The following is a 57,671-nucleotide window of genomic DNA, read 5'->3' as shown; positions in this document are numbered from 1 at the left end:
TCGGCCCCGGTATCAACATCAAACGATCCCCCTTGTGCGGGCGGAACTTCGAGTACGTCTCCGAGGATCCCTTCGTATCCGGCCGCGTGGCTGCCGCACTGATCATCGGTATTCAGTCCCGCGGCGTCGGTACGTCGCTCAAGCATTTTGCCGCCAACAACCAAGAACACGACCGCATGCGGGTCAGCGCCGATATCGACGAGCGAACCCTGCGGGAGATCTACCTCGCTGGATTCGAGTACGCGGTCACCACGGCAGCGCCCACCACGGTGATGTGCTCGTACAACAAGATCAACGGCGTCTACGCGAGCCAGAACCATTGGCTGCTCACCGAAGTTCTGCGCGAGCAGTGGGGATTCGACGGCCTTGTCGTTTCCGATTGGGGAGCCGTGAACGACCGGGTTGCGGCGATTGCCGCCGGTCTGGATTTGGAGATGCCTCCCTCGGGCGCCGACGGACAGATCGTCGACGCCGTGCACAACGGCCACCTCGACGAATCCGTCGTGACCACAGCTGCCGAGCGGGTGGCGACGCTGGTCGACCGTACCGCAGGCGCTCGGATCGAGGGCCACACCTACGACGCTGCGAATCACCATGAACTCGCCCGGACCGCTGCCGCCGAATCCGCGGTCCTCCTCGAAAACGACGGTGAGATCCTCCCCCTGACCCCGGGAGGGCAGACCGTCGCGGTCATCGGCGAGTTCGCTTGCAGTCCGCGGTACCAGGGCGCCGGCAGTTCGCAGGTAGTACCGACCACCCTCGACAATGCGCTGGACGCAATCCTGGCCATCGCGGGTTCCGACCGCGTGACCTTCGCTCCGGGATTCACCTTCGACGGCACCCCGGACAGCGACAAAGTCACCGAAGCCGTCGACGCTGCCCGCAGGTCCGACGTGGCCGTCCTCTTCCTCGGCCTCCCGTCAGCCACCGAATCCGAGGGGTTCGACCGCTCGGACATCGACTTGCCCGCCGACCAGATCGCCCTGCTGAAAGCAGTGCACAGCGCCAATCCGAACACCGTCGTGGTCTTGTCCAACGGTGGCGTCGTCTCGATCAACCCGTGGCGCATGTACGCCGCCGCCATCCTCGAAGGATGGCTTCTCGGCCAGGCAGGCGGGTCGGCGATCGCCGACATCCTGTTCGGTCTCGTCAACCCGTCCGGCCACCTCACCGAGACGATTCCCCTTCGGCTGCAAGACAACCCGTCATACCTTCATTTCCCGGGATCTGCGCAACACGTCCGATACGGGGAAGGTTTGTATGTGGGATACCGCTACTACGACTCCGTCGACCACGACGTTGCCTACCCCTTCGGCTTCGGGCGAAGCTACACCACCTTTGCCGTCACCGACACCGCAATCACCACTGGAGAAAATTCTGCCGAGATCACGGTGACCGTGCTCAACACCGGTGATCGAGCCGGCAGCACGGTTGTCCAGGTATACGTCCACGACGCGGACTCTGCCGTCGACCGCCCTACCCAAGAGCTGAAGGGCTTTGCCAAAGTCCACCTCGAAGCCGGGCAATCGACAACCACGACGATCACACTCGACCCGCGCGCATTTTCCTACTGGTCCGCCAAGGACCAGGACTGGGCCGTCGAAGCCGGTGACTACGACGTTCGCGTCGGCTTCTCCTCGCGCGACATTGCAACCACGGACAGGATCACCCTGCCGGGAAACATCGGACCTCGCCCGCTGAACGCCATGTCGACCATCGCCGAGTGGTTCGCACATCCGGTCGGAGGCCCAGTTCTCGGCGCCGCGATGGCCGCTGCCGCCCCCGAAGATTCCCCGCCGATAGCGCCCGAACTGATGGCCATGGCCGGTTCCATGCCGCTCGGCAAACTCGCGGCCTTCGGCCTCGGCATCACGCAGGAGCAGGTAGCCGCACTGGTTGCGGCCACACAGCGGCCTCAGCCATAGCTCTCTGAACTGGGGTTTCGATAACCAACCGAAACGTAGCTAGATTTTTATGAACTATTTGGTTAATAATCTTGTGTAGTCGGTGTGGCGTCAGTTACATTCTGTGTATCGCTCTCCGCACAAACGTTCAAAGTACGAACAAGTACGCCGAACACCACGTCGCGGATGTAGAGCCCTCCACTTTCGCTTCCACCAGGAGATGAGCATGTCAGCTAGCACGGTCACACCGTCGGGACCTGAGGCAGGGCACTTGCCCACAACAGACACCACCAAGGTCAAACGCGCCGCTACGTCGTCGTTCCTCGGCAGCATGCTCGAGTACTACGACTTCTACATCTACGCATCAGCCGCCGCGCTCATCTTCCCGACGGTGTTCTTCCCCGACAGCGGTCACGCGGCACTGCTCTCCCTCGCGACATTCGGAGTTGCCTATATCGCGCGTCCCGTCGGCGCCGTGGTTCTCGGACACTTCGGCGACCGCGTCGGCCGCAAGAAGATCATGCTGCTGACACTCATCATGATGGGCGCAGCCACCTTCTTCATCGGATGCATCCCGAGCGCCGACTCGATCGGAGTGTTCGCGCCGATACTGCTCGTCCTGATGCGCATCGCCCAGGGCATCTCCGCGGCCGGCGAGCAGAGTGGCGCGAGCTCACTCACTCTCGAACACGCACCGGAAGGCCGACGCGCCTTCTTCTGCAGCTGGACACTCAACGGCACTCAAGCCGGATTCATCCTCGCCAGCCTGGTATTCCTCCCCATCGCGGCGCTGCCCGACGACATTCTCTACACCTGGGGTTGGCGAATCCCGTTCTGGGGCAGCCTGATCGTTCTCATTGCCGCCTACATCATGCGACTCAAGCTCGAAGAGCCCGAAGAGTTCATCGAGCAGCAGGAATCCAAGGCCGTTGCGAAGCTCCCCGTCGCCGACCTGCTTCGCACACACAGCGCAAATCTGGTCCGCGTCATCTGCTGCGCCTTCATCGCCGTCGTGTCGACCATCTTCTCCGTGTTCGGTCTTGCCTTCGCTACCACTGAAGAAGTGGGAATCCCCAAGTCCACGATGCTGTGGGTTGCCATTGCCGCAAACGCTGTCGCACTGATCAGCCAGCCTGCCTGGGCGATATTGTCCGACCGAATCGGCCGTCGACCGCTCTTCGTCGGTGGCGCCCTGGGCAGCGCGGTCTTCATCTACGTCTACTTCGGTGCGATCGCCAGTGGAAACGTTCCGCTCATCTTCCTTGCGGCAATCGGCTTGATGTCCGTCTTCTACGCGGCACCCAACGCCATCTGGCCGTCGTTCTACTCCGAGATGTTCAACACCAAGGTCCGCTACTCGGGTATCGCAATCGGAACCCAGGTCGGATTTGCGCTCGCCGGCTTTGCACCCGCCATCGGCAACGCTCTGATGGGCGGCGACAAGACCCATTGGATGCCCGTCGCAATTCTGACCTCGGTCGCCTGCGTCATCTGTGCGATCTCAGCCTTCACCGCCAAGGAAACCTTCCGCACCCCGCTCAAGGAACTCGGCAACCCGATCTAGTCGAACACCCCACAAACAACTGTGGCCCGGCATCTCGCGAGAGATGCCGGGCCACAGTTGTTTTGACGTTAAGCCTGTTTTGACGTTAAGCCGTCTTGTCGCGGCGTTCGCCGCGCTCCGGCTTACGCGGGACGATAGTCGGCAGAACGTTGTCGATGACGGTCTCGGCGGTCACCACAACCTTCTCGACGTCGTCGCGACTGGGGATGTCGTACATCACGGGGAGAAGAACTTCTTCCATGATGGCGCGCAGTCCACGGGCACCGGTGCCACGGAGAATGGCCTGATCGGCAATCGCGTCGAGGGCTTCCTCGGTGAACTCGAGTTCCACGCCGTCCATGTCGAACAGTCGACGGTACTGCTTCACCAGAGCGTTCTTGGGCTCGGACAGAATCTGGACGAGCGATGCCTTGTCGAGATTGGTGACCGACGCGATCATCGGCAAACGGCCGATGAACTCGGGAATCAGACCGAACTTGATCAGATCCTCGGGCATGACCTCGGCAAAACGATCGACTGTGTCGAGTTCTGCCTTGGAGCGCACCTCGGCACCAAAGCCGATACCGCGCTTGCCTACCCGATCGGACACGATGCGTTCGAGGCCGGCAAACGCACCGGCAACGATGAACAGCACATTCGTGGTGTCGATCTGGATGAATTCCTGATGCGGATGCTTGCGCCCACCCTGCGGCGGAACGCTGGCCTGCGTGCCTTCGAGAATTTTGAGCAGAGCCTGCTGAACACCCTCACCGGAGACGTCCCGGGTGATCGACGGGTTCTCGCTCTTGCGAGCGATCTTGTCGACCTCGTCGATGTAGATGATGCCGGTCTCGGCGCGTTTGACGTCGTAATCCGCAGCCTGAATCAGCTTGAGCAGAATGTTCTCGACGTCTTCACCGACGTAACCCGCCTCGGTCAGGGCCGTTGCGTCCGCAATCGCGAACGGAACGTTGAGCATCTTCGCCAAGGTCTGCGCGAGATACGTCTTACCGCAGCCGGTAGGACCGAGCATCAAGATGTTGGATTTTGCGAGTTCGACGGTTTCGCCGCGGGCATCGCGGCCCTTGTCGCCGGCTTGAATACGCTTGTAGTGGTTGTACACAGCCACTGCGAGCGTCCGCTTGGCGGAGTCCTGACCGATGACGTAGTTCTCGAGGAAATCGCGGATCTCCGCGGGCTTCGGCAGCTCGTCGAGTTTGACCTCACTCGACTCGGCCAGTTCTTCCTCGATGATCTCGTTGCAGAGGTCGATGCACTCGTCGCAGATGTACACCCCGGGTCCTGCAATGAGTTTCTTGACCTGCTTCTGGCTCTTACCGCAGAAAGAACACTTGAGCAGATCCCCGCCGTCGCCGATGCGTGCCATCTCGTGAGGTCCCTACTTCCTTCGTGTACGTGCACTCGCCAGAACGCAGATCCAGAACCAGCCCGTGATGTGACGGTACCCGTTGTTCCGAACCACGGTCGACCTGTTGTCGGCGATTCGTCGACGGATTATCAAGAATATTGTCGGGGAAATAGTTCAGGCATGTCTTCCACCTGGCACTTCCCGACCGATCCGCCTCGCGTCGCGCACCGAATTTCGGTGGTCGACACGAGGCGGAAAACGACTACTTCTGTGCGCTGAGCTTCCGGTACGCCAGAACGTCGTCGATGATGCCGTATTCCTTGGCCTGCTCGGCCGTGAGGATCTTGTCACGATCGGTGTCGACGCGGATCGTCTGCGGATCCTTGCCGGTGTGCAGAGCCAACGTGTTCTCCATGAGACGACGCATACGCTCGATCTCGGCTGCCTGGATCTCCAGATCGGAAACCTGGCCCTGGATACCGCCGGTGGCCGGCTGGTGAATCAGGATGCGCGAGTTGGGGAGCGCAAAACGCTTACCCGGCGTACCGCCGGCGAGCAGAACAGCAGCAGCCGACGCGGCCTGGCCGAGGCAGACGGTGGAGATGTCTGCACGCACGTACTGCATCGTGTCGTAGATCGCCATCAGCGCGGTGAACGAACCACCGGGCGAATTGATGTACATCGTGATGTCGCGGTCCGGATCCTGCGATTCCAGAACCAACAGCTGTGCCATGAGGTCGTTCGCGGACACGTCGTCGACCTGCGAGCCGAGGAAGATGATGCGCTCCTCGAAAAGCTTGTTGTACGGGTCGGACGTCTTGACTCCGTAGCTGGTCTGCTCCGTGAACTGGGGCAGGATGTAGCGCGACTGCGGGCCCGACGGCGCCTGGCCGCCCAGCGAGTTAGCTCCGAAAAGGTTTGTCATCAGTTCTCCAAAGTATGAATTGGGCAGCAATAGGACGGATCAACCGACTCAGTTGCCGGTGCCGCCGGCCTGATTCGCACGAGAGACGACATGGTCGACGAAGCCGTACTCGAGGGCTTCCTTCGCCGTGAACCAACGGTCACGGTCCGAGTCAGCGGTGATCTGCTCGACCGTCTGACCGGTGTGCTGAGCGATAAGCTCGGCCATTTCACGCTTGGTGTGCTTGAACTGCTCGGCCATGATGGCGATGTCGCTGGCGCTACCACCGATACCGGCGGACGGCTGGTGCATCATGATGCGGGCGTGCGGCAGGGCGTAACGCTTGCCCTTGGTGCCTGCCGAGAGCAGGAACTGCCCCATCGACGCGGCGAGACCCATGCCGAACGTCGCGATGTCGCACTCCGCGAACTGCATGGTGTCGAAAATCGCCATACCGGCGGTGACGGATCCACCAGGCGAGTTGATGTAGAGCGAGATGTCTCGCGTCGGGTCCTCGGCCGAGAGAAGCAGGATCTGCGCGCACAGCTTGTTTGCGATGTCGTCGTCGACCTGGGTACCGAGGAAAATAATGCGCTCACGGAGCAAGCGCTCGTATACCGAGTCGCTGAGGTTCAACCCAGCGGTGGCTGAAGTCATGGCGGGACTCTGCAAAGTCTCCAGGTGATTGGAAGTCACGGTACCTGCCTTCTATGTGGATCTTCTTTGCCAAATACGAATTGCTGACACAGACACTAACCAAGTAGGGCGGCACCGGAGTCCCGGTGCCGCCCTACTTCGCTCAAAGCGGAAAACTCATTGCAGCCGATCGCGGTGAAAACACCCGATAACCTGCTTTTTTACTTGTCTTCGCTCTCGGCAGAATCAGACGCCTCTGCGTCCTCGTCAGCCTTGCCGTTACCGAAAAGCTCAGCGGTGTCGACAGCAGCGCCGCTGCTGTCGGTGACGCCGGCAGCCTCGACGACGGCTGCGAGAGCCTTGCCGCGACGGACATCGGCGAACATCGCACCAAGCTGGTTGGCCTGCTGGATCTGCTGGATGAACTGCTCAGGAGCCATGCCGTAACGCTGTGCCTGGAACAGGATGCGCTCGGTGAGCTCGTCCTGACCGACGGTGACGTCGTTGGCGTCCGCGATGGAGTCGAGCAGGAGCTGCGTCTTGACGGAGCGCTCAGCGGCCTCCAACGTGTCCTTGTCGAACTCTTCGCGGCTGCTGCCCTGCTCTTCGAGAGCCTTGTTCAGAGCCTCTTCGTCGTGATCGAGACCGTGAACGGCGTCGTGCAGCGCAGCGTCGACCTCAGCCTTGACGATGGCCTCGGGCAACGGAACCTCGACCGTCTCGAGCAGCTGCTCGAGAACCTTGTCGCGGATCTGGCCGGCCTGCTCGACCTTGCGGACGCGTCCGACGCGCTCGCGGAGGTCTGCCTTCAGTTCGTCGAGGGTGTCGAACTCGCTGGCGAGCTGAGCGAACTCGTCGTCCTCGTCCGGAAGCTCGCGCTCCTTGACCGTCTGAACGGTCACGGTGACAACGGCTTCCTTGCCTGCGAATTCACCGGCGACCAGAGTCGACGTGAAGTCCTTGGACTCCCCCGCCTTCAGGCCGATGATGGCTTCGTCGAGGCCCTCGATGAGCTGGCCCGAACCGACCTCGTGCGACAGTCCGCTGGCGGTAGCCTCGGCAACGTTCTCGCCGTCGACGGTGGCCGACAGGTCGATGGAGACGAAGTCGCCGTCCTCGACTGCGCGGTCGACGCCCGTGAGGGTGCCGAAACGCTGACGCAGCGAGAGCAGCTGCTCTTCGATGGCCTCATCGGTGATCTCGATCGGATCGACCGTGACGTTGATGGAGCTGAAATCCGGGAGTTCGATCTCGGGGCGCACGTCGACCTCGGCAGCGAATTCGAGGACGTCGCCGTCTTCGAGCTTCGTGACCTCGATCTCGGGCTGGCCGAGTGCCTTGACGCCGGCGCTGGTGACAGCCTCGGAGTAACGCGACGGCAGAGCGTCGTTGATGACCTGCTCGAGCACAGCGGCGCGACCGACGCGTGCCTCGAGGAGGCGGGCCGGGGCCTTGCCCGGACGGAAGCCTGGGAGACGAATCTGCTGCGCGAGGGCCTTGTAGGCCTTGTCGAAATCAGGCTTGAGTTCCGCGAAGGGCACCTCAACGTTGATACGGACTCGCGTCGGGCTGAGCTGCTCGACGGTGCTCTTCACGAAACTTCGCTCCTTCGTCTGGTCTTGCTCATAACTGGCTTACTGCAGGTTTTCGGTCTTGCTCGTGTGGTCTTGCACGACACTCCACTCCTGCGTGTGCAGTAGTGGAGTCTCGTATACGTACTTGTCGGGATGACAGGATTTGAACCTGCGACCCTCCGCTCCCAAAGCGGATGCGCTACCAAGCTGCGCTACATCCCGTTACTCGCAAACATGCTTCTTACGAACACGCTCGCGAAAACAGCCGCGTACTTGCGACTGCGCCAAACCTTATCGCGCTCACTACTCTCTCACGAACCCGCCCACCATTTGTACACGGATAGCCGTAAGCACGTGCAGCCTGCATCCGGCTCGAAACTCCGGCCGCACCGGCGCGACCGACCCCTCGACTACACCCTCGCCGGAGATTCCCCTGGTGAGAAGGCTTTCGGCCCCCCGATTATGAAATCCGCACCCGCATTGGGTACAGTTTCGAATCGCAGACGACGAACACGGCGATCCCGAGTTCGCGTGTGCACGGGGATGTAGCTCAATGGTAGAGCCTCAGTCTTCCAAACTGATCACGCGGGTTCGATTCCCGTCATCCCCTCCATCGGAGGGAAACTTCCACAAAGATCCGCATCGGCCTCGCCGGTGCGGATTTTTTGTTGCAGCGATCCGTATCCTGGAGTTGTCCGGATCGATACTGCTCGGAGGCCACCCGTGACCACGATTCTTCTCATTCTCGTCGTTCTGGCTGTTGTCGTGTTCCTGGTCATGAAGAGCCAGCAACGCGGTTCCACCCACAGCGCGACACAACTCGACGACGCCAAAGCTGATGCCAGGCAGGCAATCGAGCGTCTCGGCGGTCAGGTGTACAACCTCACCGGCACCGACGAACCGTCACGGCAAGCACTCGCCGACGCAGCCGAGCGCTACACAGCGGCGGGCTCGCAGATCGATCAGGCAGCTACCCCGGTTCAAGCGCGTCTCGCGAAACAGACTGCGCTGGAAGGGCTTTACTACATTCGCGCGGCACGAGTCGCCATGGGAATGGATCCGGGTCCTGACGTTCCCACCATCGACGGCCAGAAAGCCGCCGGCGCGGTGACCGAGTCCCGCGAGGTCGAGTTCGAGGGCCGCAAGGTCGCGGCATCACCTACCCCGTCGTCGCGTACCCCCAACTACTACCCCGGCGGTCGCGTCGCCGGCCGGCCCGTTCCGGCCGGTTGGTACTCCGAGCCGTGGTGGAAGCCCGCCCTCGTCGCAGGCGCCTGGGGCCTGGGTTCGATGATGCTGTTCTCGACCATGTTCTCCGGGATGGCCGGAGTTCCTTACGGCGCAGAGGCTTTCGCAGCGGGCGGCGATACCGACGCAGATCAAGGCGCAGATGCAGGTGATCAAAGCCAAGGCGACGCCGGCGATCAGAGCTACGACCAAGGCGACCAGGGGTACGACTCAGGTGACAGCGGATTCGGCGACAGTGGATTCGGCGACGGAGGCGGGATGGACTTCGGCGGCATGGACTTCTAGAGCGCCGGCTACACAGCCTGACACACCGGGCACCAGAACAGGTTTCGTGCCTTCATGACGGAATGAAGGACCGGTGACCCGCAGACCCGGCAGGGTGATCCCGCGCGCCGGTAGACGTAGGTGCGCGGACGATCCTTGGCGTAGGCCGGATCGCCGTTGTCGTGTTCGGCCCGCACGACGTGCATTTTTCCGCGTCGCACGCCGACCTTCATGAGTTCGACGAGGTCCGCCCACATGGCAGTCCATTCGTCGTAGCTGACGAGGTTGCCGGGGCGTTCGGGGTTGATGCCGTGACGGAACAGCAATTCGGCGCGGTAGACGTTGCCGACCCCGGCCAGCACTGCCTGATCCATGAGCAGTGCGCCGATTGCCGTCTTGGACTTCGAGATTCGCGCCCACGCCTGCTGCGGGTCCGCGTCGCGGCGCAGTGGATCGGGGCCGAGCCTGGCTTCGATAGCGGCTACTTGCGGCGGCAGCAAGACTTCACAGGCGGTGGGACCACGAAGGTCGGTGCCGAAGCCGGCACCGACCATTCGCATCCGGACCTGCCCCACCGGTTCTTCCATCGGGAGGGCGCTGTCGGTGAACTTTCCGTACAAACCGAGGTGTACGTGGACGATCAGACCGTTGTCGTATGTGTGCCACAGGTGTTTGCCCCAGGCATCCGACGACGTGAGTACATGCCCGTCCACCAGAGCCGCGTCCGTGGCAAATCGCCCCTGCGGGCTGAGTACGCGCACTGGTGAACCGACAAACTTCTTTGCATGCAACCGTGCCAGTCGATGCAGGGTATGACCTTCTGGCACGGGACTACTTCTCGATCAGGCCTGCGGCAATGCCGGTGCGACGCCGGTCTTCTCGTACTCCGAGAGGATGTCGATGCGGCGCTGGTGACGCTCTTCGCCTGACCACTCGGTGGCAAGGAAGGCGTCGACGATGGCAAGCGATTCCTCGAGGGAATGCATGCGTCCACCGATGCCGATGAGCTGTGCCTTGTTGTGCTCGCGGGCCAGCTTGGCGGTTTCGACGCTCCACGCCAGAGCGCACCTGGCGCCGGGAACCTTGTTCGCGGCGATCTGCTCGCCGTTGCCGCTTCCGCCGAGGACGATGCCCAGGCTTCCCTCGTCGGCGACTACCCGCTTGGCTGCCTCGATGCAGAATGCCGGGTAGTCGTCCACGGCGTCGTACTCGTGAGCACCACAGTCGATGGCTTCGTGGCCATTGGCTGTGAGATGTTCGATGATCTCGTTCTTACGTTCGAATCCGGCATGGTCGGCACCCAGGTATACGCGCATGGGGACAATTCTCTCAGGCTCATCCCCCGGCGCGCACCCGGCCCTCACACTGCTGGACTCAGTCGAACTGGGGGTCTTCGTTGCGCGTGCGCTTGAGTTCGAAGAAGTGCGGGTAGCTCGCCAGCGCAACTGCGCCGTCCCACACTCGTCCTGCGTCCTCGCCGCGCGGGATGCGCGAGAGAACCGGGCCGAAGAAGGCAACGCCGTTGACGTGGATGGTGGGAGTTCCGACGTCGGGGCCAACCGCGTCCATGCCGTGATGATGGCTCTCACGCAGGGCTTCGTCGTACTCGGTCGACTCGGCTGCGTCGGCAAGTTCAGCCGGGAGGCCGACCTCGTCGAGTGAACGCTTGATGACGTCGGCAAAGTCCTTGTTGCCTTCGTTGTGGATCTTGGTTCCCATGGCCGTGTACAGCGGCAGCAGGATGTCGTCGCCCTTCAGCTTCGCAGCGGCGATTGCGACGCGCACCGGTCCCCATGCCTTGGTCATCATCTCGCGGTACTCCTCGGGCAGGTCACGTCCTTCGTTGAGGACGGCCAGGCTCATGACGTGGAATTTCGCGTCGATGTTGCGCACCTGCTGCGCTTCGAGGATCCACCGCGAGGTGATCCAGCACCACGGGCACAGAGGATCGAACCAGAAATCAGCTCGGTCGGCACTCTTGTTCTCGACTGCACTCACGTAAACAACTCCCTATCGGTCACGGTCCTAGCGGGAACGAAAAATTGCGTACCCCGCCATGGCAACAATCATCCCCCACCAATCCTTCCCACATACTCCCGAACCACCTTCTCTCACCAGTAATGTCGAAAGAACACGAGTGCGAAGGAGTGGTTCAACCATGAGCGCAAATCGGAGATTCGTCATCATCGGCGGCGGCTTGGCCGGAGCAAAAACTGCGGAGGCCCTGCGAGAGCGGGACTTCGACGGAGACATCGTCCTTCTGAGCGAAGAGGACCATCTGCCGTACGAGCGTCCACCGCTGTCCAAGGAGTTCTTTGCGGGCAAGAAGACCCTCCCGGAATTCACGGTCCACGACGGTGAATGGTTCCGCGATCAGCACGTGGACCTGCGGCCCGGAACAACCGCAACCGCTTTCGACCCCGTTGCGCACACCGTGACTCTCCCCGACGGTTCCACGCTCTCGTACGACAAACTGGCGCTCGCCACCGGTTCGCGTTCTCGGCGACTCGACATTCCAGGGGCGGACGCCGACGGCGTGCACTACATCCGCACCGTCGACCAGGCGTCGTCGCTGCTGAAGGCTCTGTCCGCGGACAAGAAACTGGTTGTGGTGGGCGCCGGCTGGATCGGCCTGGAAATCGCCGCGTCCGCGCGCGGATTCGGTGTCGAGGTGACGATCCTCGAGCATGCGAGTCTTCCCCTCGAAGCAACGCTGGGGCCGGAGATGGGCGAAGTGTTTGCGGCACTGCACCGCGCGAACGGCGTTGACCTACGAACGAGCACCGACGTGAAGTCCATCGCGGTGACAGACGGAGTTGCTTCCGGCGTCACCCTGGCCGACGGCAGCGTAGTTCCCGCCGACGCCGTCCTGATCGCTGTGGGCGCTCTCCCCAACACCGAGTTGGCCACGGCCGCCGGTATCGAGGTCGACGGCGGAGTCCTCGTCGACGCGGGTCTGCAGAGCAGCGACCCAGACGTCGTGGCGATCGGCGATATCGCGGCGGCGACGCACCCGATCCTGAACGCGCGAATTCGAGTGGAGCACTGGGCAAATGCTCTCAACCAACCGGCGACAGCCGCGGACACCATGCTCGGCAAACCGGCAGAGTACGTGCGGATGCCGTATTTCTTCACCGACCAGTACGACCTCGGAATGGAGTACGTCGGGCACGCCCCGCATGGCCGCTACGCCTCCGTCGTCACGCGCGGTGACGTCGACAACCGCGAGTTCCTGGCCTTCTGGCTCGACGGCGACAACAAGGTTCTGGCGGGAATGAACGTCAACATCTGGGATGCCGGTGACGCAATCAAGGAGTTGGTGGCGTCGAGTGCACCGGTGGATCCGAAGCGCCTGGCAGATCCCTCGGTTCCATTGACGGAGGCGTCCGCGATCACGAAGTAGTCCGCCGTGATGGGATGGACGCATAAAGATCCACACCATCGACGAGGAGATCTTCGTGGCCGCACCGAACCTGACACGCGAGACGGCAGCCGAACGGTCAGCGCTGCTGACCGTCGACAACTACCTGATCGAACTCGATCTCACCGACGGCAGCGATGCCCCTGGTGAGGAGACGTTCTTCTCCAAGACCACCGTGACCTTCTCGGCCACAGCCGGCTCGAGCAGTTTCATCGACATCATCGCTGCCCGAGTTCATTCCGCAGTGCTCAACGGCACCCCGATCGATATTTCCGACTACGACGAGGCCACCGGAATAGCCTTGACGGACCTCGCCGCGAGCAACGAACTGGTGGTCGAGGCCGACTGTGTGTACTCGCACACCGGAGAAGGTCTGCACCGCTTCGTCGACCCGACGGACAGCGCCGTGTACCTGTACTCGCAGTTCGAGACCGCCGACGCCAAGCGCATGTTCGCGTGTTTCGATCAGCCGGATCTCAAGGCCACGTTCGATGTCCGCGTCACTGCGCCGACCTCGTGGAAGGTCATCTCCAACTCTGCCGTCGTGGAAACCCTTGCCGCCGATCCCGGCAAGCATGTCTTCCGCACAACACCGAAGATGAGCACATACCTCGTTGCGCTCATCGCCGGCCCGTACGCCGTGTGGACCGACAACTACTCCGACGAGCACGGCAACATCCCCCTCGGAATCTTCTGCCGCGCCTCACTTGCCGAGTTCATGGACGAAGAGCGCCTGTTCACCGAAACCAAGCAGGGCTTCGATTTCTACCACCGCAACTTCGGTGTGCCGTATGCCTTCGGGAAGTACGACCAGTTGTTCGTCCCGGAGTTCAACGCAGGCGCGATGGAGAACGCGGGAGCGGTGACGTTCCTGGAGGACTACGTCTTCCGGTCCAAGGTCACTCGCTACTCGTACGAGCGTCGTTCCGAAACCGTGCTTCACGAAATGGCCCACATGTGGTTCGGCGACCTCGTCACCATGACGTGGTGGGACGACCTGTGGCTCAACGAATCCTTTGCGACTTTCGCGTCTGTGCTCTGCCAGACCGAGGCCACCGAGTACAAGAACGCCTGGACAACCTTTGCCAACGTCGAGAAGTCGTGGGCTTACCGTCAGGACCAGTTGCCGTCCACCCACCCCATCGCCGCCGACATCCCGGACCTGGCAGCAGTCGAGGTCAACTTCGACGGAATCACGTATGCCAAGGGCGCCAGCGTTCTCAAGCAATTGGTGGCCTACGTCGGCCTCGATCCCTTCCTCGCGGGACTGCGGGAGTACTTCCGTGAGCACGCATTCGGCAACGCCACCTTCGACGACCTCCTCGGCGCTCTCGAAAAGTCCTCCGGCCGCGACCTTTCCGACTGGGGAACCCAGTGGCTCAAGACCACCGGCCTCAACATCCTTCGCCCCGACTTCGACGTCGACGCAGACGGAAAGTTCACCCGTTTTGCCGTGTTGCAGGACGGCGCAGCTCCCGGTGCCGGTGAGCGACGTGTTCATCGCATCGCGGTCGGCATCTACGACGACGTCGACGGCAAGCTCGTGCGGAGCCGCCGCGTCGAACTCGATCTCGACGCCGCCGAAACCACCGATGTTCCTGAGCTTCTCGGAGTTCATCGCGGTCAATTGATTCTGCTCAACGACGACGACCTGACGTACTGCTCGGTGCGACTCGATCCGCAGTCCCTCTCGACGGCAATCGACCGCGTCGGCGACATCGCCGAATCACTCCCCCGCACTCTGGTCTGGTCCGCAGCGTGGGAGATGACTCGTCAGGCCGAACTCAAGGCCCGCGATTTTGTCGCTCTGGTTCAGCGCGGCATCAGCGCCGAAACCGAGGTCGGTGTGGTTCAACGCCTCCTGCTCCAAGCACAGACCGCCATCGGAAGCTACGCCGATCCGGTCTGGGCCTCGGCCGAAGGCTGGGCGGACTTCGCCAACCGGCTTCTCGAACTTGCCCGCGAAGCCGAGGCCGGTTCCGATCACCAACTCGCATTTGTCAACGCACTCACCGGAGTTGCACTCTCCCCGTGGCACACCGAGGTCCTGAACGAATTGCTCGACGCCGACCCCGCGACCGTCGGCCTCGACGGTCTGGTTGTCGACACCGATCTGCGGTGGCGCATTGTCGGAGCTCTCGCCGCGGCAGGCGAGGTGGATGCCGAGGGGCTGGAGACCCCGTTCATCGACGCCGAGGCCTTGCGCGACCCGACTGCTGCAGGTGCCAGGCAGGCCGCTGCCGCAGCTGCCGGTCGACCGCAAGCTGCGGTGAAGGAGCAGGTGTGGGCAAAGGTGGTCGGCGACGATTCGGTGCCCAACATCACGGCGCGGTCCATCATCGGTGGTTTCGCCCGCGAAGGACAGGACGATCTCCTCGAACCGTTTGTCTCGCGCTATTTCGACGACATCGCCGGCGTGTGGGAACGCCGCTCGAGTGAGGTGGCGCAGACCGTCGTCGTCGGTCTGTACCCGTCGTGGTCGGTCAGTGAAGAGTCCGTCGCAGCGGCTGATCGTTTCCTCGAGGGCGACATTCCTCCCGCGCTGCGTCGCCTTGTCGTAGAGGGCCAGGCCGGTGTAGTTCGATCGCTCACCGCCCGAAAGTTCGACGCCAGCTGATACACAAGGCCGGTGCCCGCCTCGAGGAAATCGAGGCAGGCACCGGCCTTACTGCAAGGACTGCGAACTACGGCGCAGAGATTGCTGCTGCCATGACACGGATTCCGCTGATCAGTCCGTCGATCAGGTTTCCTTCACTGATGGAGCTCACTGCTGCGGTTGCGCCGAGCTGCGCAACGCGGTCGGTGACCCGATCGGCAACGACGCGGCCACTGCGGACCTCGACGACACGCTGGTTGGGCGATACGGCGATGAGAACCGAACGCTCCGCCTCAGGTGTGGTCGGGAACAGTGCGTCGGCACCGGCGGCCGGGTCTGCGCCCAGGTCGCCGACGTACGCATTGAAACGCACCTTGGTGGAACGGGTGGCCTCGGTCAGCGCGACGTCGAGGGCTACCAGGTCCTTGGTCGTGAACGGAAGGTCGTCAACGAACGGCTCTCCCACACGATGCACGCCGGAGATACGGCCACTGGTCGTGATGACGCTGCCAACTGGCAGGTTTTCGGGCGCTACTGCGACCGCTGTCGAATGATCACCACTTGCCACTTGCGGTTCCTCCAATCAGATCAGCCGAGCCGGCTTCGATCGCGTGTGCGCTGCCGTGGTGACCGCCGCGAACGGTCACTTCGTCGACAGCACTCCACAGGATGGGGGCGTGATCCCACGACTCACCCAGATGGAACGCCGGCGGAACCGGACCCGGCGTCTTCTTCCCGAGGAAGGACGCACCCGCGAAGAAGGCGGTGATCAGGGCCGGGATCCCAACGTATATCAGTACTACCTCGAGAATGCTCACACCAGATAACGTAGCCCAGAACGCCAGGAAGGACAGCGTCAGGGCCACAAATTATCGAGCAATTTGTTCCGGGCAGTTCGAGTCAGGCGGCACCGACACCGAGATACGGCACCCACGACGGGTGCAGTTCCTTGGTTGCGGCCAGCAATCGCCAGTGCGGACCGGAGGGCGGAACCAATTCCGCGCGCAGTGTCCACCCCAGTTCGCTGAGCATCTTGTCGGCTTTGCGGTGGTTGCACGGCGCGCAGCACGCTACACAGTTCTCCCATGAATGCCCGCCGCCGCGACTGCGCGGTACCACGTGATCGATGGTCTCGGCCTTTGCGCCGCAGTACGCACATCGGAAATGGTCACGATGCATCAGTGCCGCGCGGGTCATGGGAATACGGGCGCGGTACGGGACGCGCACATAAGTTCGTAGGCGAATGACCGATGGCACCTGCACCGACCAGTCCGCAGAGTGGACTATGGGTCCGAATTCGTCTTCGTGAACCGTGTCGGCTTTACCGCAGGCCATCAAGACCACGGCCCGTCGTGCCGGCAGGGCCGTCAGCGGTTCGTAGGTGACATTGAGTAGTAGCACTCGGCGTTTGATCCACTCGGGGACCACGTGATCCGTGGCGAACTCGGTGGTCTGACCGAATCCGTCAGGAACAACTTCCAGAACAGCCCCTGACGCGTGCTCATGCCGCGCGTCTGCGCGAGCGATGGCACCACGGCCGCCAGCGGGCTGAAGTTGTCGGTGATTTCGTGCAGCGTGTCGGTTCTTCATACGACCTCCGGGAGACTGCCCCCAAGTTGACCACGGATATTCCGGTTACGCACTCCCATTTCGCACAAAATTGCTCGGATTGCCGGTGAATTTCGGGTGAACGGACCTCCGGTCGACCCGGAAACCGACCACGCCCGCCATCAGGCACAATGGAACACGCCATGAATGACGTACAGCAGACCTTCTACGACGCCGTCGGCGGAGCCGAGACGTTTCACAAGCTCACCGCGCGGTTTTACGAAGAAGTCGCGAAGGACGAGGTTGTTCGCCCGCTGTATCCGGAAGAGGATCTCGGTCCAGCCGAGCGCCGCATGCGGATGTTTCTCGAGCAGTACTGGGGCGGCCCGCACACCTACTCCGACGAGCGCGGACACCCTCGCTTGCGGATGCGGCACAATCCGTTCGTGATCGGCCCGATCGAGCGGGACGCGTGGCTACGCTGCATGCACGTTGCGATCGCGTCCATCGACGAGAAGACCTTGGACGCCGCACATCGCCAACAGTTGATCGATTACATGGAGATGGCTGCAGCGTCCATGGTCAATTCCGCCATCTGAACCGCTAGCGTCTGACCATTCGTCCGAGCTTGCGCACAGCCCGAACACCGAACGACACGCTCGGGTGCAGTGGCACGCTCAGAATCGCGTGTTTGCGGACGTAATCCTCGACGTGCCATTCCGACCAACTGCCGGCGCGGAAGAGCGCGGCGTCACCGACAGACAGAGTGCGCTTCTCGACCCCCGCGGACTCGACCGTCACCGATCCTTCGAGGATCTGAACGATCTCGTCGGCGCTGAAGTACCACCGGAACCGCCCTTTGGTGCAGTCCCACACGTGCGTTGTCGTGGTGCCGTCCTTGCTGGCAGACCATTGCGCGGCGCGGGCGACCGGATCCCCGGAAATGATCCAGTCCGCGTTGATCGGATCGTCGTTCAACGGAAGTTGGTTCAGACTCACTGCTTCGATTGCCGACAAACTCATGATTTTCCCCCCTCGAGAAATCGGTAGCGCAAAGATTGCCGACGGCAGAGTCTTCGCTCCTGGAAAGTACACCAAGGTGAGGTAAAGAACCACCAAACAGCCGTGTCCAAGTCGTGCGAGTGCTCGAGGTTTGGCACTATGAGAACTTGTGAGTAGCCCCGCGGATTCGACCGTTACCAACCCGTCCACTCCGCCTTGGTGGAACGAGGCAGTTTTTTACCAGATCTATCCGCGATCTTTTGCCGATTCCAACGGCGACGGCATCGGTGACCTCGGCGGAATCGAGGACAAACTCGGGTACCTGGAACTGCTGGGCGTCGACGCCCTCTGGTTGAGTCCGGTCATGCGCTCGCCGATGGCCGATCACGGGTACGACGTCTCCGACCCGCGTGACATCGATCCCCTGTTCGGCGACATTGCCGCGATGGATTCACTGATCAGCGCCGCACATGAGCGCGATATCAAGATCACGATGGACCTGGTCCCCAACCACACCAGCGACCAGCACGAATGGTTCCAAGCTGCGTTGGACTCCGCACCAGGTTCCCCGGAACGATCCCGCTACATTTTCCGCGACGGCAAGGGCGAGAACGGCACCGAACCACCCAACAACTGGCCAAGCATCTTCGGCGGTCCGGCGTGGACCCGCATCAGCGATGCCGACGGAAAACCGGAGCAGTGGTACCTCCACATCTTCGCGAAAGAACAGCCCGACCTGAACTGGGACAACCCGGAGGTTTTCGAGGATCTGGCCAAGACTCTGCGCTTCTGGCTCAGTCGGGGTATCGACGGATTTCGGATCGATGTCGCCCACGGAATGGCCAAGCCCGAGGGTTTGCCGGACCATGACTGGGACCTCAACGAACTCATGCGCAACGACGACGACGACCCGCGATTCAACAATCCGGAGGTCCACCAGATCCACCGCGGAATCCGCAAGGTCATGAACGAATTCCCCGAGGCGATGACCGTGGGAGAGATCTGGGTTCGCGACAACGAGCGCTTCGGTGAGTACATCCGTCCGGACGAGCTTCACCTCGGATTCAACTTCCGGTTGGCAGAAACCGAGTTCGCGGCGGAATCCGTGCGGGCAGCGGTGGAGAACTCCCTCGCCGCCGTAGCCGAGGTCGGCGGTGTTCCCACGTGGACGCTCTCCAATCACGATGTCGAACGTGAGGTCACCCGCTACGGCGGAGGCCAGATCGGAACTCTGCGCGCACGGGCGATGGCCTTGGTCGAGCTTGCACTGCCCGGTGCCGCCTTCATCTACAACGGCGCCGAACTCGGACTGCCAAACGTCGATCTTCCCGACGACGCCCTGCAGGATCCGGTGTGGGAACGCTCCGGTCACGCCGAGCGTGGTCGCGACGGATGCCGAGTACCGTTGCCGTGGGAAGGAGCCGCTCCGCCCTTCGGATTCACCACAGCCTCGAGCACGTGGTTGCCGATGCCACCCGAGTGGTCGACGCTGACCGTCGAGGCTCAACTCGAGGACGTCGATTCGACGCTCTCGCTGTACCGCAGCGCCCTCGAATTGCGTTCGTCCCGGCCGGAGATCTCGGGTGCCGATATCGACTGGTACGGGAGCCCTCCCGGGTGCCTGGCGTTTCGTCGACGGGGCGGTCTGATCTGTGCCCTCAACACGTCGGATGTGCCTATTTCCCTGCCCGCCGGCGACGTCATCCTCAGCAGCGCTCCCCTGGTCGACGGTCTGTTGCCCGTCAACACCGCTGCGTGGCTGATCTGAGTCGGACCTCAACTCACCGGGGATCGGTCCTGGCGGTTGTTGCCGCGGCCGTGCTGTTCGGAACCACCGGAACCGCACAGGCCTTGGCCTCGGAAAGCCTCGGATACGATCTCGATCCCCTGGCCGTCGGTTCCGCGCGGGTGGTTCTCGCAGGCCTGATCCTCGCAGCGTTTGCGTATGCGCGCGGCGGCCTCGGGTTCGCTCGCTCGACCAGCCGACCCGGCATCCTGGGCGGATTCGGTGTCGCCGCATATCAATTGGGGTTCTTCACCGGAGTGCAGGCGGCGGGAGTTGCGGCAGGCACGATGATCGCACTGGGATCAGGTCCGGCGTTCACCGGCGTACTGCAGTACCTGGTGGCGCGGTGCCGGCACTCATCGCCGGACTGGGCTACGCGATCTACACCGTTGCCGGCGCACACATGATCACGGCGGGAGTGTCCACGCAGGGCGCGATGGGTCAGATGTTCGGCATCGGTGGGATCCTCCTACTGCCGATCCTGATCTGGCAGTGGCCAGGTGGGCTCGATACCGGCGCCGGGGCAACAGCGGTGGTGTACCTCGTTGTGGTTCCGACCGTGCTGGCCTACCTGCTCTTCGCGGCGGCACTGCGACACCTCAACCCGGCAACCGTCGCAACGCTGACGCTGCTCGAGCCGGTAGTCGCAGCTATTCTCGGCGCAGTGGTTCTCGGCGAGACCATCACCACAGTGGCCATGCTCGGCATGGCCACCGTCGTCGCGGCCCTCGGCTTGTTGACGGCAGGGACACTGCGTAACAGCTAGCTAGCGAGCCACCATCAGCGGAATCGACCCGCCGCGGTGGCGATAGATCGAACCGAAGCGCGCGTCGAGACGAATCCACGATCTACTGGCCCGAACCCGCACCAACTCCGTCTCATTGATTCGGTTCACATCGACGAATCCCATTGCGGTCAGCGCAAATATCGCCCGCATCGAGATCCCGGCCGTGATGCTCGGCCCACTGACCTCGAGCACCTCTTGATCGAGCAACGAGACGGGCGGTCCCGAACTGCTGCCGTGCTCCTGCGCCAAAGCATTTCCGCGCTGGGCCAATTCGATCAAGACGTGCGCCGGGACATCGTCGAGGTGCTCGAATCCTTCGGCCGGCGGCAGCGCTCCACGCCACGCCGAGTCCATCGAGAATCCCGGATCGATCAGTTCACCGGACGCGTGGGACAGTGCAGCCAACAAGGTATCCCCGGCCGCCGAGGTGTCGTCGGGATTGACGGTGCCGACGATAGTGCGCGTCGCCAGGGCGTCGAACCCTGTTGCTGCCCACACACTCACGTGATCCGGGCCGCGTCGACGCATCCTGATGACGGCCGATTCGTCCAACCGCAACGCGTGCCCGATGAAGCCGGCCAAGTTCTTGCGCTCGGCTTCATCGGGCACGGTCAGCATTCGCTCATGCACGCTGCCAACGCTCCAGGTACCCACGCTCGGGACCACTGAGCCGCCGCAGTCGTTGCGTATCGATATCGAACGCCGCGATCTGCGTCGACGCGACTATGGACGGCGCGACCGACAGTCCCGCCGACTTGGGGCGCACCTCGTATCCGATCGTAAAGTCCACGGCTCGAATCTTTTCCACCCACATCAACACGTCGAGCGGTGAATCGTCGTGCCGCAGCTGCCCCCGATACCGCACATGCAGATCCGCGACAACCGCACCGTCACGCAATGACACCGTCGGACATCCGTCGTGGAACAGCCACGGAATCCGAGCTTCTTCGAGCAGTGTCACCATGCGCGCATGGTTGACGTGTTGGAAGACGTCCATGTCGGACCATCGAACCGCCACGTCGGCATGAAATCCTTCGCTCAACGCCCTACCTCCGATCGGGTGCCCATGCTGCGCACCATGCTGCGAACCTGCCGCGCCGCTACCGAGAGCGTCGCGAGGTCAAGCGTCCCAGACTCGAAGATCTCACCGAGAGCGGCCCTCGCCCGGCTCAGCCTCGACGCGTTGGTCGCTTCCCATTCGTCGATCTTTTCCTGCGGCGATTCTCCCGGCTCACCGCCGACGAGCACTTCCATCGTGAGCTGCCGCAACGAGCTGTACAGATCGTCACGCAACGCCAGCCGGGCCAGTGAATGCCAGCGATCCCCACGCTCGAGTCCGGACACGGCCGTGAGCAGCCAGTCGATTCCGAGATGCGCGTCAAGCGCGTAGTAGAGCTGCGCGACTTCCGCGATGTCGTGCTCGGCGATGTCGGCGATATCCGCGATGTCGAGGAGGCAGTACACGTCCAGGAGCCGGAAGACTTCGAGCGCCAGAGCTTCGGGGGCCCCACGGTCGATGACTGATTGGGCCCGGGAAAGCAGATCCGTCAATTGATGGCCGGCAAGCAAATCGGGAACAAGGGGCGCCGTCGACCGGTAGGCCGCGGAGTAGCGAGACACTTCTGCCCCCACCGCGATGGGCTGTGGCCGATTGGCGAGAAACCACCGCGAGGCTCGGTCGAGGAGTCTGCACGTTTCCACGATCAGATCGTTCTCGAGATCAGCTGCGAGTCCGGCCGAACGAATCCGCCCCCACACGTCGTCGAGCGCAAACACCTCACGGACGGCTGCGTACGCCCGAATCGAATCCGTACTGCTGGCGCCGGTTTCCTCTGCCAGCCGGTACGCGTAGGTGATTCCGCCGTTGTCGATGACCTCGTTGACCAGCATGGTTGCCACGATCTGTCGGCGCAGTGGGTGGTCCTTGATCTGTGCGGCAAACCGATCGCGCACCGCACTCGGGAAATATCCGGGAATCTGTTGCGCGAAGTACTCGTTGTCCGGCAACTCCGTGGCGAGCAGATCGTCCTTGAGCGCGAGCTTCACATGCGCGGTGAGAGTCGCCAATTCCGGTGACGTCAAACCGGATCCGATAGACAGGCGCCGATCGATTTCCTTGTTGGTCGGTAGTGCCTCCAGTGCGCGATCGAGTCCGCGTGTAGCGCTCAGATCGCTGATCTGCCGCCGGTGGACGGCAAGCATTTGCGGGGCCGTGACCCGCGAAATACCCAGCAGAGCATTCTGGGCGATGTTGTCCGCCAGAACGAGGCGCGCAACATCGTCGGTCATCAAGGCCAACAACGGGTTCCGCTCATCTGCGGGGAGCGCGCCCGAGCGAACCAACGTGTCGAGCAGGATCTTGATATTGACCTCGTGGTCGGAGCAGTCCACCCCCGCCGAGTTGTCGATCGCGTCGGTATTGATGTGTCCACCGTTGGCACTGAACTCGATTCGCCCCAGCGCCGTCACACCGAGATTGCCGCCCTCGCCGACCACCTTGACCCGTAGGTCAGCGCCGTCGACACGGACCGCATCGTTGCTCTTGTCGCCGACCTGCGCGTTGGTTTCGGCCGACGCCTTGATATAGGTACCGATGCCGCCGTTCCACAGCAGATCTACCGGTGCGGACAGGATCGCGCGCATCAATTCGGGCGGCGAGAGTTTGGTGACTCCCTCGTCCAACCCCAGGGCAACGCGCACACTTTCGGCGATGGGGACGGACTTGACGGTACGGTCCCACACACCGCCGCCGTCGCTGATCAGGCTGGCGTCGTAATCCGCCCACGACGATCGCGGAAGTTCGAAGAGTCGGCCACGCTCGACAAATGATCGCGCGGCATCCGGGTTGGGGTCGAGGAAGATGTGCCGGTGATCGAATGCCCCGACCAGTCGGATGTGACGGCTCAGCAACATACCGTTGCCGAATACGTCGCCGCTCATGTCCCCGACTCCGACTACGGTGAAGTCCTCGGACTGCGTGTCGACACCGATTTCCCGGAAGTGCCGCTTGACGCTTTCCCACGCGCCGCGAGCGGTGATCCCCATTCCCTTGTGGTCGTATCCCACCGAACCACCCGAGGCAAATGCGTCGCCGAGCCAGAAGTTGTACTGCGCAGCAACGGAATTCGCCAGGTCCGAGAATGATGCCGTCCCCTTGTCCGCGGCGACGACAAGGTATCGATCCTCGTCGTCGAGTCGCACGACCCGATCCGGCGTCACAACTTCCCCGGTCTGAGGATGAACGTTGTCCGTGATGTCGAGCAGACCCGAGATGAAAGTCCGGTAGCAGGCTTTGCCGGATTCGAGTGTGGCACTGCGATCGGTTGCCGGATCTCCGGTCGGGACCGGCGGGTTCTTCACGACAAATCCGCCCTTGGCACCAACGGGGACGATGACCGCGTTCTTGACCGCCTGTGCCTTCACGAGACCAAGCACTTCGGTCCGGAAATCTTCCCGACGGTCCGACCACCGCAGACCACCACGGGCCACCGCGCCGAACCGCAGGTGCACTCCCTCGACCTCCGGCGAGTACACAAAGATCTCGAAAGCCGGCCTGGGCTTGGGCAATTCACTGATCCGAGAAGGATCAAGCTTGATCGACAGATACCCGCGCGAGCGCCCATCCGTATCCAGGACATAGAAGTTGGTGCGCAGGGTTGCCTTCACCAGCGAGAACATTCCCCGCAGGATGCGGTCGGCATCGAGGCTGAGAACTTCGTCGATCGAGGCTCGCAGTTGCGCCTCCAACTCCTCGATACGCTTCCCACCAGTCAAGTTCGGATCGAACTTCGCTTCGAAAAGTTCCACCAGCGCCGCCGCAGTCTGCGGGTGCGACAGTGCGATCCCCTCGATATGAAACTGACTGTACGGAAAAGTAGCCTGCCGCAAGTATTTTGCGTAAGCCCGCAGGATGACTGCCTGCCGCCACGTCAATCCTGCCCGCAGTACCAGTTCGTTGAACCGGTCAGCCTCGGCGCGCCCGAACCACACGGCACCGAACGCCGCAGTGAACCGCTTCTGCACCTCGGTCAGCGCTACCGTGCTGGTTTCGAGTGGTACTTGGGTGTCGAGGTCCGGCTGCACGGATGCCCGCAATTCCGCCGGTACAGACAACCCGAAATCGTAGATCCAGCACTTCACCCCGTCGAGTCGCTGGACCACGTGTGGCCGTTCGTCGAGCACCTCGACACCGAGCGACTGCAGTACCGGGAGAACCTGGCTCAGCGAAATGGCGTCGCCGCCGACAAACAGCGTGAACCGCCACTGACCTGGTTCGGAATCCTCACCGCGATAGAGCAACACGTCGATCGAACCGGGAGCCAACGCTTCGAGCCGAGAGATATCGGACAACGCGCGAGAGGGCTCGAAGTCCTCCTTGTATCCATCGGGAAGAACCCGGATGTACCGCTGCACCAATTCCAGATCGAGGTCGGAGCGCTCACGGACGAGATCGGTGATGCGGTCGTCCCAACTACGACTGACTTCGGTCAGCAGCGCCTGAACGCGTTCACGGTTTTCTTCGGACACATCGAGTCGAATCGGTGCGCTGCCAGGCTCACGCCGGATCGTCACATGCAGCAAAGCAAGGTCGTTCTCACTCACCCTGGCTGTGTAATCCACTGTGCCTGGACCGAATTCACTCCAGAGCGTGTGCTGCATCGCCAACCGGACACGCGTTGTGTAGCGGTCGCGGGGCAGGTACACCAGGCAGGAGACAAACCGACCGAACGTGTCTTCGCGAACGAACAGCCGCACCTGACGACGCAGGCCGATGCTGTGCACCGCGTGAACAGTCTCGAACAAGGTGTCGGTGTCGCTGGAGAACAACTCCGTGCGGGGGAAGGACTGAATGACCTCGAGCATCGCCTGGCCGGAGTACGAATCGAGGTCGACACCGGCGCGGCTGATCACCTCGCGCACCCGGCGCTCGATCAGCGGAATGGCAAGAACGTTTTCGTGGAGGGCCACCACGGTGAAGACGCCGAGGAACCTGTGCTCCCCCACGATGTTTCCGTCGTCGTCGAGTATCGACACCCCGACGAAGTACGGATACACGGCGCGGTGAACGGTGGCGGGGAACGACCCCTGGGTCAGGACGAGCAGCGGCCGATCCGGGAGATCGGCAACCGGCGGCAGGCTCATCGGACCGTCGGTGACGGCGTCGGATCGGAGCACACCGAGTCCACTGCCGTCCACCGTGCGGGAGCCGTCTGCAGTGCCGACGAACCGTCGATAGCCGAGCACGGCATAGTTGCCGGCAGCCATCCACCGCAGGAGGCCTGCCGTGTCGGAGAATTCTTCCGACGAGACGCGGCCGGTAGCCGAGGCTGCCGACGCCTCGAGTTCGTCGGCGATACTCAATTGCAGGGCAGTCATGGACGGGGTGTCGTCGGCGACGACGCGGACATCGGCCAACACCTTGCCCAGGTGTTCTTCGATGGCGTCGAGTTCGAAATCCTGCGCTGCCGCGTCCAACTGCACGTGCATCCAGGATTCCTGGATACCGGTGTCTCCCAAAGACTTCAAATTGCCCGAATTGTCCCGATCCGCTCGAAGGATCGGATGGGCGTACTGACTGATACCCACACCTAGGCGATTGAGCAGCGCGGTGATGGATTCGACCAACAGCGACATGTCGTCGTTGACGATCTGGATCGCCGCACCCAACTTCGCCGGATCCCAGGGACGATAGACCCGCCACACCGCCGTGCCCGGCACCCGAGTGCGCCCGAGTTCGAGATGCGCTTTCAGTACGCGATTGGATCGGCCGTTGATCACATCGCCGCTGTCACCCTCGTCGATATGTGTGAAAAAAGCCTCGCGAAGGCGCGTGAGTAACGTCGCTTCGTCGAGGCTTTCGGAATTGTGTGGTGCTCGGTCGGTCATTCCTGGCTCACATCCTGTGGGTTCTGATCACCGCGGCCAATCTCATGCTCGAGACTAGCCGCGGTGACCGCTACCTAGGGTGAACTACGCCGGAACAAGCGCTGCTTCCAGCACCAAACGCTCGCTGTCAGCGAGGGGTCTGGACTTTTCGGACACAGTGTCGAATCCGACCATCAATGCGTCACCGGATGCGCACTCCGCACCGGTGTTGTCGCGGACGACGTGCCGGACCGTGAACGAGGAAGTCCCGACATGAGTCGTGAAGATCTCGACATTCAAAGGACCCGAACGATCCGTCACCGGCTTGAGGAACTCGATGGACATCTTCCGGACAACGACGTATCCCGGACGGCCACCATGGGCGGCAAGCTTCGACGTCAGGAACTGAATGCGAGCTTCCTGCATGTACTCGGCATACCTGGTGTTGTTGACGTGACCCAACCGGTCGGAATCACCCCACCGAACCTGAACCTCACACGTGAATACGTCCGACACCGATCAGTCCCTCGTGAGCTTGCGGTGCGTGACGCGGTGCGGACGCGCGGCGTCGGGGCCGAGACGCTCGACCTTGTTCGCCTCGTAGCCTTCGAAGTTGCCTTCGTACCAGTACCACGCAGCTTCGTTGTCGCCGAAGCCGCCTTCCCACGCGAGGATGTGAGTACACGTGCGGTCCAGGAACCAGCGATCGTGCGAGATCACGACGGCGCAGCCGGGGAACTCTTCGAGAGCGTTCTCCAGCGAACCGAGGGTTTCGACGTCGAGGTCGTTGGTGGGCTCATCGAGCAGGATCAGGTTTCCGCCCTGCTTGAGCGTCATCGCCAGGTTGAGGCGGTTGCGCTCACCACCGGAGAGAACTCCGGCCGGCTTCTGCTGATCGTGGCCCTTGAATCCGAACGAGCTGATGTACGCACGCGACGGGAATTCGGTCTGACCGACAACGATGAAATCGAGCCCGTCGGACACGGTCTCCCAGACCGTCTTCTTCGGGTCGATGCCGGATCGGTTCTGGTCGACGTAGCTCAGCTTGACCGTCTGACCGATCTTGACCTCACCGGCGTCTGGCTCTTCGAGGCCGACGATGGTCTTGAACAGCGTCGTCTTACCGACACCGTTGGGGCCGATGACGCCGACGATGCCGTTGCGCGGCAGGGTGAACGAAAGGTCCTTGATCAGGACACGGCCGTCGAAGCCCTTGTCGAGGTTCTTGACCTCGACGACGACGTCACCGAGACGCGGCGGTGCCGGGATCTGGATCTCGTCGAAGTCGAGCTTGCGGGTCTTCTCGGCCTCGTTCGCCATTTCCTCGTAGCGATCGAGACGAGCCTTGTTCTTGGCCTGACGAGCCTTGGCACCGGAACGAACCCACGCGAGTTCGTCCTTGAGGCGCTTCTGCAGCTTTTGGTCCTTCTTGCCGGCAACCTCGAGGCGTGCGGCCTTCTGCTCCAGGTAGGTGGAGTAGTTGCCCTCGTACGGGTAGAGGCGACCGCGGTCGACCTCACAGATCCACTGCGCCACGTGATCGAGGAAGTAGCGATCGTGGGTGACGGCGAGGATAGCGCCGGGGTATGCAGCGAGGTGCTGCTCCAACCACAGAACCGACTCGGCGTCGAGGTGGTTGGTGGGCTCATCGAGGAGCAGGAGGTCGGGCTTGCTCAGCAACAGCTTGCACAGCGCGACGCGACGCTTCTCACCACCGGAGAGGTGGGTGACCATATCTTCCGGCGGCGGGCAACGAAGCGCGTCCATGGCCTGCTCGAGCTGGGAGTCGATCTCCCAGGCGTCAGCATGGTCGAGCTTCTCCTGAAGCTCACCCATCTCTTCCATGAGCTCGTCGGAGTAGTCCGTAGCCATGAGCTCGGCGATCTCGTTGTATCGCTTGAGCTGAACCATGGTCTCTCCGAGGCCTTCTTCGACGTTCTCGCGAACGGTCTTGGTCTCGTCGAGCTGCGGCTCCTGCATGAGGATGCCGACGGATGCGCCGGGGGCAAGGAAGGCCTCGCCGTTGCCCGGCTGATCCAGCCCGGCCATGATCTTGAGGATGCTGGACTTACCAGCGCCATTGGGTCCGACGACACCGATCTTCGCGCCGGGGTAAAAGCTCATCGTGACGTCATCGAGGATGACCTTGTCACCGTGCGCCTTGCGCACCTTCTTCATCGTGTAAATGAACTCAGCCATGACCGCCAGCCTATCGGTGTTTGTCGCATTACCCACATTGCGTCGACGGGTTCACACGCTCTGCAGTTCGGTCGGCAGTTCCAAGGCTTCGCTGGAAGAAGCTGCGAGAAGCTGCGCGTACCGTCCGCCTTGTTGCACCAGTTGGTCGTGTGTGCCCTTCTCGACGACAACACCCTGATCCAGAACAGCGATCAGATCCGCGTCACGGACCGTGGAAAGCCTGTGCGCCACAACCAAAGTGGTGCGTCCGACCATCAGTTCGTCGAGTGCGTCCTGCAGCGCGCGCTCGGTGCGGTTGTCCAACGCACTCGTCGCTTCGTCGAGAACGAGAATCGGCGGATTCCGCAGGACTGTCCGTGCGATGGCGATGCGTTGCTTCTCACCTCCGGAGAAGCGGTAACCGCGCTCACCCACCATGGTGTCGTAACCGTCATCCAGGCCGGAGATGAACTCGTGAATCTGGGCGATCCGCGCAGCTTGCTCGATCTCCTCATCGGTTGCATCCGGTTTTGCGAACCGCAGATTCTCGCGAATCGTCGTGTGGAACAGATATGTCTCCTGCGATACGACGCCGACCAGATCCGAGACCGTCGCCAGATCGAGGTCCCGCAGATCGACGTCGTCGATCCTGACCGATCCCGCCGTCGGGTCGTACAGCCGCGCGGCCAGGTAACCAAGGGTGGTCTTGCCAGAACCGGTGGAGCCGACAAGCGCCAGTGTTCCGCCGGCCGGGACTGTGAGGTCGATGTTGTCGAGAGTCTTGCGCTCTGTTCCCGGATATGAGAAGTCGACATGATCGAATCGCAGTTCGCCCGACAGTGCCGATACGTCGAACTCCTTCGACTTTTCCGGATCAGCGATGTCGATCGGCAGGTCCAGGTACTCGAACACGCGACTGAACAATGCCATGGAACTCTGCACCTCGACGCCCGTGTTGAGGAGCATCATGGTGGGCCGGAACAACTGAGTCTGCAAGGTCGTGAACGCGACCAGCGTGCCGACGGTGATGGTGTTGCCGTGGTCGAGCGTGAATCCCGCAAACCAGTAGACCAGTGCCGGCATGGCCGCAAACGTGATCGACATCGACGCCATGCGCCACTTACCGGCCATCATCGCTCGGAGTTCGACGTCGGCGACCTCGGCCGAGCGTTCGGCGAAGCGGTCGGTCAACGCGGACTTCGCACCGGTTGTCTTTCCCAGCAGAATGCCGCTGACCGAGAGCGATTCCTCAACTTGAACGGACAGATCGCTGAGCAACTTCTGCCGCTTGCCTGAGATCTTGCGGCGCTCGTTACCGATCTTGCGGGAGATCCGGATGAACACCGGCAGGATCGCCAGCGAGAAGATCGCCAGTCGCCAGTCGAGCAGGAAGAGCGCAATTATCGTCGCTGCAACGGTGGTCGCGTTCTGCGCAATCGACGTGGCTGTGTTGGTGACAACCGATTGCATTCCGCCGATATCGTTGGCGATACGTGACTGCACCTCACCGGTCCTGGTTCTCGCGAAGAACCCCAGCGACTGATTCTGCAGGTGCGTGTACACCCGGACACGCAGTTGGTGCATCAGTTTCTGGCCGATGCTGTTGGACATCCACGTCTGCACAACACCGAGGCAACTGGTGATCACGGCAATCGCGATCATGCCGATTGCCAGGATGCTGACCAGTCCGAGGTCCTTGTCCGGGATTGCCTTGTCGAGCATTTCGCGCAGGAGCAGTGGGCTACCCAAGGCCACAATGGCGCTGAGCGTGATGACCGCCGTGACGATGGCGATCTGTGTCCGATACGGCGTGAACAGCTCGAGGACACGTCGTGGTGATACGGGGTCCGCCGGAGTGGTCTCGACAGCGGAATTTTCCAAATCTCTGATGTGATCTGGTTTCACGTTTACCTCCTGGAGGCTTTCTCACCTTAATTTCATATTGATGAGGTTACCTCACTATGAGGCTGACACCAACAACGCTAGACTGACGCCATGCATTCCCGAGAGCGCGAACTCACCGATGTCGTGTTGTCCGTGGCGCGAACCATTCGACGACGCCAGGTCGCGGCCCTCGAGCCATTTGGCCTCTCCCCGTCACAGAGTCGTGCTCTGAGAGTGCTCACCCGAGTAGGCGAACCGGTCCGATTGGGCTTTCTCGCGGAAAAGCTGCGCATCGTTCCCCGCTCCGCCACGGATGTCGTGGATTCCCTCGAAGCGGCGGGATGGGTCAAGCGCACTCCCGACCCCCATGACCGACGAGCAGTGCTCCTCGAGCTCACCGATGCCGGTGCCGCCCTCGCGGCCGAGGTCGCACAGGCTCAACGCCGAGAATCCGCAGATATCTTCGACGACCTCGACAAATCCGAACGAGCTGTTCTCACCGAATTGCTCGAGCGAGTAGACGCGGGGCACGACCACGGCCGCCCCCGCGACTGCCCGAAAACTCGCGCCTAAACCTAAGCCGCCGCAGTCTCTGTCTCTGTCGGTTCGTCCCCTGACACAGGTTTGCTGTGCCGTTCGATCTTTGCGATACACCGGGCAAGGTCGGGCCCCACCGCAGTTGCTCTCATCTCCAGATCGGAACGAGCAATCCCCTCCTTCGTGGTGTATTCGTTGGTGCGCAACTCCCCCGTCGCCATCACCGGATCACCCTTCATGATGGATGCTCCGACGCCGGTGACCAGCCGTCGCCAACACGTGACCGTGAGGTAGAGCGTCGCGCCGTCGGTCCATTCCCCGGTCACCGCATCCTTACGTCGTGCGTTGCTGGCCATCCGAAAGCTCAGCACCTCTTCACCATTGGTGGTTTGCCGCTTCACCGGATTGGTGATGACGGTGCCGACAACCGTTGCAGATGTCTCGTACATGTTCCATCCCCCTTGAATCTCTTTGCCCACTGAATCCCACCTGAAAGATTCTGAATCGAAAACAGAATTGCCGTCACAATCAAAATGAACCTGGGGATGAACACAGTGCCTGTGGAAAAACAGCACTGCCCGGACCAGTTGGTCCGGGCAGCGTCGGTGTGTGGTGCTAGGTGTTACGGCCGCCATTGACCCCGAGGATCTGCCCGGTGATGTAGCTGGCGTCGTCCGAGATCAGGAAGGCACAGGCCGCCGCGATGTCTTCGGGCTTGCCGACCCGACGGACCGGCGTCGTCAAGATATGGTCATCGACGCTTCCACCGAGCCGATTGAGTTCCTCGTCGCGTCGCAGCAACGGAGTGTCGACGAATCCGGGTGGCACTGCGTTCACCGTGATACCCAATGGACCGAATTCGAGGGCCAAAGATTTTGTCAGCCCGTTGACCGCGGACTTCGCCGCAACGTAGTGCGCCATGTATGGCTGACCCGAATGTGCACTGGAAGAAGAGATATTGACGATCCGGCCCCACTTTCCCGCGATCATGTCGGGCAGCGCCGCCTGGGTGCAGTGATAGGTCCCGTTCAAGCTGACTCCGATGACCTTCTGCCATTCGTCGAAGTCAATGTCGACAAAGCGGCCGTTTCCGACGATGCCTGCCGCATTGACGAGAACAGTGATCGGACCGAGCCGTTCGCGAATCGCGGCCATTGCCGCATCGACCTGCTCGCGACTGGTGACGTCTGCGGTGTGGGCATTCTCGGAGTCGCTTGGCGTCCAATCGATGGTGGCAACCTGATAGCCGTCGGAGTCCAGACGCCGAGCGATGGCCTGACCTATTCCCGAAGCCCCTCCGGTAATGACAGCAGTCTTTGTCATCAGGGCACCGGCTCGAAGATCGCATCCATGGTTGATGCGCCGGTATCCGGCACCCTCGGTTGCGACCAGGCCTCGATGGGAAACGACACGTTGATCAGCGAATAACACAGTTGCAGTAGCCGATAGGCGTCGTCAGGCAAAGCATCGAGCGGGAACTCGTCGAGATAACTCCCCGCGTCCAACAATCGAGGCAAGGCTGCGTCGTAGAACTTCTGCAGTTCGGTCATGTTGCTGGACAAGCGCTTTGCATAACGCTCAGCTTCGGTGGGCAGTGCCCACTCCGCGAAGGGTTCGAGATCCGCGAAGGCAACGGGCAAAGTGTTGGGCATCTGTTTTTCTCCTGATTCCTTTTACTCCGTGGCGAGTTACGTGCGTAGCAAAATCTCGTCGACAAACCGCTGCGAGGCGGTGTGCAGGTGACGGACCAGCACTTCCTGATCGCACAGTAGAAAATGCGATACAGCTCTCGACTCGAGCATTGTCTGCGTAGCTTCGAGCGTGTTGCAGTCCTGGAGACCGAACTCCTTGAAGGTGACCGCAGCCATTTCCTGCCGCATACGCTCGGTGGCGTTCTTCGGTGGCGGCATGTACAGCGTGCCTTCAAAGGTGTGCTCGTTGTAGGCGGTTGGCCAGTAGTGGTAGGTGAGGTACCACCCGGGTTCCCACACCACGATCATGAAATTCGGGAACAGGACGTAGGAGTCGAGACCCCAGGATTTATGCTTCGTCGGATTGAGTCCGGTTGGCAGCGTGGCAAGTTCGGGGAAATCGGGTTTGTCCCATGGACCGAAGTTGCCACTACGCAACAGTCGCTCCGTCGGTTTCACCATCATCGGATCCTTCGGCGGAGCCATGCCTCCCCACGACGACACCATTCCGTGTGGTCCGTCGATGTCGTACGCGAGCGCCTCGAAGCCGTAGCTCTTGAGCTTGTTCGACTCGTCGGACACGTACTGCTTCGAATGAAGGATCGGCGCGTGATAGAACTCGGCGAATGCGTCGATATAGAGCTTCCAGTTGCTGCGCACGTGCGCCTGATACTTGTAGACCTGAGTCATCCGGCCGAACGGATAGCCCGTCATGCCGGCAGCGAACTTTCCGAGGTAGTCATCCAGCGAAATCGTGTTTGTATCATCGAAATTGACGAATACGAACCCTTCCCACACATCGACCTGCAGCGGAACCAAGCCGTTCCCGGCACTCGACCAGGCAGTCACGGACTCGTCGGCGCCGCGAGTAACGACTACTGACGCGCGGACTGCGTCGATCACCCGGATGAAGTAACTTCCGGGAACAGGCACCTGCTCGACTCGACCTACGTTGAGCCAGGTGTGGCCGAAGACGGCTTCGCGCTCGACTTCGAAATACTCGGGGCTGATCGAATCCTCGAACGTAATCGGCCCGGTATCCAAGCCGAAATGCTCAGTCCAACTTCCCTCGGGCGGCTTCGGAAAATGCGGCATCTGTGCGTTCCTTTCCAATCCCAACAACATGACCGACGGTCAACTTACGGGTTCCTGTAACATATGGACCGCCGGTCAACTTGTCAATCAAAGGCGTGCTCATGGGTCAGGAATTGAAACGGGAGCGCAGCGATGCAGCTCGAAATCGTCGAGCGATTCTCGACGTGACAGAGTCACTACTCGCGCAGTTCGGGGCCGAACACGTCTCCATCGACCAGATAGCCACAGCGGCAGGGGTCGGCAAGGGCACGATCTTCCATCGATTCGGAAGTCGTGCGGGATTGATGCGAGCGCTGGTTCTCGAGCGCGCTCAGACTCTGCGCGACGCGGTCAACGAAGGCGACCCGCCACTGGGACCAGGCGCACCCGCGTCCGACAGATTGCTTGCTTTTTTCGACGCGATGTTCCGGCTGATCGTCGACAACGTCGAACTGATGATTGCGTACGACAACGCCACCACCGATTCACAAGCCGAAGAAATCAATGCCTTCTGGCATCGTCACATCACCGAGTTGCTCAAAGTGGCCACACCTGATGTCGACGCCGTGGTGATGTCCAGAGTGCTACTGAGCGTTCTCAACCCCGACGTCGTCCTTCACCACATCCGAACGCGACAAACCGAGCGCCTCGCCGCTTCGGTTCACGGCCTCGTCGCAGCCGTGGTCGCGCAATCCTGAGGGATCAGCGCGGGTCCCAGCCCTCACGGTCGCGCCTGGCAAGTTCGGCAAACATCGCATTGTGCGCGGCCAGGTCTGCGTCGTGATCGCGTTCGGCTGCGCGGTCCGTTCGCACGGCCGTTTTCCGGTCGGAGCGTGACCACTGCACCAGCAGGGCGAGCATGACCACCATCAGCGGGATCTCACCCGTAGCCCAGGCGATACTGCCGCCCAATTTCTGATCGCCGAGAAGATCGTCGTTCCAGCCCAAGCCAAGTGAACGGAAGAACTCGCCGCCCATGATCGTGGTGGTACTCATCAAGGCGATACCGAAGAACGCATGGAACGGGAGCGAGCCGAAGACCATGGCCAGTTTGGTCACGGGTTGGAGTTGGCGCGGCGACGGGTCGACACCGATCGCCACCCAGTAGAAGAGATAGCCGCTGAGAATGAAGTGCAGGTTCATCAGCAGGTGCGCGCTGTGGGAATCGACCGTGGCTCCGTAGATACCGCCGAGGTAGAGCACGTAGAAGCCGCCGACAAAGAGAACCGCAGCAACAATCGGGTGAGTGATGAATCGCGAGAACGGACTGTGCAGGGCAACGAGAATCCACTCACGAATGCCGGGTACACCGTCCTTGCCCGCGGGTTCGAGAGCGCGCAACGCCAACGTGATGGGCGCGCCCAAAACCAGCAGAACGGGCGCCAGCATCGACAGCGCCATGTGTCCGGCCATGTGAACGCTGAACACCGCGGTCGCGTATTTGCCCACGCCCGACGAGGTCGCGATCAGCAGTACCGCGCATCCGATCATCCAGGAGATGGTTCGGCCGACGGGCCAGGAATCGCCACGCTTCGACAGCTTGCGCAGGCCGAGGAAATACAGAACCGCAGCGACGATCGCGGCTGTGCCGAACATCAAATCGAAACGCCACTCGGTCACGAATGCCATGAACGACGGCGGGTCCGGCAGGTTGTAGCCGAGTTCGACCTCGGGAATGGTCGGGATGCTCGTCGGCGGAGGCGGCGGTGTGCGGCCGAGGCCGATTGCCAGCCCGATGGTGGCAGCAAAGATGATGCCTTCGCCGCCGGCAAAACGGATCAGCGCCGAGCGGGAGTTCGGGTTCTCGGCGAGCGCAGGCAACGCGCGACTGCGCTGCAACCACCCGAAGAATCCGAGGACGATCAGCGCAACGATCTTCGCGACGATCAGGCGACCGTACGTCGTCGTGAACAGGTCGTCGAGTGGGAGACGCACAATCGCGTTGATGACACCACTGAAACCCATGACGACAAAACAAATGGTGGCGACCGTCGAAAAGCGCTGAGCAGCGACGTCCGTGTGGTCACCGCCACGGCGAGCGTGAGCCAGGAGCGCAAACAATCCACCAGCCCACAGCGACGCCGCAACGAGGTGCAAGATCAGGCTGTTGGTAGCAATGTCGTGCGAGCCCCCCGACGACGAGTGGCCGGTGAGAGCGAGGGGCATAAGGCCGAGCAGGCCGACCACCAGCAGCAACGGCGTCCACCACCAGCGCAGTGTCAGCCGAGCCAGAATTGCCAGGACCACAGCTATGACGGCCGTCCAGCGCCAGGCACCGGCGATTTCCACCTGATCGAGCCCGGACCACAGATTTGCCGGTTTGATCGCTTCGGAGAACGGCTGACCCGACGTATCGGAGAGCGTCAGCGGAATCAGCACCAGCGAACATGCCGCCCACACGATCGCGGCGTGCGATGCCGTCCGGACCGCACGATAGCCGTCGACGTCGAGCACACCGGACTTTTGTGGTGGCACGAAAAACGCCGCTAACAGAAGGGAGCCGATCGCGATGACAGCGGCAACCTCGGCAACAGCGCGAACTGCGGGCAGCCCATATGTCGTGATCGCGCCGGGGTCGGGAATGCCGAGCAGGGTCAACGCCTGAGATGCGGAAAACCCGACGACGAGAGCTGCGACCATCCCGGCAATCAGTCCACAGACCACAAAGATTGCGGTCGAAGAAGCGCGGACGCTCGTTTGTGGAGGGGACTGCGTCTGCGCAAGGTCGGGTGTAGCCATAGCTACCAGGGTAGGACCTATGGGATCGTCGACGACAATCCACCTACTACTGTGCGTCGGAGATGGTCGTGAACAAGGCCCGCAGAGCGGTCAATCGATCAGCCGGGAGCACGGTGTCGCAGTAGGGCAAGGCCGCTGCCATGGAACCGGTCAGGGGTTCGAACCCGGTCGCACCTGCACGCGGATTGAGCCACACGACCCGGTGGGCGCGGCGCCGGACTCGGGCCAGAGCGCGCACAAGAATGTCGGGATCGTCACTATCCCAACCGTCGGAGGCGATGACGACTACGGCCCCTCTCAAGGTGTGTCCGTGATGTGAGGCGAGCAGTGACGCAACAGATGTTCCGATGTGGGTGCCGCCGTACCGATCGACAACTCGATTATTGGCTTCGGCGATGGCCGCGTCGGCGCTGCGATGCGCCAGGATCGGAGTGAGCCGGGTCAACGTGGTCGAGAATGCAAAAACTTCGGCGTCGCCGCGCCGGGCGGCGACTCGCATCAAATGCAAGTACATGTCCGCGTATCCGTGCATCGAGCGACTGACGTCGCACAGCACCACAATCGTGCGGGGCCGCTGCTGTGGGCGGGCACGGGCGAGGCGAACAAATTCGAATCCGGTGCGCCTCGCGATACTCATACTTGCGCGCAGGTCGACGGTTCCGCGCCGGCCGAGTCTGCGTCTTCTCCGGCGGCGCCGTGGCCAGTCCGACTCCGCTTGTTCGATCCACTGCCCGAGGAGTGCAAGATCGCTCGGGCTCAACTGAGCAAAAGGCTCCTCGGATTTCCCGGCAAGGGCGCTCGGGAGTAGTAGACCCGGCCGAACCTGGTCCGGCACGGCTTCTCGCCCACTCGACGTCGCACGCCCGATCCACGGCACGTCGATGATGTCCGCGCCCCCACTAGAAACACCAGCAACAGGAAGAGTCGCGTCGCCGACCGTGCGGTCACTGCCTACCCGCCGCGCAATCGGGTCCAGGCCCAGAGTCGCACCGACAAAAACTCGCTCGAACTGCGCGTCGAAAATCTCGAGATCTTCCTGACGGTTGATCAGAGTTATCCGCGCGGTCCAGTACAACTGTGTCCGGGTGCGTGGCGAGTGGACATGCACGGCTTCACTGAAGTTCGCGGCCCCGACGGCCGACACTCCAACTCCGTGCCGACGCAACAGGTCGACCAAGGCGGTCGCGAAGGCAGCAACATCCACACCGCGCAATAAAGTCGCGCCCGCGTCAGGAATCATCTGCTTCGGCGACGCAGCAGCACAAACACGACGATCGCCGCGGCCACCGCAACAAGAAGTGGCAGAGCACGTTTCGCGACGGACCCGCCGGCAAGTTCGACTAAGTCGAGAGGTTCGGCATTCGGTGTTTCCACAGCTTGTGCCGGTCCGGCTAGTTTCTCTTCCAACGATTCCGCGAACTCCCCCATCAACTTCTCCGATACCTGCGTGATCATGGAACTGCCGAACTGCGCCAGTTTTCCGACGATCTTCACATCGGTGTCCACACTCACTCGTGTCTGCGCTCCTTCGGGATGTAGCTGCGCGGTGATGGTGGCGCTCGCATTTCCGGATCCGCGCTTGTCACGGCCGCGGGCATTGATCACAGCCTTGTGTGTTTCTTCGTCCCTCTCCACGAATGTTGCGCGGCCGGCAAATTCGCTGAGCACCGGACCCACTTTGACTGTCACGGTGCCCAGGAAATCGTCTCCCTCGCGTCCGGTCATCTGAGCGCCTGGCAGGAGCGGCGCGATTCCTTCGAGGTCGGTGAGGGTTGTCCACGCCTCCTCGACGGGTGCGGTGACGGTGAATTCGTGTGCGATCTTCATGGTGGCCCTTTCATCAACTCGCCGCGCAGTACCGCGCGATCGTCCGGAGTTTTTGCCAATGCACCCAAGCTGACAACGACGTCATCCCGAACCAGATCAGCCACCCCCAAAGTCACAAGAGCCGATACCCAGTCGATGGTTTCGGCGACGCCCGGCGCCTTGTCGAGATCGGCACCTCGAATCTGTCCGACAAACGCGGTGGCATGCTCGATCAATGCCAGATTCGCCGACGGCACCATGCGTCGTACGATCGCAACCGCACGCTCCGGTTCGGGATAGTCGATCCAGTGGTAGAGGCAACGCCGCCGGAGCGCGTCATGGAGATCGCGGCTGCGGTTCGACGTCAAGACCACTACCGGAGGGCGCATGGCTGTGAACGTGCCCAGTTCGGGAACCGTGACGGCCGATTCACCCAGAAACTCGAGGAGCAACGCCTCGAATTCGTCGTCCGCACGGTCGATTTCGTCGACGAGCAGCACAGGAGCTGCCGGCCCGCGGTGCCGCACACATCGCAGAATCGGGCGTTCCTGCAGGAACTCCTCGGTAAACAGATCGGCTTCGTCGAGCGCATCCCCACGCGCTTCGGACAGTTTGATCGCCAGTAGCTGACGTTGGTAGTTCCAGTCGTAGAGAGCTTCGTTGGCGCTGAGCCCTTCGTAGCACTGCAACCTGATCAGCGGCGCATCGAGCGAGAGCGCCAAAGCCTTTGCCGCAGTGGTCTTCCCCACACCCGGCTCACCTTCCAGCAGCAGTGGCCGACCCAGTTCCAGAGCAAGATACAACGCCGTTGCCGTGCCCACATCCAAGAGATAGTCATATGCGTCGAAGCGGCGGATCAACTCCGCGACATCGGTGAACTCGCCGGTCATGTCTTCTCGTACTTATGCCGACAAACCGGTGAACAGAACCACACGTCGACGCCGTCATCCTCGAGATGTGGTGTGTCAGCAGTGATGGTGACAGTCATTCCACAGATCGGATCGAGGGCCGTCTTCGCCACCGGGTCATTCCGCGCAACACTCACACCATCGAGACGGATAGCGCGGACCACGTCGACAACGATGGAAAGTGCGATCTCTGCTGGCGTTTTGGCGCCGATGTACATCCCGACCGGGGTGTGAACTCGCGCTCGCTCCGAATCCGTCAACTCCAGTTGTTCGAGCACCGCGGCGCCCCGCACTCGGCTTGCGACCAGGCCGATGTACTGCACTCCGGCATCGAGCGCAGCGCGGATCGTCAGTGCCTCTTCGCCGCCGAGGCTTGCGATAATCACGGCTGTTGCATCGTCAGTCACGGCTTCCGCCGCAGAACTCCGCACAACGTCGAGGTCAAGCACACGGGCAAACTCGACCACCGCATCCGCGATCGGGGTATCGCCGTACAGAGACAGCACATGTGCCGGCAGCGTGGGTTCCAAGAATATTTCCATCGCGCCACCGGACAGACACGGGTTGACCACCACGTCGGCACCGCTGGTTTTCGGAAATGGCGACGCTCCGTCGGGAAGTACTCGCAGCAGCACACTTTCACCGCTGTCCAAAGCACCTCTGGCTGCTTCGCGTACCGAATTCTGAGCACATTGCCCGCCGACAAATCCTTCGATTGTTCCGTCCGAGAACACTATTGCCGTATCTCCGGGATGCGCCGACGTGGGTTGCTGGGCCCGGACGACGGTTGCGGTCACAAAGGGGCGCCGCTCACCGATCAATTGCTCGGCGCGCAATCGCACGTCGTGAGTGGTGCCGTTCATTGCCCAACCCTTTCTCAGATCCAGCCTTTCTCAGATAGGTGGCCTACCTCGACCATTCATCGCTTCCCACACCCGCGACGGTGTCAACGGCATGTCCGCGTGCCGAATCCCGAAGGGCTTCAACGCGTCGACCACCGCATTCACGATGGCCGGCGGCGAGCCGACGGTTGCGCTTTCCCCAATTCCCTTGGCACCGATGGGATGGTGGGGCGACGGGGTCACGGTGAACCCGGTTTCGAGGTTGGGTACTTCCATCGCTGTCGGGATGAGGTAGTCCATGAGGGAGCCGCCGAGGCAGTTGCCGTCCTCGTCGAAGCTGATGATCTCCATCAACGCCATGCCGATACCGTCGACGATACCGCCGTGCACCTGGCCCTCGATGATCATCGGATTGATCCGGGTTCCGCAGTCGTCCACCGCGAGGAATCTGCGAACAGTCACCTGCGCGGTACCCGGGTCGATGTCGACCACACAGAAGTAGGCACCATAGGGATAGGTGAGATTCTCCGGGTTGTAACAGATTTGAGCTTCGAGACCGCCTTCGATCCCCTCGGGCAGATCGGCGGCACCGTGTGCCCGCATCGCAATGTCCGCGATGGTGACCGCTGCCGACGGATCGCCTTTCACATGAAAGGACCCCTTCTCCCATTCGAGGTCCGCGACGGACACCTCGAGCATCCCCGACGCGATGATCTTGGCTTTGTCGCGCACTTTGCGTGCAACCAGCGCAGCGGCGGCACCGGAAACCGGCGTTGATCGACTGCCGTAGGTGCCGAGCCCGAATGGAGTGTTGTCGGTATCGCCGTGCACGACGTCGATATCGTCCGGCGGAATCCCAAGCTCTTCAGCCACGATCTGAGCAAACGTCGTTTCGTGCCCTTGCCCTTGTGTCTGAACCGAAATCCTCACTACCGCTTTACCGGTGGGGTGTATTCGCAATTCGCAACCGTCGGCCATTCCCAGCCCGAGGATGTCCATGTTCTTGCGTGGACCCGCGCCGACAGCCTCGGTGAAGAAGGACATGCCGATGCCCATCAATTCGCCGCGCGAGTGCTTCTCGGCTTGCTCACGTCGTAATGCGTCGTAGCCGATCATGTCCATCGCTTTGCGCATGGTTGTCGCATAGTCGCCCGAATCATATTTCCAGCCGGTCTTACTCGTGTACGGAAACTGGTCTGGCGTCAACAGGTTCTTCAATCGCAGTTCCGCGGGGTCCATGTCCAGGTCGAACGCCAGGCAGTCGACCAACCGTTCCACCAAGTAGACCGCCTCGGTGATCCGGAAGGAGCACGCGTAGGCAACTCCGCCCGGAGCCTTGTTCGTGTACACCGCCGTCATTGCGCAGTATGCAGCCTCGAGGTCGTAGCTGCCGGTGAAGACGCCGAAGAAACCGGCCGGGTATTTGGTGGGCGCCGCCGTTCCGTTGAATGCCCCGTGGTCGGCCAGCACATGAGTACGGATGGCCTGGATCTTGCCTTCCTTGGTTGCCGCGATCTCCCCGAGCATGATGTAGTCGCGGGCAAATCCTGTGCTGGTGAGGTTTTCGCTGCGATCTTCCATCCACTTGACTGGTTTCCCGGTCACGAGTGAAGCGACTATCGCGCACACATACCCCGGATAGATCGGCACCTTGTTTCCGAACCCGCCCCCGATATCCGGGGAAATCACCCGGATCTTGTGCTCGGGTAAACCTGCCACCAGAGCGTAGAGAGTGCGATGCGCGTGCGGCGCCTGACTGGTGGACCACAGGGTCAGCTTCCCGGAGACACGATCGTAATCGGCAACTGCCCCACAGGTTTCCATCGGAGCCGGGTGTACACGCGGGTAGACGATTTCCTGTTTTGTCACAACGTCGGCTGCAGCGAACACCGCGTCGGTGGCAGCTTTGTCACCGGTCTCCCAGTCGAAGCAGTGATTGTCCGTCTTGCCGTCGAGATCGGTGCGGATCACCGGTGCGTCCGGCGACAATGCAGTACGCGCGTCGATCACCGGATCGAGGATGTCGTATTCGACTTCGATCAGCTCCAAGGCGTCCCGCGCCGAGTACCGATCCTCGGCCACCACAAATGCGACCTCCTGCCCTTGAAAGCGTACTTTGTCGGTAACCAGTACCGCCTGCACGTCGCTGGACAGCGTCGGCATCCATGCAAGACCTTGCGCGGCCAGATCCGCTCCTGTCACCACCGCTTTCACCTTCGGATGTTCCTGCGCCGCAGTGGTATCGATGCTCACCAGCCGAGCATGTGCCACCGGCGCACGCAGAATTGCGAGATGCAGCATGCCAGGCAGTTGCACGTCGTCGACGTAGTGACCCTGACCTCGAATGAAGCGGGGATCTTCCTTGCGGAGCATTCGCCCATGCCCGCACGGCTTTCCGTCGTTGACCTCCAACTCAGGCGCCGAGTCCACGCTGGTCATGACGCACCTCCTACCGGATGCGCCGCTGCCCATTGCACCGAGCGCACGATCGTCGTGTATCCCGTGCAGCGGCAGATCTGACCGGAAATCGCTTCCCTGATTGTTAGTTCGTCAGGGTCAGGATCGCGATCAAGGAGCGCTCGCGCGGTGATCATCATCCCGGGAGTGCAAAAACCGCACTGCAATCCGTGGCAGTGCATGAATCCCGCTTGAATGGGGTCGAGCACACCATCTCGTTCAAGACCTTCGACGGTTCCGATCTCGTGACCGTCGGCCATAACCGCGAGCATGGTGCACGACTTCACCGGTTCCCCGTCCACCGTCACCACGCAGGTCCCACAATTGCTGGTGTCACATCCCCAGTGAGTTCCTGTGAGCTGCAGTTGGTCTCGCAGGAAATGCACCAACAACATGCGCGGTTCCACGTCTTCCGACACCGGCTCACCGTTGACCGTCATCGATACCCGCATATCAGTCTTCCCCAATCCTGGTCACAGCGCTTCGCAGAGTGCGGACGGTCAGTACGCCTGCGAGGTGGCGTTTGTAGTCGGCACTTCCGCGCTGATCGGTGACGGGCTCGCAGGCCTGCTCGGCCATCTCCCCGGCGCGCCGGTAGACCTCCTCGGACGGCGCCTTGCCCTCCAGATATCCGGAAATCGCGGCCAGCGCCTGCGGATCGGAATTGACCGCGGTAAGGCCGAGCTGTCCTCTCCTAATCGCGCCGCCTTCCATCCACACCGATGCACCCGCAGCAGTGATCGCCCAATCCCCCACGCGCCGTTCCACCTTTGCGTACGCGCTCGAACTGTCGGCCCTGCTCGCAATCCGAACCTCGACCAGAATCTCGTTTGTGCTGAGGGCCGTCTCATAGGGGCCGACATGAAATTCCGCCATCGGAATGTCGCGGGTTCCCGAAGGACCACGTACGACGCACGTCGCCTCCAACACCGAGCACACGGTGCTGAGGTCTTCCGCGGGGTCGGCCTGACACAACGAACCGCCGATGGTTCCGCGGTTTCGCACCACCGGATCGGCGATCACTTTTTCCGCGTCCCGAAAGATCGGGAAGGCGCTGGCAAGGTCGTCGGATTCGAGTAACTGACGATGACGCGCCATCGCGCCGATCCGAACGTGTCCGTCCCCGAACGTGATGTAGCCAAGTTCCTCGGCCAAGTCGTTGATGTCGATCAGATACTCGGGGTTTGCCAGTCGCAGCTTCATCATCGGAAGCAGGCTGTGTCCGCCCGCAACAACGCGCGCCTGATCGCCCAGTCGCTCCAGCAATCCGATGGCGTGGTCGATACCGGTTGCCCGCTCGTACTCGAACGGCCCAGGAACCTGCATGTGATGCACCCCACATTCGACTGTCATCTCAGCTTCTGCCGAGCGTCACAGCGAGTCAAGGGTGCCACAAGCGGTAGTGCATTTCCCCAGGTCAGCGACTCTCGGATTCCCCTGAACTGCGGTGAATGGGGCCCGCCAACCCGCTCAGCGGCTTGCCCTCACCGCCCCACCGAAGCGCGATGATCTCCGCCGCGATCGACACTGCGGTTTCCTCCGGCGTTCGCGCGCCGAGGTCCAGACCGATCGGACTCGCCAGCCTCGCCAACTCGAGGTCGGTGACACCTGCCGAGCGCAATCGTTCGAGCCTGTCTTGATGTGTGCGACGCGAACCCATCGCGCCGACAAACCCGACTTCCGGTAGCCGGAGCGCAACCTCGAGCAGGGGCACGTCGAATTTCGGATCGTGAGTCAACACGCAGATGACTGTGCGTGAGTCGATTGCGCCGGCCTCCGCCTGTGCTGCCAGGTATCGATGTGGCCAGTCGATCACCACTTCGTCGGCTGTCGGAAACCGCGACGGAGTCGCAAAAACCTCGCGGGCGTCGCACACCGTCACCCGGTACCCGAGAAATGAACCTTGCTTGGCAACCGCGGCCGCAAAATCGATGGCCCCGAATACCAGCATCCGGGCGCGGGGAGCGTAGCTCGCGACAAAAACCCGCATCCCCTCACCTCGACGCTCACCGTCCGGTCCGTACGTCAGCACTTCCGTACGTCCTGCCGCCAACAGGCCACGAGCGTCGTCGGTCACCGCGGAATCCGCGCGCGCCGATCCGATCGAACCGTCCGTGGTGTCCGGTCGTATCACCATGCGTCGGCCCACCCACGACGGATCCGAGTGAGTTATGACGGTTGCCACCGCTACCGGGCGATGCTCCTCGACATCGGTGGCCACACTCTCGAGGCTGTCGAACGTCTGCCTCGACACAGCTTCGACAAAGACCTCGATCGTGCCGCCGCATGTCAGCCCCACTGCAAAGGCGTCGTCGTCGGCAACGCCGTACCTTTCGAGGGTCGGTACACCGGATTCGATTACCTCCGTGGCTGTTTCATACACGGCACCTTCGACGCACCCACCCGACACCGAGCCGGTAACCGAACCGTCCGGGGCCACCAGCATCGACGCGCCCGGCATCCGGGGAGCTGACCGGAACGTCCGCACCACTGTTCCGACACCTGCCGTACCGTCGGCTCGCCACACCTTCATCAGTTCGGACAGAACATCCCGCATCTGCAGCTCCCATTCGGCGTCTTCTCCTATCGAGCGTATTCCAGACGGGGGTGATCGAGCGCCGTCACGGGGGAAGGTAATATCGTCTCCGCGCCTCCGTAGCTCAGGGGATAGAGCAAGAGCCTTCTAATCTCTTGGTCGCAGGTTCGAATCCTGCCGGGGGCACCATACTTTCTGGTCAGAACGGTGGTGGCTCGTTCACCACGTGGGATGGAATCGCAGCGCGAGGCTCCACACCCACTCGAGCCGGCCGCCGTCGCCGCCATCCCGCCACCGTGGAATCGAGCATGAACTCGAGATCTGCCTCGACACCCCGGCCATGGCATCGGAACAATCGCTCAACCACATGACTTTCCGTAAGCCGGAACCGCTCGACTTCATCGGGCTGCACATCGGGATCACAAAACGCACCCCGCGGCTTCGTCACGACAAGAGAACCAGTCGGTGCGACCCATTCGAGTTGGCCACCTCCGATCTGCCGCACGGTCCAGTACCCCCAGGTCTTGAGCCGATGATGCTTGCGGCACACGGACGCCAGGTTCTGCTCGGTGGTGAGCCCACCGCGGTCAGGATTCTCGTGATTGAACGGCACCGTATGATCGAGATCGCAATTCTCGGCCCGCACACCACAATTCGGGAACCGGCACGTACCGTCGCGGGTCCGGACCGTCCGCGCAAGCGCAGCCGAAGGTCGATACGTCCGCTCCTCCCGGTACCGCTTCCGCGCTGCAACGGCGGCAGGTGACACCAATGGTGCGCTCGACCGCCTACCCACTCCGAGTACAGGTCCGCCAGTCTTGAAACCATGTGTTCCCGTGAGGTTTTGGCAGAGAATATGACGATCCTTCTCCGAGAGCGTCAGCACTTGCCGCCACACAGCATCGGCCGCAATTTCCCGCGCCAACTCCGCATCGATAGCACCGTACCCATGCAGAAAAGCCGGTAGATCATCAAAACCGAGCAACGTGGAAACATTGACGCCCACCAGAATTGTCGCTTGCGACGGGGCTGATACCGGCTCCACATCCCGCCCACAATCAGTGCCACATGCACAGGCGAGAACCGCCCGCCCCTCCGACAGCGCTACCAAGGCGTCGGCGCGACGTTGCGCCAAGGTTCGAGGATCGCGCGCACATACCTGCCGCGACATCGTCTGCAGCTTTGCCGCCACAATCTGGGCACCAACCGCCGGCAGCACACCGTCGAGCGTCGACATACCGTCAACACCTGCACTGATCCGCACATCGCGGTCTTCCTGCGCGCGCCGCCGGCGAGCACGGGCACCTTCCGGATCATGGCGTGCGATCAGGCTGCGCGCTCGGGCCTTGAGCCTACTGCTGCTGCATTTGTCGGCGCCGTCCAGAAGTAACTGTTCAATGAGATCAAGTGCATCATCGGACACATTGGCCAGCGCATCCGAAAGCGCTGTCGCCTTACCGAGATCAATCTCTCCCGACGCAAATGCCGCAGACACCCGATGCAACCGCAAGCGCAGATCGCACCCCAACGAGATCATCCGCGTCGCCGCATATTCGGTGATACTCAGAACGAACGCAACTTCGACATGTACGAATTCACCCTGAACCGCGGCATTGCGACCGGCATTCTCATCCTCGGAGCACCGCTCGAAATACAGCGACGTGACGGCATCAACCTCGAGGAACTGGGCGCGCGCAATGGAAGCATGTCCTTCGACCAATGCATCCACAATGCCGCTCATCAACACCCCCCAGTTCGAACGTACATTCGATTCTAACAGCAATCAATACCTATGGGAATATCTGCGTCACAACACTTTTGAATAAACCCGCGCCGGCGCAGCCTTCTCCAACCTGTCCAGGGCCGCAACCAACCGCACAAAATGATCGGTGTGCGTGTGAGCGTCCAGGTGGGCCTGGGATTCCCATTCCTCCACCAACATCAGCTCGCCGGGATTGTCGCTTTGCTGCAGCAATTCGTAGCTGATGCAGCCGCTCTCCTTGCGGGTCTCGCGAACAAGTTCGCGGTAGATATCTATGACCTGCGCGAGATTTTCCGGTTCGACCGCACTGCCCACCAACACCCTGATCGCTGACATTCGGCAATCCTGCCCGAACCCACCGACAAGTCGAGAGCAGGCGCAATGTCTGTGAAACATTCCCGATACAGAAGGTTCGTAAAGTGATCGGCAATCGGGTCGCAACAAGCTGCCCTGGGCCGCGCGAGGGGTACGTAGATGAGTGGAAATGCAGTTCGTCTGCAAGCGATCAAGGACGTCGAGGCCTACACACCTCCCGTCGTGAGTTTCTCAGGCGACGAAGCTCCCGGCGAGGTGTTCGGCGCCAACGTGTTCAACAAAGTGGTGATGCAGAAGCGCCTGCCCAAGCAGATCTACAAGTCCGTGATCGCCACGATCGAACAGGGCAAGCCCCTCGACCCGGCGGTTGCAGACGCCGTTGCATCGGCCATGAAGGACTGGGCACTCGAGAAGGGCGCCACCCACTACGCGCATGTCTTCTACCCACTGACCGGACTGACGGCCGAGAAGCACGACAGCTTCTTCGAGCCGGTCGGCGACGGGTCTGCGCTCGCCGAATTTGCGGGCAAGACACTCATCCAGGGTGAGCCGGATGCGTCGAGCTTCCCCAACGGCGGCCTGCGCAACACGTTCGAGGCTCGCGGATACACCGGCTGGGACGTCACCAGCCCGGCATACGTTCTCGAGAACCCCAACGGCAATACCCTCTGCATCCCTACGGTTTTCGTATCGATGACCGGCGAAGCGCTCGACCACAAGACTCCGCTGCTCCGCTCGCAGCAGGTGATGGGCGTGCACGCCGAACGCATCCTGAAGCTGTTCGGCCACACCGAACCCGAGCAGATTGTGTCCTTCTGCGGTCCCGAGCAGGAGTACTTCCTGATCGATCGGCACTTCTTCCTCGCCCGCCCCGACCTGCTCAATGCCGGCCGCACGCTCTTCGGCACCAAGCCACCCAAGGGCCAGGAGTTCGACGACCACTACTTCGGCGCCATCCCCGAGCGAGTCCTCGGCTTCATGATGGATACCGAACGCGAACTGTTCAAACTCGGCATTCCCGCGAAGACCCGTCACAACGAGGTTGCTCCCGGCCAGTTCGAGATCGCGCCGATGTTCGAGCGCGGCAACATCGCCGCCGACCATCAGCAGCTGTTGATGACCACGTTCAAGACCGTCGCCAAGAAGCACGGCATGGAGTGCCTATTCCACGAGAAGCCGTTCGACGGTGTCAACGGCTCGGGCAAGCACGTCAACTTCTCGTTGGGTAACTCGGAACTCGGCAGTTTGCTTGTCCCAGGCGATAATCCGCACGACAATGCTCAGTTCCTGGTGTTCTGTGCAGCTGTGATCCGCGCCGTCCACAAGTACGCGGGACTCCTGCGCGCCTCCGTGGCGTCGGCTACCAACGATCACCGCCTCGGCGCCAACGAGGCTCCGCCCGCGATCATCTCGATCTTCCTCGGCGACCAACTGGCCGACGTGTTCGAGCAGATCGCCAAGGGTGCTGCGACGTCGTCGAAGGACAAGGGCACCATGATGATCGGTGCCGACACGCTCCCCGTTCTCCCTACTGATCCCGGCGACCGCAACCGGACCAGCCCATTTGCCTTCACCGGCAACAGGTTCGAGTTCCGCGCTCCGGGTTCCATGCAGACCGTCAACGGTCCGATGGTGACCATCAACACGATCATGGCCGAAGCTCTCGACTACATGGCAACCGAACTCGAAACGGCAGTTGCCGACGGTGCCGATTTCGACACCGCGGTTCAGAACCTGCTGACCGACATCATCACCAACCACGGTGCCGTCGTCTTCAACGGTGACGGCTACTCGGAAAACTGGCAGATCGAAGCGGAGGCACGCGGCCTGCCCAACCTACGGACCACGTTGGACGCTTTGCCCGAACTCATCTCCGAATCCGCTTTGGAGCTCTTCGACAAGTACAACGTCTTCAACCATCGAGAGATGCACAGCCGCTACGAGGTCGGCCTCGAGCAGTACGCGCTGAGTATCGGCGTCGAGGCACGCCTTGCGGTTGAAATCGGCACGACGCTGATCCTGCCCGCCGCAGTCCGCCATCAGACCGAGATCGCGCAGAACTTCGTTGCATTGAAGGCTGCCGGCCTCGAACCGGATTCAGCGCCGCTGACCGAGGTTTCCGAACCGGTGACCGCTCTTCGGGCAGCACTTGCCGCTTTGCGCGCGGCGATCAAGGAAATTCCCCACGACTCGCCGCTCGAGGCAGCCACGCATGCGCAGGAGGCTTTGATGCCGGCCATGGCGGATGTTCGCACCGCTGCGGATCTCCTGGAAACCATGGTTGCGGACGACCACTGGCCACTTCCCACCTATCAGGAAATGCTCTACATCCTCTGACGACAAAGAATATGGCCTGCAACCGAATTCCGGTTGCAGGCCATATTGTTATGCCATATTTTTATTCTCCGGGCATTCTCATCTCCAGGAGCTGAGCCTCACCGGTTGTCGCGGGGTCCGGCCGGTCGCGCGAATCCGACGACGACATCTTCATGCCCGTCAGGTCGGTCTGCATATAGATCACGTTGTAGCGATCCCACGTTGTAGCGACAAACTCGAGCGTGTTGCCGGTTCGAGAGGTCCACGGGTGCATGAACCCGCCGTACAGACTCGGCAGGGTATATCCGCTCAGAAGGGTCTGCGTGCCACTCCACGGCCCCTCGGGATGATCGGCCTGCCGAATCACCAGACTGCCGTCCGCGCTGGTGTACATCGCGACGTACTTGTCGAGATAGTCGTTCCACTGCACCGCGAGTTCACTGACCGGGGCCTTGATGACCTGCACCGCGTCGTCGGAGTTCGCACTCCAACCCGAACCGTCCCAATACGTGTAGGCAAGGGGGTTTCGCAGTTCTGCACCGAGGACACGCGCCAAAACTGCCTTACCGAAGCGTCCCGACGGGGTGCCGTACTCGTAGATATAGCCGTCGCCACCGTCGACGAACGCGCTCTGCTGAAAGTTCTCGTTGATCGAGGACACTGCCGGAATTCCCGGGATGTCGAGGCCAGGAGTGTTGGCGCGTACCGTCGCGGGCTCGATGTCCCAGTTCTCGCCGTTATCCGTCGAGTAGGCCAGCGCCGAGTAGTTGGTTGTCCAGGCGCCCGGCTCGTCCCACGTACGAACCGACATGAACCGGATGTATTGCACACCGCCGTAGGAGATGCCGGCCGTCGGGATCGTGGTGAACTCGAACGGGATGCCGAATCCCGGGATGATCTCCTTGGAGTGATTCGGAAGGTCCTTGGGTGAACTGTCGATCCGAAGCCGGTCCTGGAAATCGGTGTTACTACTGCGGAAGAGCACATTGCTGCGCCAGTCGTCGCCGTCGACCTCGCAGTCGCCGACAGTGTCACCGAATGCCATCAACACGTTGTGGTCAGCTCCGGAAAGCCCGTTGTCCCACATGATTCCGAGGTCTGTACCCGAGACGTTGAACCGGTTGATCGTGTCGTTCGGGCTGCCAGGGCCGGTCACCATTTCGATTGCCTTGGTCCGGCCGGTCAATACGGGCAATGCGCCGTTCGGTGCGCCCGTGATCCAGGGCAAAGAATTGACCAGCGATCCCGTGCCGGCAGAGCCCGAGAGGGAACCCGTCATCGAACCCGTCAGCGAGCCAAGCGAACCGGTACCGCCTGCCCCACACGGTCCACCTATCGCCGATGCCGCTGGGGCTGACGCGATGGTTGCCGCAATCGTGACTACACCTATGGACAACAACGCTGACACAGACCGTTTCGAGCGCACACGCATCCCCTCTGTCTATTTGTTCGCTCCGCCAGCAAACCACCAGCGCAGTGTTAACAGAGTGAAAGAAGAGCAAATCGTTATAAAACGGTCACTTGATTTCCCGGAAAAACCCGGTGTGGCGGATTTCACCTTCGCCCAACGGATGCCGGATTGGGCAACAAAGGCGCCTACTATGTAACGGAAATGTAAAAAAGTACTCACAATGTCAGGTAGGTGAGCGGTGTCCGTACGTGACCGCGTAGCGCAGATTTATGATCAGGTGTTGGTTCGCAATGCAGGTGAGCCGGAGTTCCACCAGGCTGCAGCCGAAGTTTTCGAATCTCTCCACGTCGTACTCGAGCGCCACCCGCGCTACGCCGACGCCGGGCTGATCGAGCGCCTGTGCGAGCCGGAACGCCAGATCATCTTCCGCGTGCCGTGGACCGACGACAACGGCAATGTTCACGTCAACCGTGGCTTCCGCGTCCAGTACAACAGCGCACTCGGCCCGTACAAGGGCGGCCTGCGGTTCCACCCCAGTGTCAACCTGGGCATCGTGAAGTTCCTCGGCTTCGAGCAGATCTTCAAGAACTCCCTCACCGGCCTGCCCATCGGCGGCGGCAAGGGTGGATCGGACTTCGATCCCAAGGGCCGCACCGACGCAGAGGTCATGCGTTTCTGTCAGTCCTTCATGACGGAACTGCAGCGCCACATCGGTGAATACACCGACGTTCCGGCCGGCGACATCGGCGTCGGTGGCCGCGAGATCGGTTACCTGTTCGGCCAGTACAAGCGACTGACCAACACCTACGAGTCCGGCGTTCTCACCGGCAAGGGCATCACCTGGGGCGGGTCTCAGGTCCGCACCGAGGCCACCGGCTACGGCGTTGCGTACTTCGTCGCCGAAATGCTCAAGGCCAAGGGCGAAGACCTCGAGGGCAAGAACGTCGTGATCTCCGGATCCGGCAACGTCGCCATCTACGCGATCCAGAAGATCCACAAGCTCGGCGGCGTCGCGATCGCCTGCTCCGACTCCTCGGGGTACATCGTGGACAAGAAGGGCATCGACCTCGACCTCCTCAAGGAGATCAAGGAAGTTCGCCGCGGCCGCATCAGCGAGTACGCCGACGCCGTTCCGCACGCACAGTTCATCGCCGGCGGTTCCATCTGGGACGTGCCGTGCGACGTTGCACTCCCCTGCGCAACCCAGAACGAGCTCGATGAAGACGCCGCAAAGACCTTGATCGCCAACGGCGTTCAGGCTGTTGCCGAAGGCGCGAACATGCCCACCACCCCCGGTGGCATCGCACTCTTCCGCGACTCCAACGTCGCGTTTGCTCCAGGTAAGGCAGCAAACGCCGGTGGCGTCGCCACCTCGGCTCTCGAAATGCAGCAGAACGCGTCACGCGATTCCTGGAGCTTCGAGTACACCGACGAGCGTCTCGCCCGCATCATGCGTGGCATCCACAGCCGCACCATCAACACGGCTGCCGAGTACGGCAAGCCTGGCGACTACGTGCACGGCGCGAACATCGCCGGCTTCGTCAAGGTCGCCGACGCCATGATCTCGCTGGGCGTTATCTAAGAAGTACCGTCCAACCGGCAAAGGACGCCTCCACTGTGTGGGGGCGTCCTTTGCGTTGATGAAACAGTGTTGCTGGATCAGCGTTGACGAATCAGCGTTGCCGGCTCAGTTAAGTCGGTGGTTCGGTTGTGTCGTCGGCGGCGGCTTTCTTTGCCGCCTCACGCATTTCGATACCGTCGGATACCCAGTCCCCGATTTCCCGGGTCACGTCGCGGACTGCACCGGCGATGATCATCGCGATGGATCCGACGTGCGTAGCCGCCGATTCCGTCAATTCCTGGACGGTGTCTTTGCGACGTTCAAATTTCCCGACCATCACGTGTGCGCCTCTCAGGCTACGGTTCTCTGGCGTTCGACAATAACACCGGTAAGACTCTGTGACTTGATCATTCCAGGCGGCAAGGCAAACTTGAAGATCTTGCCCCATACCGATCCGATCTGCTTCCAGAAGCCACCCGTGTTGTACGGCAAACCGTACTGCGCGCACAGTGCCTCGACCTCAGGCGCAATCTGCGGGTACCGATGTGCCGGCAGGTCCGGGAACAGATGATGTTCGATCTGGTGGGACAAGTTGCCGGACATGATGTGGAACAACGGACTGCCTTGGATGTTGGCACTGCCGAGCATCTGACGGACATACCACTGCCCCCGAGTCTCCTCGGCCGTCTCGTCCTCTGTGAAACTCTGTACGCCGGTGGGGAAATGGCCGCAGAAGATGATCGAGTAGGTCCATACGTTCCGGACCAGATTTGCGGTGACATTTCCTGCCAGAGTGGTGGCGAACAGCGGTCCGGTAAGAGCCGGGAAGATAACGTAGTCCTTGAGGACCTGCTTGCCTGCCTTCTTCCACCAACCCTTGATCAGCGGTTTGACGTCGTACCATTTCCGCTTGCCGGCGAGGACATTCTCGATCTCCAGATCATGCATCATGACGCCCCACTCGAAGAGCATCATCAGGGCAAACGCCCATACCGGATTACCGAGGTAATAGGGGTTCCATTTTTGGGCTGGGTCGATACGCAGAATGCCGTATCCGATATCCCGGTCTTTGCCCAGAATATTTGTGTAGGTGTGATGCATGTAGTTGTGCGAGTGACGCCACTGGTCCGACGGACACACCGTATCCCATTCGAACACTTCGGAATTGAGGCCTGGTTCACGCATCCAGTCGTACTGACCGTGCATGACGTTGTGCCCGATCTCCATGTTGTCCAGGATCTTCGAGATACTCAGCGCGCCCACCGCTGCGAGCCACACCGGCGGCAGGAAGCCAAGGTACATCAGACCTCGGCCGGCAACCTCGAAACCACGCTGCGCCTTGATGATCCGATAAATGTATTCGCGGTCCTCGGCGCCGAGCGATGCGACCGTGCGATCCCGGATCGCATCCAACTCACGGCCGATTTCCTCGACCTGGTCGTAGGTGAGTACTACCGGAGCGTCGGGGTTCTTATCAGGTCCGTTGCCCAGGAAAGGGAGTGTAGAAAGGGAAAGTCCAAACATGACAGTCTCCAAAAAGTGTTGGTGTCTTCGCTCAGATATCCACGGCGACGTCGCCGACGGGTGCGCTGACACAGAGTTGGATCTTCTTGTCGGGTTCGTCGTCGGTCTCACCGGTGCGAATGTTGCGTGTTCGGCCGAGCTTCTTGACGGAGGTACACGAGAAGCAGATGCCCATCCGGCAGCCGTATTCCGGACTCAGCCCCGCGGCTTCCGCCTGTTCGAGGAGGGTTTTGCCTGAGTTTTCGGCCGCCACTCCACTTTTCGTGAACGACACTTCGCCGCCTGCGTCGCCGGGTTCAGCTGCGGCGGGTGCAAACTCCTCGGTATGGAGCAGGTGCTCGATGTCGAGTTCACGAAAGACCTCGCGCACACCGTGCATCAGCCCGGGTGGCCCGCAGAGGTACGCCTGCGCATCGGCCGTTTCCGGATCGGCAATCCAGGGCGCGACCGCGCTCAGGTGCGTGTTGTCGAAGAAACCGTCCAGGTCTCCCCCACCGGATTCGGTGTACACGAGTACCAGTTTCACATTCCGATGCTGCTCAGCGATGCCCTTCAACGCGTGGAGATACGACACATCCTTCTTGGTGTTCACGTAATGCAGGAACACGATCTCGCCGCGATGTTCTGCGTCGACGAGGGTGCGCAGCATCGACATCACCGGGGTGATTCCACTGCCACCGCTGATCAGGAGTATGTGGGAGGGCCGTTCGATGGGGAGCGTAAAAACACCGTCGGCCTGCGACAAGCTGACTACAAGTCCCGGTTCGGCATGCGCGTTCAAATACTGCGACACCAGCCCACCGGGATGAGCTTTCACGGTGAGTTCGATAAGGCCATCACGGCTGGACGCAGAACCAGCCGGTGAGTAGCAGCGGGTATGACGCACCCCGTCGATCACGACGCCTACCTGGACGAACTGTCCGGCAGAGAATCCGCGCCACTGGCGCGTCGGACGCAGGGTCAATGTCACTGAATCAGCGGTCGGATGGTCGACCGCTACGACCTGCGCGCGAATGTCGCGCACCGTCGCCATGGGATTGACGAGTTCGAGGTACCGATCGATCTGATGCGGAGCAGCCATGGCTTCGATCAGGGCCAGCCCGCGTCTGGCCAGAGTCTTGGAGGTTGATGCCATTGTCAGCCACTCCTTCCAGGTTGCATAATTTCAGTGTACAAATGTTCACTGATAATAGTGTGACAGGTGCACACAGGTATATGTCAAGATGAATGTGACGTGAGTTACGCGATCCACAGAAAGAGTCCACCGTGCCGATATCTACACTCGTACATCGTGACCAAGGCTGAGCCGGAAAATCGCGCAGCCAAGAAGGAGCGCACACGCCAAGCGCTGCTCGATACCGCGATGGATCTCCTCGCCGACCGGAGTTTTGCCGGCATCAGCCTCCGCGAAGTGGCCCGCGAGGCGGGCATCGTCCCCACGGCCTTCTATCGGCACTTCGCCTCGATGGAAGACCTCGGAGTCGTCCTGGTCGAGGAGAGCATGCGCATGCTTCGGCAAATGTTGCGCGACGCCAGGCGCGACCCCAGCCCCAAGAACGCCGGAACCTCACTCGATATCCTTGTCCGCCAGGTTCATTCACACGAGCGCGAGTTTCGCTTCCTCTGCCGCGAACGCTACGGCGGCATCAGCGAGATACGACGCGCCATCAACACCGAGATGCGATTGTTCGTCAGCGAACTCACCGTCGACCTCTCCCGAATGGCTGGGCTGGAAAACTGGCGACACGACGATCTTGAAATTGCGGCCGACCTGATCGTCGGCGTGATGTTCACCGCCGTCGTGGCACTGCTCGACGCAGGCTCGCCGGGATATCCCAGCGAAGATGCTGTAATCGCGCGGGCCGAAAAGCAGTTGCGGCTGATCATTCTGGGTATGGCTACCTGGGATCCCTCTCGAACCTAGAAACAGAGTCGAACACTACGAACTCGTACACGAGGCGTAGTTCCGGTCAGTAGTGGATCCGGAACCCGCCGATGAATGTCAGGGTGTTGCCGTCAGGATCGCTGATGCTCGACAACTGCACACCTTTGTTTGCATCCACCACCGCATCCAGCGTCAGTCCTCGCGCACCGATCGCCTCACGGTGCGTCGTGAGGTCGTCCACGGCAAAATTGAGCAGCGCCAGACCCGCACGGCGAGTGTCCACCGTGACCTGTACCCATCCGGTGTCAGTCACACGCCATTCTGCCAAGTTCACCATCGGGCGATTGTCAGGCCCGCGTCCGAACAGACTCGAGTACCACTGCACTGCCTCTGTCAGATCTCGAACGGGGACAACAGCGAGAACATGATCGATCGACATAAGTTTGTACCTCTCGACGTAAAAAATGGCGCTCGTACTCAGATACTGACCTGACAGACCGGGCTAAGTCATCGGCGAATTGTTTCTCTTATCGCAGCGTTCTCGACATTCCAACGCAGCACACACCTGTTCTGCCGCGATCCGTGAGACCCTCGACGCATGAGCGATGTCATCATCATCGGTTCCGGATTCGCCGGATTATGGGCCGCGCTCGGCGCTGCTCGGCGGCTCGACGAACTCGGGATACCGGCCGGGCAGGTGTCGATCACGGTGCTCAGTGCCCAGCCCTTCCACGACATCCGGGTGCGCAACTACGAGGCCGATCTCAGCGCCTGCCGCATCCCGCTGGCCGATGTCCTCAACCCGGCCGGGATCGCCTATGTCACCGCGGAGGTGACCGCAATCGACACCGGTGCGCGGACCGTCTCCGCAAACGTCGGTGGTCAGTCGCAGACGTACGGCTACGACCGCCTCGTTCTGGCGGCAGGTAGCCGTGTAGCCCGACCCGATATCCCGGGTCTGACGGAGTTCGGGTTCGACGTCGATACCTACGACGGCGCAATGAAACTCGACGCTCATTTGACCCTGCTGGCCGAAGGACCCGTCACACCCGCCGCGGCGACCGTGGTGGTGGTCGGGGCCGGCCTGACGGGCATCGAAACCGCCTGCGAGTTGCCAGGCCGGCTCACTGCCCTGTTCGGCGCCGACGTGACCTCGCGCGTGGTGCTGGTGGACCACAACCCCAACGTCGGATCGGATATGGGTGCGTCGGCGAGGCCGGTCATCGAAGCGGCATTGTCCAACACCGGAGTCGAGACACTGACCGGGATGAGTGTGACCACGGTGGACCAGGGCGGGGTCACGCTGTCTTCGGATGAGATGGTGCCCGCCGCGACGGTCATCTGGTGCGCCGGCATGAAGGCAAACCCGTTGACCGCGCAATTCCCGGTCGAACGTGATCGGCTCGGACGGCTCCCGGTCGACGACTATCTCCAGGTGATCGGCGTACCAGGCGTATTCGCTGCCGGCGACGTCGCCACCGCGAAGATGGATAATCAGCATCAGTCGGTGATGTCCTGCCAGCACAGCCGGCCGATGGGCCGCTACGCCGGGTACAACGTGATCGGTGATCTGCTCGGCAATCCGATGCTGGCCCTCCGCATCCCGTGGTATGTCACGGTTTTGGACCTAGGCCCGGCAGGTGCGGTCTACACCGAAGGCTGGGATCGGCAAGTTGTGGCGACCGGCGCACAGGCCAAAGCCACCAAGAACACCATCAACACCCAACGCATCTATCCGCCGTTGACCCGCGATCGGGCCGCCCTACTGACCGCCGCCGCACCAGAACTACAGACACGG

The 57,671-nt window shown here is 61.6% G+C and carries 52 protein-coding genes and 3 tRNA genes (2 of these 55 cut by a window edge); 17 read left to right on the top strand and 38 right to left on the bottom strand.

The window, feature by feature from the left end:
• Nucleotides 1-1,925, top strand: the 3' portion of a protein-coding gene (locus C7T36_RS17540) for a glycoside hydrolase family 3 C-terminal domain-containing protein (RefSeq protein ID WP_045066929.1). The gene continues 298 nt to the left of window position 1, outside the view; the window shows 1,925 of its 2,223 coding nt (coding positions 299-2,223); its start codon lies beyond the left edge, outside the window; it ends in the stop codon at nt 1,923-1,925.
• 205 nt (nt 1,926-2,130) lie between these two features.
• Nucleotides 2,131-3,468, top strand: coding sequence for an MFS transporter (locus C7T36_RS17535; RefSeq protein WP_033232862.1), 1,338 nt, complete (start codon nt 2,131-2,133; stop codon nt 3,466-3,468).
• Nucleotides 3,469-3,553: 85 nt separating this feature from the next.
• On the opposite strand, the gene clpX is transcribed toward C7T36_RS17535, so the two are convergent.
• The 5 genes from clpX to C7T36_RS17510 all read right to left on the bottom strand — a co-directional run bounded on the left by clpX (nt 3,554) and on the right by C7T36_RS17510 (nt 8,152).
• Nucleotides 3,554-4,834: an ATP-dependent Clp protease ATP-binding subunit ClpX gene (gene clpX / locus C7T36_RS17530; RefSeq protein ID WP_033232860.1), complete on the bottom strand. Its 1,281-nt coding sequence runs from the start codon at nt 4,832-4,834 to the stop codon at nt 3,554-3,556.
• Between the two features lie 244 nt (nt 4,835-5,078).
• Nucleotides 5,079-5,741 (bottom strand): ATP-dependent Clp protease proteolytic subunit, encoded by a 663-nt coding sequence (locus C7T36_RS17525; protein WP_033232858.1) that lies wholly within the window; start codon nt 5,739-5,741, stop codon nt 5,079-5,081.
• Between the two features lie 48 nt (nt 5,742-5,789).
• Nucleotides 5,790-6,377: an ATP-dependent Clp protease proteolytic subunit gene (locus C7T36_RS17520; protein WP_007730960.1), complete on the bottom strand. Its 588-nt coding sequence runs from the start codon at nt 6,375-6,377 to the stop codon at nt 5,790-5,792.
• A 200-nt stretch (nt 6,378-6,577) separates the two neighbouring features.
• Entirely contained in the window at nt 6,578-7,951 is a 1,374-nt protein-coding gene (tig, locus tag C7T36_RS17515; protein ID WP_033232854.1) for a trigger factor, read from the bottom strand.
• Between the two features lie 127 nt (nt 7,952-8,078).
• Nucleotides 8,079-8,152, bottom strand: a tRNA-Pro gene (locus C7T36_RS17510).
• Nucleotides 8,153-8,469: 317 nt separating this feature from the next.
• Between C7T36_RS17510 and C7T36_RS17505 the strand changes: the two genes are divergently transcribed.
• Both C7T36_RS17505 and C7T36_RS17500 read left to right on the top strand, forming a co-directional pair.
• Nucleotides 8,470-8,543, top strand: a tRNA-Gly gene (locus tag C7T36_RS17505).
• A gap of 164 nt (nt 8,544-8,707) precedes the next feature.
• Nucleotides 8,708-9,463, top strand: a complete 756-nt coding sequence (locus tag C7T36_RS17500; protein WP_045067886.1) for a hypothetical protein — start codon at nt 8,708-8,710, stop codon at nt 9,461-9,463.
• A gap of 8 nt (nt 9,464-9,471) precedes the next feature.
• Here C7T36_RS17500 and C7T36_RS17495 read toward each other — a convergent pair whose 3' ends face one another.
• From C7T36_RS17495 to C7T36_RS17485, 3 genes are read right to left on the bottom strand one after another with little or no spacing between them, the layout of a single operon-like run.
• A complete protein-coding gene (locus tag C7T36_RS17495) occupies nt 9,472-10,269 on the bottom strand; it encodes an Fpg/Nei family DNA glycosylase (RefSeq protein ID WP_033232850.1) in 798 nt (265 codons plus the stop codon).
• A gap of 15 nt (nt 10,270-10,284) precedes the next feature.
• Complete coding sequence (locus tag C7T36_RS17490) at nt 10,285-10,758, bottom strand: ribose-5-phosphate isomerase (RefSeq protein WP_033232848.1); 474 nt, start codon at nt 10,756-10,758, stop codon at nt 10,285-10,287.
• Between the two features lie 58 nt (nt 10,759-10,816).
• Entirely contained in the window at nt 10,817-11,440 is a 624-nt protein-coding gene (locus C7T36_RS17485) for a DsbA family protein (protein WP_033232846.1), read from the bottom strand.
• A gap of 160 nt (nt 11,441-11,600) precedes the next feature.
• Between C7T36_RS17485 and C7T36_RS17480 the strand changes: the two genes are divergently transcribed.
• Nucleotides 11,601-12,845: an NAD(P)/FAD-dependent oxidoreductase gene (locus C7T36_RS17480; RefSeq protein ID WP_045066928.1), complete on the top strand. Its 1,245-nt coding sequence runs from the start codon at nt 11,601-11,603 to the stop codon at nt 12,843-12,845.
• A gap of 55 nt (nt 12,846-12,900) precedes the next feature.
• The gene (pepN, locus tag C7T36_RS17475) at nt 12,901-15,480 is read left to right on the top strand and encodes an aminopeptidase N (protein WP_045066927.1); all 2,580 of its coding nucleotides are present in this window, start codon (nt 12,901-12,903) and stop codon (nt 15,478-15,480) included.
• 67 nt (nt 15,481-15,547) lie between these two features.
• Here pepN and C7T36_RS17470 read toward each other — a convergent pair whose 3' ends face one another.
• The 3 genes from C7T36_RS17470 to C7T36_RS17460 all read right to left on the bottom strand — a co-directional run bounded on the left by C7T36_RS17470 (nt 15,548) and on the right by C7T36_RS17460 (nt 17,049).
• A complete protein-coding gene (locus C7T36_RS17470) occupies nt 15,548-16,027 on the bottom strand; it encodes a DUF5130 family protein (protein WP_033232840.1) in 480 nt (159 codons plus the stop codon).
• Nucleotides 16,014-16,277, bottom strand: a complete 264-nt coding sequence (locus C7T36_RS17465) for a hypothetical protein (RefSeq protein WP_033233164.1) — start codon at nt 16,275-16,277, stop codon at nt 16,014-16,016. The genes C7T36_RS17470 and C7T36_RS17465 overlap by 14 nt, the downstream gene beginning before the upstream one ends.
• 82 nt (nt 16,278-16,359) lie before the next feature.
• The gene (locus tag C7T36_RS17460) at nt 16,360-17,049 is read right to left on the bottom strand and encodes an HNH endonuclease (protein ID WP_172936716.1); all 690 of its coding nucleotides are present in this window, start codon (nt 17,047-17,049) and stop codon (nt 16,360-16,362) included.
• Nucleotides 17,050-17,210: 161 nt separating this feature from the next.
• Between C7T36_RS17460 and C7T36_RS17455 the strand changes: the two genes are divergently transcribed.
• Nucleotides 17,211-17,606, top strand: a complete 396-nt coding sequence (locus tag C7T36_RS17455) for a globin (protein WP_033233162.1) — start codon at nt 17,211-17,213, stop codon at nt 17,604-17,606.
• A 4-nt stretch (nt 17,607-17,610) separates the two neighbouring features.
• Here C7T36_RS17455 and C7T36_RS17450 read toward each other — a convergent pair whose 3' ends face one another.
• Complete coding sequence (locus tag C7T36_RS17450; protein WP_045066926.1) at nt 17,611-18,030, bottom strand: cupin domain-containing protein; 420 nt, start codon at nt 18,028-18,030, stop codon at nt 17,611-17,613.
• A gap of 148 nt (nt 18,031-18,178) precedes the next feature.
• Between C7T36_RS17450 and C7T36_RS17445 the strand changes: the two genes are divergently transcribed.
• Genes C7T36_RS17445 through C7T36_RS30570 form a run of 3 tightly spaced genes read left to right on the top strand, consistent with a single transcriptional unit; the run spans nt 18,179 to nt 20,561 of the window.
• Nucleotides 18,179-19,777: a glycoside hydrolase family 13 protein gene (locus C7T36_RS17445; protein ID WP_045066925.1), complete on the top strand. Its 1,599-nt coding sequence runs from the start codon at nt 18,179-18,181 to the stop codon at nt 19,775-19,777.
• Nucleotides 19,765-20,202, top strand: coding sequence for an EamA family transporter (locus C7T36_RS30575; protein ID WP_239654705.1), 438 nt, complete (start codon nt 19,765-19,767; stop codon nt 20,200-20,202). The genes C7T36_RS17445 and C7T36_RS30575 overlap by 13 nt, the downstream gene beginning before the upstream one ends.
• Nucleotides 20,142-20,561: an EamA family transporter gene (locus C7T36_RS30570; RefSeq protein ID WP_239654704.1), complete on the top strand. Its 420-nt coding sequence runs from the start codon at nt 20,142-20,144 to the stop codon at nt 20,559-20,561. The genes C7T36_RS30575 and C7T36_RS30570 overlap by 61 nt, the downstream gene beginning before the upstream one ends.
• Here the strand turns inward: C7T36_RS30570 and C7T36_RS17435 are convergent, their stop codons facing one another.
• From C7T36_RS17435 to C7T36_RS17410, 6 genes are all read right to left on the bottom strand, one after another.
• The gene (locus tag C7T36_RS17435) at nt 20,562-21,212 is read right to left on the bottom strand and encodes a hypothetical protein (protein WP_033232834.1); all 651 of its coding nucleotides are present in this window, start codon (nt 21,210-21,212) and stop codon (nt 20,562-20,564) included. It lies immediately after the preceding gene.
• Nucleotides 21,205-21,624 (bottom strand): thioesterase family protein, encoded by a 420-nt coding sequence (locus C7T36_RS17430; RefSeq protein WP_033232832.1) that lies wholly within the window; start codon nt 21,622-21,624, stop codon nt 21,205-21,207. The genes C7T36_RS17435 and C7T36_RS17430 overlap by 8 nt, the downstream gene beginning before the upstream one ends.
• On the bottom strand, nt 21,621-26,468 hold the full coding sequence (locus C7T36_RS17425; RefSeq protein ID WP_045066924.1) for an NAD-glutamate dehydrogenase: 4,848 nt from the start codon (nt 26,466-26,468) through the stop codon (nt 21,621-21,623). The genes C7T36_RS17430 and C7T36_RS17425 overlap by 4 nt, the downstream gene beginning before the upstream one ends.
• Nucleotides 26,469-26,552: 84 nt before the next feature.
• Entirely contained in the window at nt 26,553-26,963 is a 411-nt protein-coding gene (locus tag C7T36_RS17420; protein ID WP_033232828.1) for a thioesterase family protein, read from the bottom strand.
• A 3-nt stretch (nt 26,964-26,966) separates the two neighbouring features.
• Nucleotides 26,967-28,646, bottom strand: coding sequence for an energy-dependent translational throttle protein EttA (gene ettA / locus C7T36_RS17415; RefSeq protein ID WP_033232826.1), 1,680 nt, complete (start codon nt 28,644-28,646; stop codon nt 26,967-26,969).
• Nucleotides 28,647-28,697: 51 nt separating this feature from the next.
• Nucleotides 28,698-30,530, bottom strand: a complete 1,833-nt coding sequence (locus C7T36_RS17410; protein ID WP_045066923.1) for an ABC transporter ATP-binding protein — start codon at nt 30,528-30,530, stop codon at nt 28,698-28,700.
• 90 nt (nt 30,531-30,620) lie between these two features.
• On the opposite strand from C7T36_RS17410, the gene C7T36_RS17405 reads away from it, so the two are divergent.
• Nucleotides 30,621-31,082 (top strand): MarR family winged helix-turn-helix transcriptional regulator, encoded by a 462-nt coding sequence (locus C7T36_RS17405; RefSeq protein WP_033232822.1) that lies wholly within the window; start codon nt 30,621-30,623, stop codon nt 31,080-31,082.
• 2 nt (nt 31,083-31,084) lie between these two features.
• On the opposite strand, the gene C7T36_RS17400 is transcribed toward C7T36_RS17405, so the two are convergent.
• The 4 genes from C7T36_RS17400 to C7T36_RS17385 form a co-directional block, all read right to left on the bottom strand.
• Nucleotides 31,085-31,495, bottom strand: a complete 411-nt coding sequence (locus tag C7T36_RS17400; protein ID WP_033232820.1) for a single-stranded DNA-binding protein — start codon at nt 31,493-31,495, stop codon at nt 31,085-31,087.
• Nucleotides 31,496-31,661: 166 nt separating this feature from the next.
• Nucleotides 31,662-32,369, bottom strand: a complete 708-nt coding sequence (locus tag C7T36_RS17395; protein WP_033232818.1) for an SDR family NAD(P)-dependent oxidoreductase — start codon at nt 32,367-32,369, stop codon at nt 31,662-31,664.
• Nucleotides 32,369-32,698, bottom strand: a complete 330-nt coding sequence (locus C7T36_RS17390; RefSeq protein WP_045066922.1) for a hypothetical protein — start codon at nt 32,696-32,698, stop codon at nt 32,369-32,371. The genes C7T36_RS17395 and C7T36_RS17390 overlap by 1 nt, the downstream gene beginning before the upstream one ends.
• Before the next feature lie 36 nt (nt 32,699-32,734).
• Complete coding sequence (locus C7T36_RS17385; RefSeq protein WP_045066921.1) at nt 32,735-33,832, bottom strand: SRPBCC family protein; 1,098 nt, start codon at nt 33,830-33,832, stop codon at nt 32,735-32,737.
• A gap of 101 nt (nt 33,833-33,933) precedes the next feature.
• On the opposite strand from C7T36_RS17385, the gene C7T36_RS17380 reads away from it, so the two are divergent.
• Nucleotides 33,934-34,509 carry a TetR/AcrR family transcriptional regulator gene (locus C7T36_RS17380; protein ID WP_033232812.1) on the top strand — a complete coding sequence of 192 codons (576 nt, stop codon included), beginning with the start codon at nt 33,934-33,936 and terminating at the stop codon, nt 34,507-34,509.
• Nucleotides 34,510-34,513: 4 nt separating this feature from the next.
• Here the strand turns inward: C7T36_RS17380 and C7T36_RS17375 are convergent, their stop codons facing one another.
• The 9 genes from C7T36_RS17375 to C7T36_RS17335 form a co-directional block, all read right to left on the bottom strand.
• On the bottom strand, nt 34,514-36,550 hold the full coding sequence (locus C7T36_RS17375; protein WP_045066920.1) for a cytochrome c oxidase assembly protein: 2,037 nt from the start codon (nt 36,548-36,550) through the stop codon (nt 34,514-34,516).
• Between the two features lie 46 nt (nt 36,551-36,596).
• The gene (locus C7T36_RS17370) at nt 36,597-37,790 is read right to left on the bottom strand and encodes a VWA domain-containing protein (protein WP_045066919.1); all 1,194 of its coding nucleotides are present in this window, start codon (nt 37,788-37,790) and stop codon (nt 36,597-36,599) included.
• Nucleotides 37,787-38,377, bottom strand: a complete 591-nt coding sequence (locus C7T36_RS17365; protein ID WP_045066918.1) for an SRPBCC family protein — start codon at nt 38,375-38,377, stop codon at nt 37,787-37,789. Before C7T36_RS17365 ends, C7T36_RS17370 begins: the two co-directional genes overlap by 4 nt.
• Nucleotides 38,374-39,246, bottom strand: coding sequence for a MoxR family ATPase (locus C7T36_RS17360; protein WP_045066917.1), 873 nt, complete (start codon nt 39,244-39,246; stop codon nt 38,374-38,376). The genes C7T36_RS17365 and C7T36_RS17360 overlap by 4 nt, the downstream gene beginning before the upstream one ends.
• Nucleotides 39,243-40,127: an XdhC family protein gene (locus C7T36_RS17355; protein ID WP_045066916.1), complete on the bottom strand. Its 885-nt coding sequence runs from the start codon at nt 40,125-40,127 to the stop codon at nt 39,243-39,245. The genes C7T36_RS17360 and C7T36_RS17355 overlap by 4 nt, the downstream gene beginning before the upstream one ends.
• Before the next feature lie 30 nt (nt 40,128-40,157).
• On the bottom strand, nt 40,158-42,545 hold the full coding sequence (locus C7T36_RS17350) for an aerobic carbon-monoxide dehydrogenase large subunit (protein ID WP_033232800.1): 2,388 nt from the start codon (nt 42,543-42,545) through the stop codon (nt 40,158-40,160).
• Nucleotides 42,542-43,015, bottom strand: a complete 474-nt coding sequence (locus C7T36_RS17345; RefSeq protein WP_045066915.1) for a (2Fe-2S)-binding protein — start codon at nt 43,013-43,015, stop codon at nt 42,542-42,544. Before C7T36_RS17345 ends, C7T36_RS17350 begins: the two co-directional genes overlap by 4 nt.
• A 1-nt stretch (nt 43,016) precedes the next feature.
• On the bottom strand, nt 43,017-43,889 hold the full coding sequence (locus C7T36_RS17340) for a xanthine dehydrogenase family protein subunit M (protein WP_045066914.1): 873 nt from the start codon (nt 43,887-43,889) through the stop codon (nt 43,017-43,019).
• Between the two features lie 91 nt (nt 43,890-43,980).
• Complete coding sequence (locus C7T36_RS17335; protein WP_045066913.1) at nt 43,981-45,120, bottom strand: XdhC/CoxI family protein; 1,140 nt, start codon at nt 45,118-45,120, stop codon at nt 43,981-43,983.
• A 92-nt stretch (nt 45,121-45,212) separates the two neighbouring features.
• On the opposite strand from C7T36_RS17335, the gene C7T36_RS17330 reads away from it, so the two are divergent.
• A tRNA-Arg gene (locus C7T36_RS17330) sits at nt 45,213-45,288 on the top strand.
• A gap of 10 nt (nt 45,289-45,298) precedes the next feature.
• Here the strand turns inward: C7T36_RS17330 and C7T36_RS17325 are convergent.
• Together C7T36_RS17325 and C7T36_RS17320 are read right to left on the bottom strand one after the other, a co-directional pair.
• Entirely contained in the window at nt 45,299-46,840 is a 1,542-nt protein-coding gene (locus C7T36_RS17325) for an HNH endonuclease signature motif containing protein (RefSeq protein WP_045067883.1), read from the bottom strand.
• 66 nt (nt 46,841-46,906) lie between these two features.
• The gene (locus C7T36_RS17320) at nt 46,907-47,197 is read right to left on the bottom strand and encodes a putative quinol monooxygenase (protein WP_045066912.1); all 291 of its coding nucleotides are present in this window, start codon (nt 47,195-47,197) and stop codon (nt 46,907-46,909) included.
• 138 nt (nt 47,198-47,335) lie between these two features.
• Between C7T36_RS17320 and C7T36_RS17315 the strand changes: the two genes are divergently transcribed.
• Entirely contained in the window at nt 47,336-49,513 is a 2,178-nt protein-coding gene (locus C7T36_RS17315; protein WP_033232790.1) for a glutamine synthetase III, read from the top strand.
• 61 nt (nt 49,514-49,574) lie between these two features.
• Here the strand turns inward: C7T36_RS17315 and C7T36_RS17310 are convergent, their stop codons facing one another.
• Entirely contained in the window at nt 49,575-50,924 is a 1,350-nt protein-coding gene (locus C7T36_RS17310) for a DUF4185 domain-containing protein (RefSeq protein WP_181317488.1), read from the bottom strand.
• Nucleotides 50,925-51,141: 217 nt separating this feature from the next.
• Here C7T36_RS17310 and gdhA point away from each other — a divergent pair, with 217 nt between their 5' ends.
• A complete protein-coding gene (gene gdhA / locus C7T36_RS17305) occupies nt 51,142-52,485 on the top strand; it encodes an NADP-specific glutamate dehydrogenase (protein ID WP_033232785.1) in 1,344 nt (447 codons plus the stop codon).
• A 109-nt stretch (nt 52,486-52,594) separates the two neighbouring features.
• Here the strand turns inward: gdhA and C7T36_RS17300 are convergent, their stop codons facing one another.
• The 3 genes from C7T36_RS17300 to C7T36_RS17290 are packed head-to-tail and all read right to left on the bottom strand — an operon-like array spanning nt 52,595 to nt 55,123.
• Nucleotides 52,595-52,801, bottom strand: a complete 207-nt coding sequence (locus tag C7T36_RS17300) for a hypothetical protein (RefSeq protein ID WP_033232783.1) — start codon at nt 52,799-52,801, stop codon at nt 52,595-52,597.
• A gap of 14 nt (nt 52,802-52,815) precedes the next feature.
• Nucleotides 52,816-53,988, bottom strand: a complete 1,173-nt coding sequence (locus C7T36_RS17295) for an acyl-CoA desaturase (RefSeq protein WP_045066911.1) — start codon at nt 53,986-53,988, stop codon at nt 52,816-52,818.
• A 31-nt stretch (nt 53,989-54,019) separates the two neighbouring features.
• Nucleotides 54,020-55,123, bottom strand: coding sequence for a ferredoxin reductase (locus C7T36_RS17290; protein WP_106939765.1), 1,104 nt, complete (start codon nt 55,121-55,123; stop codon nt 54,020-54,022).
• Nucleotides 55,124-55,279: 156 nt separating this feature from the next.
• Between C7T36_RS17290 and C7T36_RS17285 the strand changes: the two genes are divergently transcribed.
• Complete coding sequence (locus tag C7T36_RS17285) at nt 55,280-55,912, top strand: TetR family transcriptional regulator (RefSeq protein ID WP_239654703.1); 633 nt, start codon at nt 55,280-55,282, stop codon at nt 55,910-55,912.
• 46 nt (nt 55,913-55,958) lie between these two features.
• Here C7T36_RS17285 and C7T36_RS17280 read toward each other — a convergent pair whose 3' ends face one another.
• Complete coding sequence (locus tag C7T36_RS17280; protein WP_045066909.1) at nt 55,959-56,312, bottom strand: VOC family protein; 354 nt, start codon at nt 56,310-56,312, stop codon at nt 55,959-55,961.
• Between the two features lie 159 nt (nt 56,313-56,471).
• On the opposite strand from C7T36_RS17280, the gene C7T36_RS17275 reads away from it, so the two are divergent.
• Nucleotides 56,472-57,671 carry the 5' portion of an NAD(P)/FAD-dependent oxidoreductase gene (locus C7T36_RS17275; protein ID WP_045066908.1) on the top strand. It continues 21 nt past the right edge of the window, so 1,200 of the gene's 1,221 nt are visible here — the first part of the coding sequence; the start codon lies at nt 56,472-56,474; its stop codon lies off the right edge, out of view.

It is taken from the genome of Rhodococcus sp. AD45-ID (genome assembly GCF_003023755.1).
In the GTDB taxonomy this organism is placed as follows: Bacteria; Actinomycetota; Actinomycetes; order Mycobacteriales; family Mycobacteriaceae; genus Rhodococcus_F; species Rhodococcus_F globerula.
The sequence above is the reverse complement of the archived record's forward strand: the minus strand, read 5'-3'. Positions and strand labels throughout refer to the sequence as shown.

Coding starts and splice junctions, on each gene's coding strand:
- C7T36_RS17535 (WP_033232862.1), top strand. CDS start 2,131: ATGTCAGCTAGCACGGTCACACCGTCGGGACCTGAGGCAGGGCACTTG.
- clpX (WP_033232860.1), bottom strand. CDS start 4,834: ATGGCACGCATCGGCGACGGCGGGGATCTGCTCAAGTGTTCTTTCTGC.
- C7T36_RS17525 (WP_033232858.1), bottom strand. CDS start 5,741: ATGACAAACCTTTTCGGAGCTAACTCGCTGGGCGGCCAGGCGCCGTCG.
- C7T36_RS17520 (WP_007730960.1), bottom strand. CDS start 6,377: ATGACTTCAGCCACCGCTGGGTTGAACCTCAGCGACTCGGTATACGAG.
- C7T36_RS17500 (WP_045067886.1), top strand. CDS start 8,708: ATGAAGAGCCAGCAACGCGGTTCCACCCACAGCGCGACACAACTCGAC.
- C7T36_RS17490 (WP_033232848.1), bottom strand. CDS start 10,758: ATGCGCGTATACCTGGGTGCCGACCATGCCGGATTCGAACGTAAGAAC.
- C7T36_RS17480 (WP_045066928.1), top strand. CDS start 11,601: ATGAGCGCAAATCGGAGATTCGTCATCATCGGCGGCGGCTTGGCCGGA.
- C7T36_RS17460 (WP_172936716.1), bottom strand. CDS start 17,049: ATGAAGAACCGACACGCTGCACGAAATCACCGACAACTTCAGCCCGCT.
- C7T36_RS17455 (WP_033233162.1), top strand. CDS start 17,211: ATGAATGACGTACAGCAGACCTTCTACGACGCCGTCGGCGGAGCCGAG.
- C7T36_RS17450 (WP_045066926.1), bottom strand. CDS start 18,030: ATGAGTTTGTCGGCAATCGAAGCAGTGAGTCTGAACCAACTTCCGTTG.
- C7T36_RS17425 (WP_045066924.1), bottom strand. CDS start 26,468: ATGACCGACCGAGCACCACACAATTCCGAAAGCCTCGACGAAGCGACG.
- ettA (WP_033232826.1), bottom strand. CDS start 28,646: ATGGCTGAGTTCATTTACACGATGAAGAAGGTGCGCAAGGCGCACGGT.
- C7T36_RS17405 (WP_033232822.1), top strand. CDS start 30,621: ATGCATTCCCGAGAGCGCGAACTCACCGATGTCGTGTTGTCCGTGGCG.
- C7T36_RS17400 (WP_033232820.1), bottom strand. CDS start 31,495: ATGTACGAGACATCTGCAACGGTTGTCGGCACCGTCATCACCAATCCG.
- C7T36_RS17395 (WP_033232818.1), bottom strand. CDS start 32,369: ATGACAAAGACTGCTGTCATTACCGGAGGGGCTTCGGGAATAGGTCAG.
- C7T36_RS17390 (WP_045066922.1), bottom strand. CDS start 32,698: ATGCCCAACACTTTGCCCGTTGCCTTCGCGGATCTCGAACCCTTCGCG.
- C7T36_RS17385 (WP_045066921.1), bottom strand. CDS start 33,832: ATGCCGCATTTTCCGAAGCCGCCCGAGGGAAGTTGGACTGAGCATTTC.
- C7T36_RS17380 (WP_033232812.1), top strand. CDS start 33,934: ATGGGTCAGGAATTGAAACGGGAGCGCAGCGATGCAGCTCGAAATCGT.
- C7T36_RS17375 (WP_045066920.1), bottom strand. CDS start 36,550: ATGGCTACACCCGACCTTGCGCAGACGCAGTCCCCTCCACAAACGAGC.
- C7T36_RS17370 (WP_045066919.1), bottom strand. CDS start 37,790: ATGATTCCTGACGCGGGCGCGACTTTATTGCGCGGTGTGGATGTTGCT.
- C7T36_RS17365 (WP_045066918.1), bottom strand. CDS start 38,377: ATGAAGATCGCACACGAATTCACCGTCACCGCACCCGTCGAGGAGGCG.
- C7T36_RS17360 (WP_045066917.1), bottom strand. CDS start 39,246: ATGACCGGCGAGTTCACCGATGTCGCGGAGTTGATCCGCCGCTTCGAC.
- C7T36_RS17355 (WP_045066916.1), bottom strand. CDS start 40,127: ATGAACGGCACCACTCACGACGTGCGATTGCGCGCCGAGCAATTGATC.
- C7T36_RS17350 (WP_033232800.1), bottom strand. CDS start 42,545: ATGACCAGCGTGGACTCGGCGCCTGAGTTGGAGGTCAACGACGGAAAG.
- C7T36_RS17345 (WP_045066915.1), bottom strand. CDS start 43,015: ATGCGGGTATCGATGACGGTCAACGGTGAGCCGGTGTCGGAAGACGTG.
- C7T36_RS17340 (WP_045066914.1), bottom strand. CDS start 43,889: ATGCAGGTTCCTGGGCCGTTCGAGTACGAGCGGGCAACCGGTATCGAC.
- C7T36_RS17335 (WP_045066913.1), bottom strand. CDS start 45,120: ATGCGGGATGTTCTGTCCGAACTGATGAAGGTGTGGCGAGCCGACGGT.
- C7T36_RS17325 (WP_045067883.1), bottom strand. CDS start 46,840: ATGAGCGGCATTGTGGATGCATTGGTCGAAGGACATGCTTCCATTGCG.
- C7T36_RS17320 (WP_045066912.1), bottom strand. CDS start 47,197: ATGTCAGCGATCAGGGTGTTGGTGGGCAGTGCGGTCGAACCGGAAAAT.
- C7T36_RS17315 (WP_033232790.1), top strand. CDS start 47,336: ATGAGTGGAAATGCAGTTCGTCTGCAAGCGATCAAGGACGTCGAGGCC.
- C7T36_RS17310 (WP_181317488.1), bottom strand. CDS start 50,924: ATGCGTGTGCGCTCGAAACGGTCTGTGTCAGCGTTGTTGTCCATAGGT.
- C7T36_RS17300 (WP_033232783.1), bottom strand. CDS start 52,801: ATGGTCGGGAAATTTGAACGTCGCAAAGACACCGTCCAGGAATTGACG.
- C7T36_RS17295 (WP_045066911.1), bottom strand. CDS start 53,988: ATGTTTGGACTTTCCCTTTCTACACTCCCTTTCCTGGGCAACGGACCT.
- C7T36_RS17290 (WP_106939765.1), bottom strand. CDS start 55,123: ATGGCATCAACCTCCAAGACTCTGGCCAGACGCGGGCTGGCCCTGATC.
- C7T36_RS17280 (WP_045066909.1), bottom strand. CDS start 56,312: ATGTCGATCGATCATGTTCTCGCTGTTGTCCCCGTTCGAGATCTGACA.